Source organism: Hwanghaeella grinnelliae (assembly GCF_004005845.1).
GTDB classification, from domain to species: domain Bacteria; phylum Pseudomonadota; class Alphaproteobacteria; order UBA8366; family Aestuariispiraceae; genus Hwanghaeella; species Hwanghaeella grinnelliae.
This window is the reverse complement of record NZ_SADE01000002.1, coordinates 1256797-1314228: the sequence shown is the minus strand read 5'-3', so window position 1 is coordinate 1314228 and position 57432 is coordinate 1256797. Positions and strand designations below refer to the sequence as shown.

Genomic DNA, 57432 nt, shown 5'->3' with positions numbered 1-57432 from the left:
CGGGAACAGCCCGCGCCATGGCGATTGCGCGATCGACCAGCTCTTCCAGCGCATCCGGGGCCCAGTCGTTGGATGACACCACCGCCTGTTTCTTGCCGATGATCACCCGAAGCCCCAGGTCGTGGCTCTCGGAACGCTCCAGCGACTCCACCTTCCCCAAACGCTGCGAATGGGAAACGGACGTGCCGGCCGCGGCGACGGCATCGGCCTGGTCGGCGCCGGCCTTGGTGGCCTTGGCGATAAGATCGGAAAGTAGATTGCGGGGGTCGGCCAAACTCATGGACGCATATTCCTCCGGTGGCTGTGAATTGTCAGCGGTGTAACGCTGTGGATGATTTGCCTACAGATGACATAGGGGGAAACCGGCGACGGGAAAAGACTTGCCGCTGAATCCTTCAAAATAGAGGGCGGTTCACGGTACTGGGCGAAACCGCTAACGAAACAAATCGTTCAGGAACCCTGGCATCGGCACGCCCCTGGATTCCTCACCGACCCCCATGATGGCGATGAAGGTGATCGCGGCAATCCCAATGGCCGCCATCACGATTTGGATCCTGGTCCGACGCAGCATCGGGGTAAGGTCAGGCATGTCGTCTGGGTCCGGCTCTTTATCCCGGATAACCCGGCGCTCGAACTTTTCCTCCCGAAACCGCTTTCGATTGACGAATTTGAACAGGATCATCAGCCCCAACATGACGACGCCGATGATCCATAATGTGTCCGCGATTTGGGGATCTATGCTCATTCACGCTCCCGTTCCACCGCCCGCCAGCCGATATCCCGCCGGCAGAAGCCGTTCGGCCAGTCGATTCTGTCGACCACGCTATAGGCGCGCGTTCTGGCTTCCGAAACGGATTGCCCGCGCGCCGTGACGTTAAGGACACGCCCGCCAGTGGCCCGAAGCACGCCGTCATCGCCCTTGGCTGTACCCGCATGGAAGACCAGGACATCCTCGTCCCCCTCGGTCGCTTGCTCAACGCCTTTGATTACCGTGCCCTTCTCGTAGGAACCCGGATAACCTTGCGACGCCATCACGACCGAAACAGCTGCCTCGTCATACCAACGCAGATCGAACGCGGAGAGAACACCGTCCGCCGACGCAATCAAAGCCGGGGCCAGATCCGACATCAATCGCATCATCAGCACCTGACATTCAGGATCACCGAAGCGGACGTTGAATTCGATCAAACGCGGCCCGTCCTTCGTGATCATCAACCCCAGGAACAACACGCCCTTATAGGGCGCCCCTTCGGCCTCCATCGCCTTCATCGTCGGTTCCAGGATTTCCTTGAGGATGCGCTCCTCAATCTCCGGCGTGCAGACCGGAGCCGGCGAATAGGCGCCCATGCCACCTGTATTCGGACCTTCGTCACCGTCATAGGCGGCTTTGTGATCCTGCGCGGAGGCGAACGGCAGCACGGTCTTGCCGTCGCAGAGGGCAAAATAAGAAAGTTCTTCGCCTTCCATGAATTCCTCGATCACCAGTTCCTCACCGGCCGCTCCGAACTTGCCGCCCGTCATCGCGTCATCGATCGCTTGCAGCGCTTCTTCGACCGTCTGCGCGACCGTGACGCCCTTGCCGGCGGCTAGCCCGTCGGTCTTCACGACGATCGGCGCGCCCTGTTCCTGGACATAGGCGCGGGCTTCATCCCGATCTGTGAAACGGCGGTATTCCGCCGTCGGTATCCCGTAGCGGCGGCAGACATCCTTCATATATCCCTTCGACCCTTCCAAGCGGGCCGCGGCCGCGCTGGGACCGAAGGCTTTCACGCCGGCTTCCGACAATCGGTCGACAACACCCGCGACCAATGGGTCTTCCGGCCCCACCACCACGAAATCCACCGCCTCCTTGGCTACGAAGTCCAGGATGCCGTCGATATCCATGGCTTGGATCGGTACGCAGGTCGCGTCCTGTGCGATACCCGCATTGCCGGGCGCGCAGAACAGCGCGTCGCACAAGGGCGACGCCGCCAGTGTCCAGCACAGGGCATGTTCCCGTCCACCCGATCCGATAACCAAAATCCTCACGCGCCTACTCTCCTCTTTTCGGTGGCCTTCGGCATTCGCCTGCCGGGGCTGCGCACCATACCGAAACAGCCCCCTGCTAAGCCAGCCCCCTACTACACCACCGACCGACCGTATAGGGTAACGGTTGCAGGTCCATGACGCAGGGAAGGCCGTTCAATGCCGTACCGTCGCTTGGCATCCCCCCTGAATCCCAGGCACACTGATAACGGTGAAACAACGGGTGCAAAACGCCAATTCGATGAGCGACAACCAGTATAAATCCGCAGACCGGCAACGAGACAAAGGCCCCGGCGACAACACGCCGGAGTTCAGCGTTTCCGAAATATCCGGCGTTCTGAAACGGATGGTGGAACAGAACTTCTCCCATGTCCGGGTGCGCGGTGAGATTTCGGGCTTTAAACGGGCCGGATCCGGCCATCTTTACATGGCGCTGAAGGACGATCAGGCCGTTATCGACGGCGTCTGCTGGCGCGGCACCGCTCAGCGCTTGTCGGTTCAACCGGAAGACGGGTTGGAAGTTATCGTCACCGGCAAACTGACCACCTATCCCGGCCGCAGCAAATACCAGATCGTCATCGAGTCGATGGAACATGCGGGCGAAGGCGCGCTCCTGAAATTGCTCGAGGAACGAAAGAAGCGGCTGGAAGCGGAAGGGCTTTTCGACCCTTCCCGCAAAAAGCCGATTCCCTTCCTGCCGGATGTTATCGGCGTCGTCACCTCGCCCACCGGGGCGGTCATTCGCGATATATTGCACCGTCTGCGCGACCGGTTCCCCAGCCACGTCCTGCTGTGGCCCGTTCTGGTGCAGGGCGACGGTGCGGCGGCGCAGGTCGCCGCGGCCATTGACGGTTTCAACCGCATCCAACCCGGTGGCTCGGTCCCCCGGCCCGATCTGCTGATCGTCGCCCGGGGCGGCGGCAGTCTGGAAGACCTGTGGGCCTTCAACGAGGAGGTCGTCGCGCGGGCCACCGCGGCCAGTGAAATTCCGGTCATCTCCGCCGTCGGGCACGAGACGGATGTCACGCTGATCGATTTCGTTTCCGATCAGCGCGCGCCGACACCGACGGCCGCGGCGGAAATGGCGGTTCCGGTCCGGCGCGACTTGATCGCCAATTTGATGGATATCGAGCGTCGGAAGATCGGATCCTGGACCCGTTTCACCGACCGGGCAGCAATGCGGCTGGATGGCCTAGCGCGGGGGATCCCCGATCCCCGTTCCGTGTTGGATACCGCGACCCAGCGCTTGGACGATGCCGCCGAGCGGCAGTCCTACGCCATGCGAAGCCTGTTGCGGCATGAAGCGCAGGCACTGTCCGGGACAGCAGCGCGCCTGCGCAGCCCCAGGCAGGTCCTCGACGCACAGGGCGAGCGTCTGGTGCAATTGGCCGAGCGCCTTGGCGGCGCATCGACGCGGCGCGTCGCGACCGAACACGACCGGTTCGGACGGACAGAGTTCGGCACCAGGCTGGACAAGGCGATGGCACGCCGGGTTCGGGAAAACACCACGGCCCTGGACCAATTGGGACGCCGGTTGGAAAGCGTTTCCTATAAGAACATTTTGGAGCGCGGCTTCGCCGTGGTCCGGAATGCCGACGGCACGCCGATATCGAAAGGGGCCGGATTGGAATCGGGAACCGCAATTTCCATCGAATTCTCAGACAGCGGCGAAGATGCGCGTGTCCCGGCAGAAATCACGGAAGGCGTCAATGTTGGACGGAAACGCGTGACCGCGAAAGCGAAACCCGCAACCCGGAAACCAGAGCCGAAAGAACCAAAGCAAGGGACTTTATTGTGAAGCGCTACGCCATTCTGTTGACCCTGCTGCTGTTCACCGCGGCCAGCGCTGCGCGCGCCGGAAGCACCAGCTTGGACGGCGTATTCTCTCAAGGTGGGATGGTTATCGGCCATACCGAGCCGGGGGCGACCGTTCGTTTCGCGGACCGAACCCTTCGGGTTTCCGACGACGGTGTCTTCGTCTTCGGCTTCCACCGGGACGATCCGCCCAACATGTCCCTTGAGGTTGAGTATCCGGACAAGACGGCCGAGACGATTGCCCTCGAAATCGCGCAACGCCAATACGACATCCAACGCATCGACGGGTTGCCCCAGAAGAAGGTGAGTCCACCCGCCGAGGTCATCGAACGAATCCAGCGTGAAGCCGCTGCTGTCCGTAAGGCACGCGCCAGGGACACGGGAATCGAAGAGTTCGTAAACGGGTTTTTATGGCCGGTCGACGGTCCGATCTCGGGCGTCTATGGCAGCCAACGGGTCCTGAACGGCAAGCCCAGGCAGCCGCATTACGGCGTCGATGTCGCCGCGCCGACGGGAACGCCGGTCGCCGCCCCGGCCGCCGGCACCGTCTCCTTCGCCGAGCCGGACCTTTATTTTTCCGGTGGAACGTTGATGATCGACCACGGCCACGGCCTCGCCTCCGCCTTTCTGCATATGCAAAGCGTAGAGGTTAAGGTTGGCGAACGAGTGGAGCGCGGCCAGCGGATCGGTACGGTCGGGGCAACCGGCCGGGCGACCGGCGCGCATTTGGACTGGCGCGTCAATTGGTTCGAAAAACGCTTGGACCCGCAGCTTCTGACGATCATCAAACAATAGACGACGTTGCAAGCCGGGTCGGCTCAGTCAGGCCAACGACGGTGAACCCAGAACCATTGTTCCGGCCTCTCCCTGATCCAACCCTCTATCATGGCATTGATCCGCGTCAGCAAGATGCGGACATCTTCCTTGCGGTTTCCCGTTTCCGGAAACTCCATAGGCGGATAAATCGTCAGCCTGAACCGCACGTTCGGCAGCCGTTCAATCCGAACTGGGATCAGCGGGCAGTTAAAGCGCAAGGCCAATTCCGCAGGCGCGGAGGGCGTCATGGCGTCACGACCGAAAAACGGAATCGGAAGTCCCTCGTTCAGTTTCTGATCGACGAGCAGACCAAGGGGGTGTCCCTCCTTCAAGGCGGCGATGATCCGTCGGGCATTCGCACGGCCTTTGGGTATCATCTCGCGGGAGAAGCGACCGCGTATTTTCCGGAACAGAAAATCGACAATCGGTATCGACGCGGTTCTATACACGTTGACCATCGGGGCGCCGCGTTGCGCGGGCACCAGACTGCCGATTTCCCAATTCCCCATATGCGCCGATACGGCGATGAACGGCCCGCCATCGGCGATCACCTTGTTCATGATCTCTTCGCCGACGATTTCAACGCGGGAATTGGGTCCCTTTGTGGGGATAAGATCCACCTGCCCCCATTCACCTGCACCACGGCCCAAATTTTCCCAAACGGCGCTCACCGTTCGATCAAGTTCCTCTTGGGTCATGTTCGGATAGCAACGCTTAAGATTCCGTCGCGCCACTTTGTCGGCACGCAACCGGGGACCGACAAAACTAAAGATCCATGCCCCCAACGCAGATGCCCAGTTAATCGGCATATAACGGCATATCAGGAACAAAAGGCCGATGAAGAGCCCCTGCACCGGATATAAAAAGACACGTCGCGTCAATCGCTGGGCTGCCCCACGTTCAGCCATGGTTCAGCACCTGCGCAATCAACCGTTTTGGTAAATCCAGGTTCTCGAAATCCACGTCAACTTCCAAAACGGCAACCTCTCGTGCTGCTTCCGCAGGCAGCCTCACATAATCTTTGGCGGTCGTGACAAGCGTCGCTTCCAGAGACCGTGCTTCCGAAATCAGACGCTCCAAATCCCCGCGCGCGTACATGAAATGGTCTGGAAACGAGTGTTCCGCAAGGACAATGACGCCAAGGGAACGCAATGTGCTGAAGAATTTCTGCGGCAATCCGATACCGGCAAAAGCTACGCATTTCATGCCGGGCGCCAGGGATTCCGGGGCTTTCGGTCGCAACGCCGCGCGTTCCACGGGAATATCTTTCCCGATACTATCGGTCAGACCTGCGTCGTCACGTCCCATCAATAGAATGAGATCCGCCCGGCGGATCGCAGCGGGAAGCGCCTCCCGCAACGGACCGGCAGGAAATCTTCGCCCGTTTCCGAACCCAAACATCCCGTCCACGACGATGATGGAGAAATCCTTATGCAAGGTCGGATTCTGAAACCCATCATCCAGGATGATGAAGTCAGCCCCGTCGGCAACGGCGGCCCTAGCGCCGGCGACCCGGTTTTTGGCGACCCAAGTTTCGCCATGGGCCGCAATCAGCAGCGGTTCGTCCCCGACATCTGATACCTGGTGGCGGGCAACATCTACCTTCACCGGCCCTTCCAAGCGACCGCCGTAGCCCCGACTGACGACCGCGACGCGGATACCCATGGACCGCGCGGCCCGGACCAGCGCGATCACAACCGGGGTCTTCCCAGTGCCCCCAGCTGTCACATTGCCGACGCACAGAACCGGAACACCGGCATGGATGGGTTTCGTCGACCAGGACCGCAGGCCGGCCCCTGCGGCATACAGCAGCGCGACAGGTGTCAGAAGGCAGGCCTTCCAACCGCCTTTGTCCTTCTGCCAGAAGTCGGGCGTTTTCATTTTCGGTCGCCGGCGGTTGAGGGAAGCAAGGGACGCAGACGTTCCATTACCACATCGACGATACCGCTGTTCTGTTTGGCAACAGTTGCGGCAACGTCGGACCTTCGTGTGCATTCGTCGTGGTTTGACAACAATGTCGATACCGCATCGGATAACGCCCGCGCGTCTGAAACGACTTGCGCCGCCCCAGCATCTTCCAGTTGCTTGGCGACCGTCGTGAAGTTTCCCCGGTCAGGACCATACAAGATCGCGGTATTCTGCTGCGCGGGTTCGATGGGATTGTGCCCGCCGAGCGTTCCCATGCCGCCGCCGATATAGGCCACCGGCGTCAAGGCGTAGAACAGACCGAGTTCCCCCAATGTGTCGGCGATGTAGAGTTCAACCTCATCGCCGATCAGCTTATCCACAGTGCGCCGCGCAACGGCCGGGATCCGGGCTTTCAAAATGGTTTCGATTTCAAGCGCGCGGCTTGGATGCCGCGGAACGATAATCGTCAGCAGCCCCGGGAACGAGGATCGCAACCGTGTGTGCGTTTCCAGGACCAATTCTTCTTCACCGGGATGCGTGCTTGCCGCAAGCCAAACCGGGCGTTTTCCGATACAACCGCGCAAGGCGGCCAATTCGTCCGCGTCCACAGGCAGTGCCGGTGCGGAAAATTTCAGGTTCCCTACAGATTCAGCCTGATGAATCCCGAACATACGGAATGATTCCGCGCCTTCTTCCGTCTGGCACAGCACAACGGAAAAAGCCGACACCAAAGAGCGGAATGTGTTGCGCGCCTTGGCCCAACGTTCTTTGGAACGCTGCGACAAGCGTGCATTGACTAGCGCCATGGGAATGCCGGCGCGTTTCGTCCGCTGCACCAGGGTCGGCCATATTTCAGATTCGATCCACAAGGCCGCGTCGGGCCGCCAATGGTCGAGAAACCGGCCAACCCAGCGTGGAACATCGACAGGACAATATTGGTGGATTGCCCGCGGCGGCAGGCGTTTGGCTGCCATATCCGCGGACGTGACCGTGCCGGTGGTCAAGAGGATCGACACGGCGGGGTTCTCTTCCAGAATCTTCTCGATCAGAACCAAAGACGACATGGTTTCGCCGACGCTGGCGGCATGCAGCCAAACGAGCGCACCTTCCGGGCGCGGCAGATCGGACCAGCCCATCCGCTCCCGCAAGCGCGCGGGGTCTTCCTTCCCCGCCCTCATCCTCGCCTGAAGAAAAAGGGGAAGAAAAGGCGTTGCGGCCACCGAAGCCCAATTGTAGAGCGTGGTGATCATTCTTTTTCACGGTTGCCGCGGCGATAGTCGTCCAGTGCCGCGGGTTCGATTGGCTCATGCCCCATTGCTCGGTCCGCCTTGGCCGTCACGTCGACCATGCGTTGCTCCAGCAACAGCCTCGCCTCCTCGACCTCGTCGGCTGACGCCCCCGGCGGCATCCGAACCGGTTCTCCCCAGATAAAAACGCCTTGGGTAAAAGGCAGGGGAAGGATCAAACGATCCCAAGTATCCAAGACCAAACGGCGCTTGCAGGAATAGGCAACCGGGATGATTGCGACCTCTGCCATTCTTGCCATCGCAACGACGCCCGACTTTACGCGCATACGCGGCCCCCGTGGCCCGTCCGGCGTCATCCCGAACAATTTACCTTCCCGCAACGATCGGACGATGGTTCGAATCGTCTTCATCTCTGTACGCTTCGTCGATCCGAAAACGGTATCGAAGCCGAACCAGCCCATTGAATAGGCGACCAGTTTTCCATCGCGGTGATCAGACGTGAAGATCGTGACATGCCGTGATTTTCGTCGCCAAGCATAAGGCATCATCACGACTCGGTTGTGCCACAGCGCGATAACGAATGCCTCATCCGTCTTGATCAGAGGTTCCAGGAACTCCGCTTCTTGATGGTCCCATTTGGACGAATGATAGACTAGGCGAAGATAAACCGAGATCAGCCAACATAAAAACCGGCGCACGCCATCCGACTTGAGGATTTTTTTCCCGATCAACATGGCCGAACGACCCTAAACCGCCTGTTCCGCACCGGTGTCGGCACCGGCGGGTGTTTCGACCGCGGCGATGTCCACCGTTTCACCGTCCGGTTGATCGAATTGGATCTTGCTGAGCTGCGCGTAGAGCCCGCCCTTAGCAACAAGCTCCGAATGGGTACCGACTTCCTCGATACACCCTTTATCCAAAACGTAGATCCGGTTCGCATGCATCACGGTCGACAGCCGATGGGCGATGACGATCGTCGTCCGCCCCTGCATCAGCCGGCTCAACGCTTCCTGAACGATCCTTTCGGATTCCGTATCAAGCGCCGAGGTCGCCTCGTCCAGCAACAAAATCGGCGCGTTCTTCAACATGGCCCGCGCAATAGCGACGCGCTGCCGTTGGCCGCCTGAAAGGCGCAAGCCGTGTTCCCCGACCAACGTGTTGTATCCATCGGGCAGTTCGACAATGAAATCGTGGGCGGCTGCGTTCCGAGCGGCCTGTTCGATTTCTTCCTGCGTCGCATCCAATCGTCCATAGGCGATGTTCGCGCGGATCGTGTCGTTGAACAACAGCGTCTCCTGCGTCACCAAACCGATATTGGCGCGCAGGGATTCCAAGGTGACGTCACGTGCCGGCGCGCCATCGATGAATATTTCCCCGGCCGAGATATCGTAGAACCGCGGCACGAGATTCAGGATAGTGGATTTGCCTCCACCGCTTCGCCCGACCAGCGCGACGGTCTCTCCCGCCTTCACGTCCAGATTGATGTCCTTCAACACCGGGGTCTCACCGTCATAGGTGAAATCCACATTCCGGAATGCAACCTCACCACTGACCGACGATAGCTCGGTGGCGCCGGGCCTGTTGACGATCGACGGCCGATAGTCGATGACGGAAAAACATCGCCGCGCTGCCGCCAAGCCTTCCTGCAGGGTCGCATTCATGCTGGCGAGACCGCGGGCAGGTTGATATGCGGCAAGTACGGCGGCGAAGAAGGACATGAAGGCCCCGACCGTCGTTTCTCCCGCCTTGATCTGAAATCCGCCCCAAACCAGAACCGCCGCCATACAAACACCCACCAGGGTATCCAGGATCGGGTAACTGAAGGCCCGGGTCCGCGCCGATTTGAAAGCCAGAAGGAAGACCGTTTCGAAGGCGTTGCCCGCGCGACCTTCTTCATAGGTGTACATGTTGTAGGCCTTGACCTGCCGCGCCCCTTTCAGCGCGTCGTCAATAACCGCCGTCATCTGTCCCTGCTCACCAAGGCTTTGGGTAGAAATTTTGCGCAGCAAGCGGCCGATACGGACGATGGGAAAGACGCAGAGAGGAAAGAAGACCAGGGCGGCCAGCGCCATTTGCCAGTTCTGGTAAATCATCAGTCCGGAAAGAACGACCACCTTCAAGACATCCCGACCGATGCCGGTCAGGGCTTTGATCACCACGTCACGGAGCATATACATATCCGTCGTGAACCGCGACAATTGGCGGCTGGTACCGGTTTCTTGCAGATAGGAGAGATCCGCCCGCAGGATCGTCGAGAACATCTGCTGCTGCATCGCCTGAACAACCCGCAGACCGATGCGCTGCATCAACAGGGATTGCGCCATGTTCGCCACGCCGGTGATCAGGCCCGCGGCGACGAACCCCACCGGGACGACCCAAACCCAAAACGTATCGCGGCTGTCGAGCAACTCATCGAAGGCCGGCTTGACCAGATAGACTTGGCCGGCGGTCGCCAAGGCAACCAAAACCATGAAGAACACGGCCAACGCCAACATCCCCAGATAGGAGCTGACATATTCACGCCAAATACGCCCCGTCAAAGAGCGCGTTGAGTCTTCGTAACCTGCTCGAGCGGAGTTCTGCGCCAAGAATTCGACCAAATCTGCTATTGATGCTGCCGGGGGGCCCCTATACCACGCACCCACCCGAGCGTCACGTCCGCAGGATCAACCGGATTCGGCTTTACGGCGACAGTTTTTCCATCGGTTCGAGGGGAAACTTCTCCACCGGATGAAACGGGAACAGGCCTTCCAAAAACTGCCCAACCGCGCGCTCCCAGGAAAACCCCAGCGCATAGTCCCGACAGGCCTCCCTGGATAGGGCCAGGGCGCTCTGCGCCGCACGGGTCAGGTCGGCATCCAGGTAGCCGACTCGGCCGTTCGCGACGACATCGATCGGGCCGGTCACCGGCAAAGCAGCAACCGGCACGCCGCAAGCCAACGCTTCGATCAGCACAAGACCGAACGTGTCCGTGCGGCTTGGAAAAACGAAAACATCCGAGGCCTGATAATGGCGAACCAGATCTTCACCTTCCTTTGAGCCTACGAAGACGACGTCCGGATGCTTGGCGCGCAAAGCCGACAACTGTGGGCCGTCCCCAACGACAAGCTTGGTTCCTTGCAGATCGAGGTCGAGGAACTGACCGATATTCTTTTCCACCGCCACGCGCCCGACATAGGTGTATATGGGGCGTGGAAGCCCCAGAAAATCGCGGTTTGTTTGATCTCCCTCCGGTTTGAAGATGTGCGTATCCACGCCCCGGCCCCAAATTCGGGTATTCGTGAAACCGTGATCGATCAACGCTTGGCGCATCGATTCCGTCGGCACCATCACGGCTTGCGACGGTGCGTGAAACCGGCGCATCCAGGCGTAGGTATACCGTGCGGGAAACCCGCAGCGCGCTTCGACATATTCCGGGAACCGGGTGTGGAAGGACGAGCTGAACGGTATGTCGTTCTTAAGGCAGAACCGCCGGGCGGCCGACCCCAAGGGACCTTCCGTGGCGATGTGGATGGCGTCCGGATCGAAATCGCGGATCATCCCGCCCAACCGATACCAGGCATCGATCGCCAGCTTGATTTCCGGATAGGTGGGACATGGGATCGTGTTGAATCGATCCGGGCCGATGACTTCCGCCACATGCCCCAATTCGGTGAGTTCGCGCGTGGTGCGCTGATAGGTGCGGACAACCCCGTTTATTTGCGGAGTCCACGCGTCGGAAACGATGAGTATTCGCATGGGTCTGTCGAACCAACTTTGTATTGTGAGTGAATGCGGGAAAATGCTGCGGGCGACCGTCGCGTTGCTTTCTACGCCCTGAAGATTGATCAACCGCGGGCCCTGCCGGTCATCACGATGCCCGCGCCGTTGCGGGACTGGTGGACTTTCCGGACGGCACACGGCCACCTTCCCTAGGGTCATGGGACCGTTGATCATGAGCGATCTGGTGGCGAGATGTGACGACGGCGGCGGTATCCGCCCAATGGATGATTTCCATCTTGCCGTCGGCCTCTTCGATCAGCGCCGTGCAGCTTTCGACCCAATCCCCGTCATTGCAGTACAGAATGCCGTCGATCTGCCGGATTTCCGGATGGTGGATATGGCCGCAGATGACGCCGTCGGCCTTCCGCTTCTTGGCTTCGTGGGCGACCGCCTCTTCGAAGCAACTGATGAACTCGACCGCGTTCTTCACCTTGTGTTTCAGATAGGCAGACAGTGACCAATACGGCAGGCCGAGCAGTTTGCGGGTCTTGTTGAAATGATCGTTCATCCAAAGCAGCAGGTTGTAGGCCCAGTCGCCCAACAGGGCGAGCCACTTGGCGTAGCGGACGACGCCGTCGAACTGATCGCCGTGAATGACCAGGAAGCGCCGCCCATCGGCGGTTTCGTGTTCGACTAGATCGCGCACCTTTACGCCGCCGACGATCAGGCCCAGATAGTCCCGCAGCACTTCATCGTGATTTCCGGGAACGTATATGACTTCCGTTCCGTTTCGTGTTTTCTTCAGAATTTCCTGGATCACCGCGGTTTGCGTGTCGTTCCAATACCAAGACCGCTTGAGGCGCCAACCGTCTATGATATCGCCGACTAGGTAGAGTTTTTCGGATTGCGTATGCTTCAGGAAATCGAGCAAATAGTCGGCTTTGCATCCGCGCGTGCCGAGGTGCGTGTCCGAAATCCAAATACTGCGATACTTGGAAATTCCACGAAGGCCATGCATCTTCCGCTGCCTTGATCTGTTGAATTTCAGGCAGTGAATACGGATAGATTGTTACGGGAATAAGTAATTCAGCGGTCGTAACGAAGCCTTATTGGAACCTTAACAATTACGTCATTGTATTAACATTACTGAAATCAAACGAAGAATAGTCCCCGGGATTTTCAAGAAAATGCATCATGGACGCTAGTTCCCTCCAAGCTGAGACCGAATCACGCCCTGCGGCAGAACCGCAACCCGGCGATTTGACTATCCTCGTCATACACAATCCGGTCGCTGGCTTCTGGCAAAGAAGCAAACTGCGTATTTACCTAAGGGCTTTGCGGAAGACGGGACGGCGCATCATCGTCCGAAAAACGGCGGGCCCGGGTGACGCCACCTTCATCGCCGCGGAAGTCGACCCCCGTCAGGTCGAAACCGTGGTCGCAGCCGGCGGAGACGGCACCATCAGAGAGGTGGCCGACGGCTTGGCCGGCAGCGGCGTCCGCCTGGCGGTCCTGCCGCTTGGCACCGCCAATGTGCTGGCCCTGGAATTGGGTCTGGGCTTCAGTCCCCATGCCGCCGCCCGCGCCACGGTAAACGCCCGCGAAAAAATCGGCTATGCCGGGCTGGTCGACAACCGCCGCTTTCTACTGATGGTAAGCGCCGGGGTCGACGCCCGCGTGGTCGCGCGCACCTCCTCCACCGTGAAACGCTATATCGGCAAGGCGGCCTATGCGGTCGCCGCGGTTCAGGAACTGTTGCGACCCAGATGGGGCGGACCGATCACCGCGCTTGTCGACGGCGCGGAGATTTCCGGGGATTTGATCATCGTGACCAGGGCGCAGCGCTATGCCGGTCCGTTCATCATCGCACCGGAAGCGGATATCCGCAGCCGACGGCTCTACGTCATCGCGCCGCAGGGACGCGGGTTCTGGTCCATGATCCGTTACGCCGCGGCGCTTTTCACCAACCGACTGTCGACTCTGCCCGATGTCATTGTCCGAGAGGCAAAGGAAGTCGTCCTGACCGGCCCGGAAGGGCATCCGGTGCAGGTCGACGGCGACCCCATGGGCACTCTGCCCGTCACCATTCGCTGCGACGAGACGCCGATCACCATACTTTGGCCCCAAGACCATCGATAGGATCACCGGTAAGATCATAAGGGCCCTAAATAGCGCGGGAATACACCGGCAAAGGGATAGAAGCGCGCATACTTGGCTTTACCAGGCCCAATTGGCCGGCATTTTGCATATTTTCTGTCGACATGTGAGAAATTGACTTTTAGGAGCTTGCTTCTGGAAGTTCTGGAGCGTCCGCAGCCGATTGCAGAAGCGCTGCGGCCCCAGAAAGGACGGCCGGAAAGGACGATATGCGATGAAACGGATATCAAAGACCCTCGCCACAGCAGGAATGGCGTGTTTCCTGCTGCAGGGCTGCACCGGTATTGGCACGATCAGCCGGGAGGACAAGCTGGCCCAAGGCGCCATCGCCGGCGCGATCGTGGGCGGGGCGCTTGGATACGAAGTCTTCGGTAGCGGAAGCGGCCAGTTGCTGGGCCTTGCGATCGGCGCCGCGGCCGGTTCCGGCGCGGGCTATGTCCTGGCGGACCGCCTGACGCAGCTGGACCTGCGCAGCATGAACAAATCGACCTATGACGGTCTGACGGCCAAGCCGACGGGCGAAACCGTCGCCTGGAACAATCCCGATACGGGCAATAGCGGGGCAATCACCCCGCTGCGGACGTTCCTGTCCAATGACGGCAAGCTGTGCCGGGATTACCGACGCACGGTCAACATCGCCGGCGAAATCCAGCACACCACCCACACGGCCTGCCGGAACGGCCATGGGGACTGGCTGCACGTCTAGGTCGACCGTCTTCGTTCCTTAAAGTCCCCACAGGAAAACCCGCGCCCAGGCGCCGATACCGATGGTTACGGTATCGGGCCGCATCGGCCTTTTCCGTCTTCTCCGTCTGCACCAAAAAAAAGGCCGCGTTCGAAAACGCGGCCCAAGTTCAGGGAGGAAACGCCCAATCAGAACGCGTTTTGAGAAAACTCAATTCCGCGTTGCAACATGCCTAGGCGAAGCATGTTGCGATGCACAATATGGCAGCAAGCCAATTCGAACACAAGTGATTTTGGTCGTCTGATTTGCATTTTTTGCATGGCCGGCACGAAAAAAATTCTGCGGCGCACAATCCCGAAAACATTGAGAAATATAAAGTTTTGGGAACCAACAACAAATGGGAAGGAAATTACCCTCCCAAGCCCCGCGGATTCTGAAACACGCGGTAATATACTAGTATTCACCGATTACTGCGGGTTTCGGCGCCGCCGAAGCGGCGCCGATTCGATCAATCCCGCTGCAGACACATGGCGATCCCCATGCCCCCGCCGATGCAGAGCGTCGCGAGAGCCTTTTTGGCATCGCGTTTCTGCATTTCATGCAGCAGGGTCACCAGGACACGGGCGCCGGACGCACCGATCGGATGACCCAGCGCAATCGCCCCACCATTCACATTGACGATGTCCGGGTCCCAGCCCAGGTCCTTGTTCACAGCCAGCGCCTGCGCCGCGAAAGCTTCATTCGCTTCCACCAGATCGAGGTCGTCGACCGACCAACCCGCCTTTTCCAACGCCAAACGGGATGACGGAATCGGTCCGGTGCCCATGATCGCAGGGTCGACCCCGGCGGTTGCCCAGGAAACGATCCGTGCCAAAGGTTTGGAACCGCGCTTTTCCGCTTCCTCGGCGGACATCATGACCACGGCGGCCGCGCCGTCGTTGATGCCGGATGCATTCCCCGCCGTCACCGTGCCGTCCTTGGCAAAGGCCGGACGCAGCTTACCCAATGTTTCAACGGTCGTGCCGTGTTTCGGGTATTCGTCCATATCGACGACGACCTCGCTTTTGCGGGACTTGATCGTCACCGGCACGATTTCATCCGCCAACCGGCCTTCCTTCTGGGCCTTTTCCGCCTTCTGCTGCGACCAGGCGGCAAATTCATCCTGTTGGTCTCGGGTCAACTGCCACTGATTGGCGACGTTTTCGGCCGTATTGCCCATGTGATAGCCGTTGAAGGCGCACCACAATCCATCCTTGATCATCGTATCGACGAAGTTGAGGTCGCCCATTTTCTGGCCGCTGCGCAGATAGGCGGCATGCGGCGCCTGACTCATGCTTTCCTGGCCGCCAGCGACGACAATCTTGCTGTCGCCTGTTTTGATCGCCTGGCTGCCCAGCGCGACGGTGCGCAAGCCGGAACCACAAAGCTGATTGACCTGATAGGCTGTCTTTTCGACCGGGATGCCGGCATCCACCGCGGCTTGGCGCGCCGGGTTCTGCCCCTGTGCCGCGATCAGAATCTGGCCTAGGATTGCTTCGTCAACATCTTCCGGTGAAACACCGGCCCGCGACATCGCTTCTTTGATCGCAATGGATCCCAAATAGGACGCGGGAACCGAACTGAGCCCCCCATTGAATGCACCAACCGGCGTCCTAGCCGCACCTGTAATAACGACCTCGGTCATCTTAATCCCTCCTCGCTGAACCTGCCGCGGCAAAGGCTTTGCCGCATCGGATGCTTACGCGCCGACTGTTTTGCAGCGCACCATTAGAAGGGACTATATCGCCCCCATACATTGGCGACAACAACGGCCGCTTTGCGGATGAATAAGGATATTGTTACCGGAATACGACGTATTCGGCGGAACAGGCGGCGGTCAGGCCTGAAGGAAACGGGTAACGCGGTCCCATAACTCCACCGCGCGGCGGCCCGACATCATGCCGATATGTCCCAGTGCGGGCCGCAAAAGCCGCACGTCTTCCAAAAGCTCCGTGATCGCCAGGGCGCTTTCCGGCGGAACGATCCGGTCCGATTTCGGAATTACCACAAGTGTTTCGCCATGGAAGTCGGCCGGATTGACCGTATCCCCGCCGACGTCCCATTTCAGACCGGCCGTCCGATTTTCGGCATACCAACCGCCCAATGTCTCCCGCGCGACCCGCGCCGTCAGCGACACACCGTCATTCAACCAATCTTCCAGCGCCACGAACCGGTTTGCCTTGGCCGAAGCCGGATCTAGCCGGGCGAAGTACTGGAACTTCCTGAAAGCGTTCAAAGGGTCGATGGCCGCAAACATCGCCTGAACACAGTCGACAGGCAGCTTGCCGAACAGGGACAGGGCCGGCTCGCAGGCCGAAACCAGCATCCTGGATGCGTTTGGCCCAGGCGCCTTGCCGGAATGGAAATCCCAGGGCGTCGCCATCAGCACCAACTTCCCGATCCTGTCCTGCCGTTCGATTGCCAGCGGCAGGGCAAGCAGCCCCCCCATACAATATCCGACCATGGCGACAGGGCCGCCCCTGCCGTTCTCGTCTTCCACGGCATCCAGCATGGCATGCAGCCGGACCACATATTCGGTCAGACCGAATTCCGCCTCCTCCGTGCCCGGTTCGCCCCAATCCACCAAGTAAGGCACCAGTCCTTGCGCCGCCAAGCTGCGGCAAAAACTGCCCTGACTGTTCAGATCAAGAATGTAGGATTTGTTGACCAGCGACGGCACGATCAGCACCGGCATGCCCGATCCGGGCGGGGCATAACGGTGCAGACTGGTGGAGCCCTGGCGCCAAACCGCAGGCGGGTCGGTCAGATCCCGTCGATAGCCGTGATGATGGTAGGACAGTATCCCGTCCAGCATTTGGCCGAGCTGGCCTCGGAATTCCAAGTCAATCGATGCAACAAGATCCGCCAACTCGCACTGGGCCGCGATCGTCTGCATGGCCGGCAATTTGGATTCGGGAAAGGCGGACGCCATTGCGAAAGGCGCCGACGTCATCATGGCCGACAGCGCATCGGCCCATTCAGGCCCGGCACCAGCGCTTCTGTTGTCGCTACTTCTTCCGTCCGGTGTGTTCGAGCTGTTCCACACGCCTTTCAAGATCGGCAATGCGCTCAAGGAGCTGGCGTATAGCATCATCGGCGCCGCCAGATGCAGCGGAAGCGGCCTCGGACCCAGTCTTGCCGGTGCCGGTATCGCCGTTCCGTCCAGTGGCGCCATGCCCCTCTCCTTCGCCGTGCCCCGCCGGCGATTGCTGCCCGAATGTTTGTCCCATGACAGATTGCCATCCCGCCATCATGCGGGCCATGGCATCCGCGACCGCCGGATCGCCCGCGGCGCCGGAAATCTGCTCCTGCCACAGTTCCAAATAGCGTCTGGCAAGTTCGTTATGGTCGGGTGTTTCCGTCATTTTTCGATACTCGCATTCGCCAACGACGATAACAACGACGCGGTGCAACTTTCATCATTCTCGCCATTGCTTGGCGAACAAGCATAGTTCTGCTATGGCTTTCAAAGGATTACTTCGCAGGTGCGATAGCCAAAGACGACGCAGTGCACAAGTCTGAACCCGGCTTTGTCACTGAGATCGCGGCGAGATTAGCGAATGCTAAGGCCCAACATGTATGGGCGCCGAATAAATTCGGGGTGCGATGAGGGTAGGATATGTCTGAAGAAGCGTCCGGCGCCAAGGCGCCCATAAAAATCAAAAAATACGCCAACCGGCGGCTTTATAACACGGCGACAAGCAGTTACGTCACCTTGGATCATCTATGTCAGATGGTGAAGGACGGGGTCGATTTCGCCGTCTTCGACGCAAAGTCAGGGGACGAAATCACACGTTCCGTCCTGACGCAGATCATCGTCGAGGAAGAGTCCAAGGGACAGAACCTTCTGCCGATCGGCTTCCTGCGCCAATTGATCAGCTTTTACGGCGACAACATGCAGCAGATGCTGCTGCCCAAATACCTCGACTTCTCGATGAAGTCCTTCTCGGAAAATCAGGAGAAGATGCGCCACTATATGGAAGACACCTTCGGATCCGTCTTCCCGTTCGGCCAGTTCGAGGAAATGAGCAAGCAGAACCTGGCGATGTTCGAGCGCACGATGCAGCTTTTCGCGCCGGGCGCCGATGGGACAGGCGCTGCCGGGGGTGAGCAAAGCAGCGCCCCCCAAACCGACAGCGGCAAATCGGCATCCGATATCGAAGCGCTACAAAAGCAGATCGATGCGATGCAGCAGCAGTTAAAGAAAATCGGCGAGAAGTCTTCCTGATTGGACCGCTTTTCAGGGCTCCAACCTTTTGGAAAAAGCCTTGGGAACTAATCGGATTAGTCAGCCGGACATTCAAAACCAGGGAATCTGAAGCCGGCCCGTCACAAACGGGCTGGTGTCTTTAGAGGCGACCTAATCCGTTGGGTCCGGCTGAACCCTTCAGGTACGCCAAGGCGGGTCCAGTTCAGGCCGTCCGAAATACCAACCCTGCAGAAAATCGGCGCCCTCATCGCATAGGATGCGGACTTCATCTTCGGTTTCGACGCATTCTGCCACGGTTTTCAAACCGAAACCGTCCGCCAATCCAAGCAAAGTCCGGACGAATAGCTGGTTGTCCATATTCGTATGGACGTCCTTGATGAAGGCCCCATCGATTTTCACGACATCGACGGTCAAGGCTTTCATATGGCGAAAACTGGTATAGCCGCTGCCGAAATCGTCCAAGGCGACCTTGCAGCCCATTGCGCGGACGGCGGAGACGAACCGGGCGGAAACCTCAAAATCTTCCAAAGCCGCGGTCTCGGTAATCTCAACGATCAAGCGTTCCGCGATGCTGGGTTTGCTGGTAATCCGGCTGACCAAGGTCCTGAGCCATGATTGGTCGGTAACCGTCAGGCTGGATATATTGAGCGCAAGCGTCACATCCGGATATCGTCCCAGGTCGTCCAACGCGATTTCAAGCGCCCGGTGATCCAGGAACCGCATGATGCCCAGTTTCTCAGCGACCGGCACGAATGCGCCGGCGCTCACAATATCGCCCGACGGGTCCTTCATCCGAAGCAAAGTCTCGTAGTAGGAGATTTCCTTCGTTCGGCTATCCACGACCGGCTGATAGGCGAAGATGATCTGGTCTTCCTCCAGCGCCTGCATGATCCGTTCGCCCATATCCATGTTCTCACGGCGGACGCGGCGCTGTTCTTCGGACAATTCGTAGGAGATAAAGCAGTTCCGGCCATTGGCCTTGGCGCCCTGCAACGCACTCTCGGCCGCGGTCATGGCCTCCTGAGCGGTCTGGATCAGGCCGGGGAAAACCGCGCCGCCGATCGAGACTGTCACATGAATTCTACCATTCGGCGTTTCAATCGGATTGGCGCGCAGTGCTTCCAGGATCTTTTCCGCCGCGGTCACCATGCCCGCTTCGTCGCATTGGCCGAGCACGACGCCGAACCGGTCCCCGCCCAGTCGCCCGATTTGGTCCGTCACGCGCAGCGACCGTTCGATGCGATGCCCGACGCCGACAATCAATGCATCCGCAATTTTATGCCCATAGGCTTCGTTGACCATCGACAATTTGTCGATACCGATGGCCAGATAACCACCCGGAACGTTGTAGCGTTTGTTGTAGGAAAACGCGTTCTGAAGGGCCTCATGAAGCCGTGTCTTGTTCAGATGCCCGGTCAATTCGTCATAACTGGCGCGTCGCTCCAGCAAGGTTTCCTGCTGTTTACGGCGATTAATCGGGCGCAAAATACCAGCCAGACGGACAGGAATACCATTTTCGTCGAGATCCGCGCGGCCTTTGTCGTGAACCCAGACAAACTCTCCGTCTTCCCGGCGCAGGCGGTATTCGCAGTCGAACGCTTCCCCGGCTTGCAAGTGACGGCTCAGGCTTTGCAGCCGCTTCGATAGATCTTCGACATTAATGCATTCGTTGAAGGCTTCACCGTCCCTGATCGAATCCGACCGTGTCGGACCGAAGACGGGGAACGTATCGCCAAGCCATTGGATGGAGTCGTCCACAAGGTCCCAGACGTAACCGATATCGCCCGACGAAGCCAAAGCCGCACGCAGCAAATTGCCGTCCCGGACAGGTTCCGGACGGTCCTGTGCGGTGCGACGCCGTACCCGCGAGTCGCCAAAAACATCGGTCAATATAACCGAACCGCCGGGATGCTGAGTAGGTGTCGTTCTACTCATCAAAACCCTTGGCTCGGCCTAAGTCCACGGTCATCGGGACTTCCCCCAAAAGAAACGGCGCGTCACTCGTTCACATGGAACCACATAAAAGATTCCACTGATATTAGTAAATCGTGCCGGTTCACCAATTCTGTAACCAGGGTCGGCCTGAAGTAAGTATTCGACGTATGACCGCTGTCACACTTCGGTGCACTTTCCCGCAGGATTTCCCCTACTCTTCCTGATTTTCACCCTAAAACGTAAACAAGCGGTGAATCATGTTTGAAATTGTTTCAATCCACCCACAAGATGCCCGCAATTAGGGAAGGCAAATACAAGGACTACTAAAGTAGCCAATAAGAAACAGCAGAAGTTGAAACGGATGAAAATCGGTATTCCCGGCGAAAAATGGACGCAGATCCAAGCAGTTGGAAAACAACACCAAGAAGAATCGGTTCCTTTCACGCGCCGTATATGCGGCCAACTGTTTCCCTTTCCGAACAGGAGAAAATCACACTGGGTAGGATGTAAAAATGCTCGGATTCATGAAGGCCGATCGCGGTAAGGGGGCATCAAGTCACGGGGGGACGGAGTCGGGTACTCGGAATTCAGCAGGCGACAACCCGCCCGCTTCGGAGGCATTAGCGCCTTCGGGTGATACCGCCGAGCCGCCGGATGCCCTGACAAAGGCACGCCAGGACGCGTATTGGCAAAGGCGGGAACTGTTGACCTTGGCCGATGCTTTGGCCGGGGAAATGGAGGGCACCGTCCAGCAGGTCAAGGCCGGCGGCGACAAGGCGAATGAAGTTTCAAGCGACATGCGGGATGCAATCCGCCAGGTTCACGGGCTGGTCGAAACACTGGAACGGGACGCGGAGACCACCGTTGCAGACGCCAGCACCGTTTCCACCATGGCCGACACGCTGAACCAGTCCGCCGAAACGATTTCATCCAAGGTTTCCTCGGCACTAACACAAACAAATGCCGCCGTGGCGCGGGTTGAAGAAGCGTCCCAGGTCGTCGGGCGGATGGCGCAGGCGTCCAACCGGATCGGCGATATCGTCAAATTGATTCAGGATATTGCCAATCAAACCAACCTGTTGGCCTTAAATGCCACGATTGAGGCGGCGCGCGCCGGAGAGGCCGGGCGCGGCTTTGCCGTTGTCGCCAACGAGGTGAAGGCGCTTGCCGGCCAGACGGCCGACGCGACCAAGGAAATCGCCGACCAGATCGCCGAAATCCAGAACGTGACCGAGGCCGCCGTTTCGGCAATTTCCGGTATCGGAGACGCGATCAACGGTGTCGCCGGCAATTCGGGGGAAGTGGAACAGGCGGTCGCCGAGCAGCACGAAGCCATTTCGAGTATCGGCCGCACGGCGAACGAAACGGTCTCCATCGTCGGGCACCTTGCGGAAAGCGTCAGCCAGGTTGCGGGCCAGGCCTCCATCGCGGAGGAACTTAGCGGCACGCAGCAGACCACGACGACGGAAATGGCACAGCATATCGCAGCATTGGGCGAACGGCTGCGTGTCGCCATCGCGGCGACCCGTGAGGGGCACAAGGACAATGAAATCGACATCCCGTTCTCGCTGACCGGGACGGTCGAAGTGACTGGTGAAGCCATTCCGTGCGGCGTCTACGACCTCACCATGGACGGTGCGATTATCCATTGCGACCGGCTCGCGGCGTTACAGGGTGAGACCATTTCGGTCGAAATTCCGGCGGTCGGCGTATTGCGCGGCCGATTGGCCGGGTTGGAAAATGGCGGGCATCGTTTTCTGATCGACCGGAACGACCAGTCAGATCGTCAGATCAACACGTTTGCGGAACAGAGCATTGCACCCGACCAGCCGGTGATCGCCATTGCCACGGCGGCGGCGCGACAGGTTCAAGAGGTGTTCCAGCGCGCCGTGGACAGCGGGCAAATGTCGGAAGACGATTTCTTCGACGAGGAGTATAAGCTGGTCGAAGGCAGCAATCCGGTACAGCACCTGACGCGGTTCACCGCCTTCACGGACAAGGAATTGCCGGCAATTCAGGAACCCGCGACCGACAGCCATGATGCAATCATCTTCAGCGCGGCGGTCGACCGGAACGGGTATCTGCCGACCCATAATCTGAAATACTGCCATCCTCAGCGCCCGGATGATCCGGTCTGGAACGCGGCGAATTGCCGGAACCACCGGATATTCAGCGACCGGACGGGTCTGGCGGCCGGCCGAAACACCGCGCCCTATCTGGTCCAGTCCTATCTGCGCGACATGGGCGGCGGAAACTATGTTCTGATGAAGGATCTGTCGGTGCCGATCCACATCAACGGCAAACATTGGGGTGGCTTCCGGGTCGGGTACAACCTCTGACCGGGGGCTCCGACGCGCAGGAACGGGGCGCGGCGTCCGCTATCGGGCGCCGCGCAGTTCCTTCATCACCCAGATGGACAGGCAAAAACTGGTCGCGGCACCAGCTTGATGCAATACGGCGAGCGGCAGGGGCACCATCAAGACCAAGGTGGAAATGCCAAGTCCCGCCTGGATCCAGACCATGGCGGCAAGGCAGTTGACCGAAAGCCTGGCGCGCGGCGCAAGCGGGGCGCGCCGGGAGAAGATCCAGGTGAGCGATACCACGGTCAGGGTAAGATAGGCCATGATCCGGTGGTCGAACTGCACCGTGCCTTCATTCTCGAAAATGTTCAGCCAAGCAGGCGACAAGGCCGCGATGTCTTCCGGAATAAAGTTCCCGCCCATCAGCGGCCAGTCATTGTACAGCAGCCCTGCATTCAGCCCAGCCACCAAGGCGCCACTCATAACCGTGATGAAGATCACCGCATGGCAATAGGCCCCCAGCCGACGCACACCGCGCGGCGCCGGCGGCCGGTCCTGCGGCACGGGCCAGAGCAATCCCAGCGCCAGCCAAAGCAGATAGGCCAGGATGAAAAAGGCCATGCCCAGATGGACGGCAAGCCGGTATTGGCTGACATCCGAACGGTCCACAAAGCCGCTTTTGACCATCCACCATCCGATCACACCCTGCAATCCGCCCAGGAACAGCAAGATCACCAGATGTTTTGCATAGCCCGTCGGTATCCGGCGCGTCGCCAGGAAGAAGAAGAACGGCAGGGCGAAAACCAAGCCGATCGTTCGGCCCCAAAGACGGTGAATGAATTCCCACCAGAAAATCGATTGGAATTCGGCCAGCGACATGCCGGCATTGTCGATCCTGTATTCCGAGGTTTGCCGGTACAGGTCGAAAACGCGCTGCCATTCCGCCTCGGTCATCGGCGGCAGGGCGCCGATCAGCGGACGCCATTCGACCATGCTGAGGCCGGATTCGGTCAATCGGGTCACCGCGCCGATCAGCATCATCGCGAAAACCATCACGCAACAGACCAGAAGCCACAGGCCAACAGCCCTGGCCGAGTCCGACGAGGGGGAAGGAGGATTGGCGCTGCTCGCCGCCTTTGGGAATGCCGTTGTCATGGCGCGCAGATTATCCGGTGCTACCCAGCCCGCAAGACGGACACAGTGCCGCAACCATCCGAAACGTCCGGCTAGCCGGACGCACCGGTCAGCTTACCGTCCAGGTATGCCCGCGGGTCAACAAGTCTTCCAGTTTGCCCTGGCTTTCGGATGTGGCCGCCGCCATCTGGGTTTTCATTTCCTGGTCATAGGTCTGCGCAGCCGGATTGTTGTACAGCACGCCCATCGCGACCGGGAAATGCGGCGGTTCCATTCGCGCCAACAGGCCGGCCAGCACGGCGTTGGTTTCATCATGGACCAGAATATCGTCTTCCGTCGCGTCCTCACCCACGGTGGCGACCTTCAGCGACAGGGTCTTGGGGTCCAGAACAAGGCCTTTCTGACCGTCCGCGCCGAAGCGCAAGGGCTGGCCGTGCTCCAGCAGGATCTGCGCGTCTTTCTGGACCTTCTTTTCCATGAAGTGCCCGAACACATTGTCGTTGTAGACGATGCAATTCTGCATGATCTCGACAAAGCTCATGCCCTTATGGCCATGCGCCTTGGTCAGGGTCTGCACCAGATGCGCCTGCATGATGTCACCGGACCGCGCCACGAAGCGCGCACCGCAACCTAGCGCGAAGGCGGCCGCATTGACCGGCGTGTCGATCGAACCCGTCGGCGTCGAGGGCGACTTAGTGCCGATCCGGCTGGTCGGGGAATATTGCCCTTTGGTCAGACCGTAAATCTCGTTATTGAACAGCAGGTAGTTCATGTCGATGTTTCGGCGCAACGCATGCATCAGATGGTTGCCGCCGATCGACAATGAATCGCCGTCCCCGCCGACAACCCAGATATCTAGGTCCGGATTGGCCAGTTTGACCCCCGTGGCCACCGCGGCGGCGCGGCCGTGGATCGTGTGGAAGCCATAGGTCGACATGTAGTATGGGAACCGCGCGGCGCAGCCGATGCCGCTGACGAAGACGGTCCCTTCGACCGTCGCGCCAATCTCGGCAAGCGTCTTATGCACCGCCTTCAGGATGGCGTAGTCGCCACAGCCGGGGCACCAGCGCACTTCCTGATCCGAAGCGAAATCTTTCGGCTGGAGCTTTTCCGGCACAGTCTGATTGGTCATCGTCTTCTCCGTAAGATCGGGTTGCCCGGAAGTCAGCTCAAACGCGCGCGGATCGCGGCGTCGAGCTCGGCCACCTTGAACGGCTGTCCCGAGATCTTGTTCAGGCCTTCGGCCGGCAGCAGATATTCCGCCCGCAGCAACTTCACCAACTGGCCTGTATTCATTTCCGGCACCAGGATCTGCTCATATCCCGACAGCAGGTCCTTCAGGTTCCGCGGCAGCGGCCAGATATGGCGCAGATGGATATGGCTGACATCCAGTCCTTCCGCACGCGCGACCGTGACGGCACGGCTGATCGGCCCATAGGTGGACCCCCAACCGACGACGGCGAGCTTGCCGGTCGTGGTGCCCAGATCGACGGCCTGTTCGGGAACGTCGCCGGCGATGCGCTGAATCTTTTCCGCCCGCAGCATCGTCATCTTGTGATGGTTTTGCGGATCGTAGGAGATATGGCCGCTGCCGTCCTGCTTCTCGATCCCGCCGATGCGGTGTTCCAGGCCGGGCGTGCCGGGCTTGGCCCAGGGTCGCGCCAGGGTGTCCGGATTGCGGGAGAAAGGCTCAAAGCCTTCCGGGTCGGTCGCGAATTGCGTCGGGAAAGGCTCCATCTTCGTCAGATCCGGGATCTGCCAGGGTTCCGAGGCGTTGGCCAGGAACCCGTCGGTCAGCAGGATGACCGGCGTCATGAACTTGATCGCGATGCGGACCGCTTCCACCGCCGTCTCGAAGCAATCGCTGGGCGAGCGGGTGGCAAGCACGCAGAGCGGGGCATCGCCGTTACGGCCCCAGACCGATTGGAACAGGTCGGACTGTTCGGTCTTGGTCGGCAGGCCGGTCGACGGACCGCCACGCTGCGAATTGACGACGACCAGCGGCAGTTCGGTGGAAATACCAAGGCCCAGCGCTTCCGTTTTCAAAGCAACGCCGGGACCGGAACTGGAGGTCACGCCGATGGAACCCGCATAAGACGCGCCGAGCGCGGCGCAGACGGCCGCGATCTCGTCCTCGGCCTGGAACGTCTCCACATTGTAATGCCGCAATTCCGCCAGGGTGTGCAGCAGCGCAGAGGCCGGCGTGATCGGATAGGAACAAAAGACCATGCGCTGATTGGCCAGCATGGCGCCCGCCGTCAGTCCCCAGGCCACCGCCTGGGTCCCGGTCACAGCGCGGTAAAGGCCCGCATCGATCGGCGCGGGCGGCACGTGAACGGGACGGATCTCGGATTGCTGTTCGATCGTCTCGCCGAACGCATGGCCGGCATTCAGGGCGGCGACGTTGGCCGACGCGATATCCTCGCGCTTGGCGAATTTTTGCTGCAACCAGGCGATGGTTTCCGCGCGCTCGCGGTCATACATCCAATAGATCAGGCCCAGCGCCCACATATTCTTAGTGCGCAGCCCTTCCTTATTGGTGACGCCGAATTCCTTCACCGCTTCCAGCGTCATCTTCGACATGTCGACGGAAAGCAGTTTGAAATTCGCAAGGCTGCCGTTTTCGAGGGGGTTTTCCTCGTAACCCGCCTTGCGCAGGTTCTTGTCGTTGAAGGTGCCGTTATCGGCGATGATCAGCCCGCCCGCCTTCAAATCGTCCAGATTGACCTTCAAGGCCGCTGGGTTCATCGCGACGAGGACGTCCAGCTGATCGCCGACGGTCTTGATCTTGCGGCCACCGAAATTGATCTGGAAGGCGGACACGCCGAAGGTCGTGCCGATCGGCGCGCGGATTTCGGCGGGAAAATCAGGGAAGGTCGCCAGATCGTTTCCGGCCAGCGCGGTCGCCAGCGTAAAGCGCCCGCCCGTAAGCTGCATTCCGTCACCGCTATCGCCGGCAAAGCGGACAACCGCGGCTTCCGCGACCAGATGCGCATGTTCCGATGTCTGAGTGACGGCGGCACCGTCCATGATCATACTCCTTTTATCCGCCCTCACACCGTCCGGGTCCGGCGGAAACATTCAGTCATTCGCGCTTCGCATAGCCCCCCAGGGTTGGCCGTTCAAGCCGCTTCGAGGCATTTCAGGCGTGAACACCGCGAAGAAATCGGTGTTTCGCCTTACAACACGGGCGTCTTGAGTTATACGGTCACCCCGTAGTTTCAAGTGGAAACAGCACCTTCCACGAAAATGGCCTAGCCGGATTTCGGCCCGATAGCGGCCAGCATTTCCGCGACGGAAAGGAACTTTTCCCGCGGTGCTTCGGAAGAAGCCGCCCGGGCCACCTCCGCCGCATCCAATTTTTGCCAATCGCCGAAGTCCACGTAAGCGACCTTCCGCGCTTGCAACAGGCGCTTCAACCCCTCATGCCCCGGCTTTTCCGGATTTTCTTCCCGCGCGAAGGCCTCGGTGATCATTCGCGCGACCTCATCCCCGTCGCGCTTGGAACTGCCGATCACGCCGCTGGGGCCGCGCTTGGCCCAGCCCACCGCATATAGATTGCCCGCGACCTGCCCGTCCTTGTTCAGGATCGCACCGGACTTCGCATCGAAATCGACCCCTTCGAAGCTGCGCGTCCGGTATCCCACCGCGGTCACGACCAAGCCGCAGAGAATGGTGAAATACGCCCCGGTGCCGCGGACGCTTCCGCCCTCCGACACCTCGGTCCGTTCGAAGCGCACGCCTTCCACGCGTCCTTCCCCCAAAACCTCGACGGGTGAAGCATAGAATTCAAAAAGGACCCGTTTCTCCGCCCCCGCTACCTGGTCGTCGCCCGGTTCGGCAAAGGCTTCCATGGTCTGCAGGTTCTTTTCCCGCACGCGACGGTCCCGTCCTTCCACCGCGTCCGGCAACTCGTCGGGCAAGTGTTCGTGCCGGACAATGGAAACGGCCTGGTCCAGGTCCCGCATCTCCCGCAATTCGACATTCGTGAATTTCGCATCGCCGGGTCCGCGCCGCCCGACGACCACGACATCCTTGATCGGCGCGCGATGGATCACATCCGCGACAGGACCGGGAAGGTCGCTAGCCGCCATTTCCTCAGGACTTTTTACGAGAACGCGCGCGACATCGATCGCCACGTTCCCGTTCCCGATGACCACCACCCGTTCCGTGTTCAGGTCGGGATCCAGGTCGACATAGTCCGGATGGCCGTTGTACCAGCCAACAAATTCAGCAGACCCGTATACGCCCGGTTTGTCGATACCCGGTATGTCCAGCTTGCGATCGGCCGGCGCGCCGACGGCCAGGATCACCGCGTCGTATAATTCCCGCAATTCCGCCAGGGAGACATCCTTGCCGACGCTGACATTGCCGAAATACGAGACACCGGCCTCTGCGGCGGTTTTGCTATAGGCGCGAACGACGTTCTTGGTGGTCTGGTGATCCGGGGCAACGCCCGCGCGGATCAAACCGAAAGGGGTCGGCAGCCGTTCGATGATGTCGACAACGGGGTCCCCGCATTGCTTCAGCAACGCACTAACGGCGTAGAAACCGCTTGGGCCGGACCCGATGACCGCGACCTTCACGCGCGACATGATTTCCCCCGGTTGGCACTTTTGGGCCTTCCGCCTATTCCGCCTGTCGACGGCCGGTGGATAGTCGCCCCGCGACCATTACGGGGATGAGAGCACGATTCCTTGAGGTTCGGTAGCGAGAACGGCACGCGCCAAGGCCCTACCGGAACCGAGGGTCCGGTAGGGCCATTGAGCGTGGTTTGAGAAAAGCGGCTAGTGCAGCGACATGACACCGTCGGCATAGCGATAGGTCGTGGGGCTGACGATGCCCTTATGCGCGACTTGCACCGAGTGCAATTTGCCATCGAGGTTTGAATCCCAGAAGTCGAGAAACTTTTTGAGGATGGGGAATTTCGGGGCGATATCCAATTCCTGCCAAAGATATGTTTGAAGCAGGTTGGGATGGTCCGGCATGTGGTAGAGGATTTCGGCCGTTGTCAGGCGGTAACCCGCCATTTGCCGGGCAAGAATGTAACGGTCTGCGGTTTCCGTATGCGCAGTGGTCATGGATGCACCTCCAATCTCATACTGTTTCCCTGTCCACGGGGAACACATCGTCCCCAGGGAAAATCCTGTACCGAGTTTGGAATCACCGCAATTAATTATTTAACGATTTCAGTATTTTAGCACCGAATGCCGGAGAGTGCTGCTAATGTCGCCCAATCAGGCTATGGCTTCACGGATGCTGGCGACCCGGCCGAGAATGGTGACGGCCCGCGTGCTGTCGTCGATCGAGCGCAGATCGCTACGGCCGATGTCCTCGGCCAGTTGCGCTTGGAAATCGGAAAGCACGTCGCGACTTTCATTCGGGCTTTTGGGCAGGGTTGTCGCGGTGTCCCGCGGGCCATCGGCGAGGACGTTCCGGTCACGGCTGCTGATTGCCCCGCCCTCATAGAGCTGGTCCGCCAAACGCTTGGTTTCCGATCCCGTAATAGCGCGGGGATCGAATTGAGAAGCCGCCAGAAGGTAGGTCGCCTGAACACTGATCTTCACCGTATCCACGGGATCGCCCGGTGACGGCATTGCATCGGCCGGCTTCGGACGCGGTGCGTCCGGCATCACCAGCCGGATCGGACTGGCGGAGCTGACATCCGCATTGGTGCTTCCCGCCTCGTCTTGCGGCGACCGTTTCAGGACGGAAAGAAGTGTATCGAGCTTCATGGACAGAGGCCTCCTACCGGCAGCAGTAGCAGGCTTCGTGCCAACCATTTTTCTATTTATTTCAATGGCTTGGAAAATGGCATCCTTGCTGGGGGAAAACCTTTCCCAGGGCGATAGGCAAGAAGGGTCGCGTCCCTCGCCCACCACCTCACCACATTCCCCCATATCGGTCCGGCACGCCAAGCCGGCGCCGAAGGCCTGCAGGGCGGTTCCCCTTGCTGGATTGCGGCGCTATCCTAGGCAGCAAAACCATCGTGACCGAAAGCACCCTATTGAACGATGCGCCATGGGTCGAAAATCCCGCGGCGCGGCCCAACTTAGATCACGGATGGGCAGCGGCATTGCTGGCCGAAGACCAGCCGTCACGGGCCCCGGCCGGTGCAGCGAAGAATGAGGAAGCACCATGGAAGTGAACACCAATTTTGGCGAACGGGTCGCCCTGCGCACCGACGACATGGACTGGGTCCCCTCACCCATGCAGGGCGTAGACCGGCGGATGCTGGACAGGATCGGTGACGAAGTCGCGCGGGCAACGAGTATCGTACGGTATGCGCCCAACAGTTCCTTTTCCGCACATACCCATGCCGGGGGCGAGGAATTCCTGGTGCTAGACGGCGTTTTTCAGGACGACTATGGCGATTTTCCGGTGGGCAGTTACATCCGTAATCCGCCGACCTCCAGCCACACGCCCCGGTCCGATGAGGGCTGCACCATCTTCGTCAAACTGTGGCAATTCGATGCCGACGACCGAACCTATATCCGCAAGCAGACCGCTGACGAACAATTCCTGGCCTCGGTCGGGGAACCGGGCGTGGAATTGCTGCCGCTGTATAAGGACGCAATGGAAGATGTGCGGATGGAAAGATGGGCCCCGGAGGCGAGCGTCGACAGGGGCGCGCCAGGCGGTCTGGAACTTCTGGTTCTTGAAGGCAGCCTGACGGAAGGGTCGGAAGAACTGCCCCGGAACACATGGCTACGCCTGCCCAGGGGGAGCGATTTCTTGGCAAAGGCAGGCCCCGGCGGTGCCTTGTTCTGGATTAAAACAGGGCACCTTGCCGAGGACCCCCAGCCACCCGAGGCCGGCTAAAGAATTAAATTTCCAAAACTTTGCCGGCTTCCTGCAAAGCCGTGAACTTCGGCGAGCGGTCTTGGCCGGCCTTCACCTTGGCTTCCGCTTCGGCTTCCAGCGCCCTTACTTCCTTGATCGTTTCCAACACTTGCGGCAAATCCGCCTGCGGCACGACCACCACCCCGTCCTCGTCACCGATGATGACATCGCCGGGCTCGACATGAACCCCGCCGATCATAATCGGCAATCCGACAGACCCGGTTCCACCACCGGTCGGCGAATTGGGATTTGCCCCCATGGCGAAAACCGGCAGCCCCACGCCGCGCACATCCTTCAAGTCCCGGACCAGCCCATCCGTCACGAAGGCGGCGGCACCGGCATTCTTCAACATGCCAAGCAGCAGATCGCCCACAACCGCCGTTTCTACAAAGCTGTCGGTGGCGCAGACGACGATATCGCCCGGTTTGGCGACATCGAGCGCGCCGTTCACCGCCATATTGTCCCCAGGCGCCGCCTTCACGGTCAGCGCCACACCGCAAATCGAACTCCGCGCCGCCTCGACCGGCTTGATCCGGTAGTCCAAGGCGCCACGCCCGGACATACTATCCACGACATGCCCGGTCATCGCGCCGCGCAGAGCGTCAACCAGGGCCGGATCGGGTCTCGGAAACTCCCGTCGAATGGTCAGAATCGGCTTTTCTTTAATCATGATGGATTTCCTTCCCTTCCGCCGTCTGCGCTTCGCACGAACCCCCGGCGTTTTCGTTATCTTTTACCCGGCCCAGCGTTGCGCCAAGCCCATGGGTTGCGCAAGATGCCATTCCGCGTTTCAGGAGGAAACAATGATGAAAGCGTTCGGCAAGAGACCTCTTCTGCTCGGTTTGTTTTTCTGCGCGGCCTTTGTCGCAAACACCCCGAACGCCTTTTCGCAGACAGGCAGTTTTGGCCAGGCGCCCAATGGTCCGGCACCCAACAGTCAGGCGGACTCTACCCGCGCCCTGGTCGATGAATTGAATGCATTGCTGGAAAAAGGTGAGCGGGAGCGCCTGATCGACCCTTGGTTCCTGCGCGACCTGCAAACCGTCATCGGCAAATACGACAGACCCTGGTCGGACATCCTGCTTCAAGACGACTTCTCGGCCCGCGGGCCTCAGCCCGACCCGCCTTGGCAGGTAACGGCCGGCGAGTTCCTGATCGATTGGCGGCATGGCCTGCGGTCCGTCATTGAGCCTAACGCGACGAACCAATCGGCGCAGTCCGGATCGCAAAGCAAGGACGAGAAAGATATCGGCAAGGCCCTGTTGGGTGCGTTGCTGCAAGGTGCGTTGCAGGGCAGCCAGTCGGGAAACCAGTCAGGCAGTCAGGGTAGCGGCACCCAACAGCAATCATCCGGGCAGGCGCAATTTGCGGCGGTTCAGGCTGCCCTTCCGATCAGCAACGCATTTTCGATAGACGTGACCTTTTCCCTTCGCCCCCTCGTCAACGGGACGGAAGAAGGCTTTGAACTGGGGCCCTATCAGGGCGCGACAGCAAGCAGCGGTTACCGTCTTTCCTACATTGCCGCGGACCGCAGTCTGCAACTGCTCAAAGTATCATCCCGCGGTGTCTCCACGATCGACGGGGCGCGCCTGGCAAATGATTTAACCGACGGGCAAGCGCATCAATTGAACTGGACCCGTGACCAGGACGGCGGGATGACAATTCATATTGACGGGCAAGCGGTCATCGCCGTCACCGATCGCAGTTTTCGGGAATCGTTCGATGGTTTTGCTGTTCTGAACAGGGGCGGCGATTTTGCCATGCGGGATGTGACCATCGCCGGCGTTTCCAACTAGCTTCATCCCGCTTTTTGGCGGCGGCTCTTGGAAAGATCGTTGATGGCGACCACCGTATCCAGGTCGGATTCCCGGGCGGGCGCGGTTTCGGCTTCCGGCAGATCTAGCGGCAGTTCTATCCAGAAGGTGCTGCCATTGCCTTCCTCGCTGTCGAAACCGATCCGGCCATCCATGCGTTCGACCAAGATCTTACTGACAGTCAGCCCGATCCCCGTCCCGTCCTGCGCAAGTGACGGATCAGCGTTCAAGCGATGGAACATCTCGAAAACCGCATCCCTGTCACGACGTGCAATACCCAAGCCGGTATCGGCGACCGAAATTCGGACCATGCCGTCATCCGCCTGCCGGCACGCAAGGTCGACCCGCCCACCGTCCCGGTTGTACTTCACCGCGTTGGACATCAGGTTCAACAGCACCTGTTTCAGTCGAAGAGGATCGGCAGCGACGGAAACAGCCGGGCCGGCGCTGATGCTATCCTGAATCGTAACGCCCCGCGTGTCCGCCGCCGTCCTTGTCAGGTCGACGCAGTCTTGGACGAGTGCATTCAGATCGACGATCTCAAGCTCAAGCGGCATGCGATCGGCCTCGACCCTGGCAAGGTCCAGAATATCGTTCACAAGATCGAGCAAATGCTTCCCGGCAGCGACGATGTTGTCGACATAAGAGTGGTGGCGCTCACTCAGCGAATGGTCGAGGTTCATTGCCAGCATCTGGGCAAATCCCAGGATCGCGTTCAACGGCGTGCGTAATTCGTGGCTCATGCTGGCCAGGAACTGAGATTTCGAGCGGTTCGCCGCCTCGGCGCCCAATTTTGCGCGTACCAACGCTTCTTCGAAGTTTTTCTTGTCGGAAATGTCGTTCTTCACGATCAGGACATCGGCCGTTTCCCCTTGGGCGTTCTTTACCGGGGAGATCGCAATCGATTCCCAATAGGGCGTCCCATCCTTGCGCCAGTTCTGCTGTTCCCCTTGCCAATCGTTCCCGGCAAGAACGCTACGCCACAGGGCCCGAAACCCGACCGGCAGGTCCCCTTCGTTGAACAGCGTGCGGACATGGCTTCCCACCGTTTCCGCTTCCGTTTGCTGCGACATGCCCAGAAAACCGGGATTTGCATAGACGACGTAGCCGCGAGCCGATGCGATGACCAATCCTGCGCTGCTTTGATCGACCGCGCGAGAGAGGTTCTCCAACCGTTGCCGCAAGACGCGTCGGGTTTTCCGATGATAGGTGAACGCAATGGTCAGCAAGATTAGAAGCGTGGCGAACCCGGCCGCCACAAAGACTTCAAGATGGTCCCAGAATTCGCGCGCATACCAACCAGCCTTCGGTGTCGCGATCAGCACCCATTTTCCGTTTGGAACCGTTACATCCAACTCCACCGGATTGATGCCCAGATCAGCCACCGAACCGAAGAATACCCCGCCGCTTCGGCCCATGGCATCGCGCCCGCGGATCGCTATGTCCAGATCCAGGTCGGGGTCGTTCAATCCGGCGAAATCATAGACCAGATCAGTATCGATGACGGCGGAAACCAGGCCCCAGAAGGAATTTCCCTCACGCTCCACAAAAACAGGCGCCCTTGCGATGAAACCGGTGCCGCCCTGGACGAGGTCAACCGGGCCTGCCATCGACAATCGGCCCGTCTCGAAAGCGCGGCGCGCGGCCTGCCATTGGGCCGGCGTACGCCGATAGTCCAAGCCGATGACGGCTTCGTTTCCTTCTTTCGGGAAGACGTATTCGACGACGAGGCCCGGTGCGGCGGCAACATTCAGGATTTGGCTGCGGTCGGTAATCAGGCGCGATACGAAGGCGGAATAGTCCTCCTCGGTCAGGTCGGGATTCCGTTCGATATAGGCGACGACCCCCTCGACGCGGCCGACACTGTCACTGATGGCGCCTTCCAACCGCGTGCGAATATTCGCCAATCGGTCGACGACGCCCGACCGTTCCTCATACCGCAATTGCTCCGTTTTCAAGCGCTCGACATAGGCGCCTAGCCCAATGATCCCAAGCGCGACGATCCCCGCGATCAATAGCAAGGCAGCATTCCCGTTCGGAACGAAACTGTTTCCGCGCAACGCCTTCATAATGAAAGGATACCCTGTAACGGTGCTGGTCTATCAGGAAAAAATAAAAAAGGCCGCGCATAAGTTGCGCCCTCAATAGGACGCCAAGCAGCCAGATTGTCGAATAGACCGACTATAATACCGCGAAGGTTAATTTTTCGTCACTGGCGCGCATGATGGCCGCCGGAACAGGGCAGAAAAATACCCATTCAGACGCTGTTGACGTCAGCTGACCTTGCCGTTCAACCAGGGGGGATTCGGCAGGGAAGCCTGCGCCTCGCGAAGATGACTGCCCCAGACCTGACTGATCGACGAAAAATACTGATCGTCAGGTTCGATCCGGCGCCGCGTTTCAACCGCAATACTGTCTTTCTTATAGACCATCATGTCCAAAGGCATGCCGACCGACATATTGCTTCGCAACGTGGAATCCATGCTGACGAAGGACAATTTCACCGCCGTCGCAAGATCGGTCTGATAGGTGAAGGCCCGGTCCAGGATAGGCTTGCCGTATTTGTTCTCGCCGATCTGGAAGAAGGGGGTGTCTTCGGTCGCTTCGATGAAATTACCGGCGCTGTAGATCTGGAAAAGGCGCATACGGCGGCCCTTGATCTGCCCGCCCAGGATCATGGAGACATCGAAATTGGCCGATTGTGCCTGCAAGGCCTTGCCGTCGGTCTTATAAACCTCCCGGACGGCTGCACCGACCAGCTGCGCCGCCTGAAACATCGACGGGACCGTCAGCAAAGTTTCCGTCGAGCATTCCTTCGACTTGGACAAGTCGCAGAATTCGATCCCCTCATGCAGCAGGTTCACCACCGCCTGCGAAACGGCGAGGTTCCCGGCCGTCATCAGGGCCATGACCCGGTCGCCGGGTTCTTCCCAGACGGTAAGTTTCCTGAATGTGGAAATGTTATCGACGCCGGCATTCGTGCGCGTATCTGCCAGCATCACCATACCGTCATTCATGTAGAGACCGATGCAATACGTCATCGCGGCACGCCCCTGAAGGCCTCCCTGATCATCCGTCGCTGTTAATTTTCACTGTTGGATATTCTCCTGCACGACCCGGACGGTTACGTCCAGCTTTTCAGCACCACCGCCGAGGCGCAAACCTCGAATAGGTGCTGCTTCGCGGTAATCTAATCCTACGGCGACGCGCAAGTGGCTTTCGCTCGGGCAAATTCGGTTCGCGACGTCGAAACCGACCCAGCCGAGGTCCTCGATATAGGCTTCCGCCCAGGCGTGCCCCGCCTCATAAACTTCATCCATGTTGTCGCTGGCCTGAAGATATCCCGAAACATAGCGGGCGGGGATCCCCCTGACCCGCGCGCAGCATATAAAGGCATGGGCGTGATCCTGGCAGACGCCCGACCCCTGCGCCAATGCCTGCGCCGCGGTGGTTTCGACCTGTGTCTCGCCTTCCTGATAGTCGATCCGGTCCCGCACCGCCGCCATCAGCGCATGGGCGAGGTCCAGTGGCTTGCCGCCCTCCGCCACGCTCCAAGCGAGATCCTCCAAGGCTTCGTTCGGCTGTGTCAGTTCGGTTTCCCGCAGATAGGCGACCAAGGGAAACGGGTCGTGGGGGCCGGCAATGATGCCGGAAACATCGGTGGTTTCCACCTTCCCGGTGACCCGGATCAGGACATCGCTATGCTCGCGGTTGATCACGAAAGTATGGGTAAGGTTGCCGAAGGAATCGACGAAAGACGGGATCGTCGCATCCTGACCGCAATCCAGCGACCAAGATAGAACGTGTTGCCCGCTTGTGTTCTGCGGGGTCAGCTTCAGGCTTTGTATCGTATAAGCGGCCGGCGTTTCATACCGGTACCGCGTTTCATGCTTAACGGATATCAACAAGAATCCAGCCCCCGATACAAATTTCAGTGGGCTAATCCGCGGCCACCCGCGGAAGCGGGGCGCGTTAGCCCAAGAACATATAGCTGCGGGCTACTTCATTACCGAGTCGGTTGTTCCGGACAATAAAATCGGACAGAAACTCGTGAAGCCCGCTTTGGAAAATATCATTCGCATCCGCGAATTGCAGTTGGGAATAGACCTGCCCGGCGATCCGGTGGCATTCATGCCGCGATCCGTAAGCCTCCGCCAGCCTATCCAAATGCGAGACGGTCTGTTGGTAACACCCGATCAACGAACGCGGCATCTCCCGTCGCAGAATCATCAACTCGGCGATTTTCCAAGGCTTCGGGTTTTCCCGATACAGGTAGTGGTAACTGCCGAGCGCCGAGAAGGCCCGCAGCAGGCTGGTCCATTGGAAATAATCGACGCCGCCGCCCACTTCCTCCCCTTCCGGGAGGAGGACGTGGTATTTCACATCCAGGATTCGCGCTGTGTTGTCCGCACGTTCCACATAGGTGCCGAGACGCGCAAAATCGAAGGCATCATCCCGCAGCATCGTGCCGTACAGGCCGCCCCGAAAAACGGTGGACCTCTCCTTGATCCAATCCAGGAAGGACCGCAATTCGCCGTAGCGGCGCGCATCCGTCCAGCGTTGATCGAAACTGAGCCAGGTGTCGTTCAAGCATTCCCACATTTCCATGGTCAGGCTGGTCCGCACGGCACGGCCGTTCTCACGCGCCTGACGAATGCTGGAATAAATGCTGGACGGGTTCTCCGGATTGCGGGCCAGAAATTCGGTGACCATCGGTCCTTCGACGCGCAGCCCTGACTCCTCGAAAGCCTCGGCGCAGCCGGACGTCATCAGGGTCGACCACCATTCGGACTGCTGCGCGTCGGAGGCGGCCCCCGGCATCATGCTCATCCGGTCGGCGACCTCCAGGATGCGCGCAAAGTTTTCGGCCCGCTCCATATAGCGGCTCAGCCAGTAGAGATTATTGGCGGTGCGGCTCAGCATGGATCTTCGATCAACTCCCGTTTTGTAGCGGGGCGGCTGCCCCGCTTATCCGATGAAACGCGCATTATTCTTCCAAGACCCAAGTGTCCTTGGTCCCGCCGCCCTGGCTTGAATTCACCACGAGCGAACCGTCGCGCAAGGCGACCCGGGTCAAACCGCCCTTCACCATCCGGATATCCTTGCCGGACAGCACGAAGGGCCGAAAGTCCACATGGCGGGGTGCGACGCCGGATTCCACGAAGGTCGGGCAGGTACTCAACGCCAATGTCGGCTGGGCGATGAACTCGTCCGGCGCGGCCTTCAGGCGTTCGGCATAGTCCTCGCGCTCCTGCTTGCTGGCCGCCGGGCCGACAAGCATGCCGTAACCGCCGGACCCGTGGACTTCCTTGACCACCAGCTCCGCCAGATTGTCGAGAACATAGGCCAGGTCGTCCGCTTCCCCGCATTTATAGGTCGGGACGTTTTTCAGAATCGGTTCTTCGCCCAGATAGAATTTTATCATGTCGGGCACATAGGTATAGATCGCCTTGTCGTCGGCGATCCCCGCCCCGACCGCATTCGCCAGCGTCACCTGGCCGGACCGGTAGGCGTTCATGATGCCCGGCACGCCCAGCACGGAATTCGGGTCGAAGGTCAGCGGATCCAGGAATGTGTCGTCGATCCGCCGATAGATGACGTCGACCTTCTGCGGCCCTTGGGTGGTGCGCATGAACACCTTGCCGTCATCGACGAACAGGTCCGGCCCCTCGACCAGTTCCACACCCATTTGGTCGGCCAGGAAGGAATGCTCGAAATAGGCGCTGTTATAGATGCCCGGCGTCAGGACCACGACGGTCGGGTCCCCCGTCGTTTTCGGCGGCGCGCATTCCTTCAGCGTATCCAGAAGCGCATCGCCATAGCTGTCGACCGGCGCGATCCGGTGTTCCGCGAATAGGGCGGGGAACAGGCGCATCATCACTTCCCGGTTTTCCAGCATGTAGGAAACACCAGACGGCGTGCGGCAATTGTCTTCCAGAACGTAAAAATCGTCCTCACCGACCCGGACCATGTCGATCCCGGCGATATGGCTGTAGACATTGCCCGGAACGTCCACCCCCTGCATTTCCGGCAGGTAGGAGGAGTTATTCAGGACCAGCTTTTCGGGGATGATCCCGGCCTTCAGAATTTCCTGGTCGTGATAAACGTCGTTCAGGAACATGTTCAGCGCTTTGACCCGCTGACGCAGGCCGTCTTCCATCCGCTGCCATTCCGGCGCAGACAGGACGCGCGGAATAATGTCGAACGGAATCAGCCGTTCCGGATCGCCCCCTTCGCCATAGACGGCAAAGGTAATCCCCAGTCGCCGGAATAAAACATCGGCTTCCTGGCGCTTCATCCGAAGGAAATCGGTCGGCGTCCATTGAAGCCATTGGGAAAGCCCCTTGTAGGCGTCGCGGCAAGCGCCGCCTGCAAGCGTCATTTCATCGAAAGCTTTCGCGAGTACCATGCCCCTCAACCCGGACGCGGTCTTCCGCCGCACCCGTTGCGTGATTTGTTGTTACTGTAAACCCGCAATGACGATCCGGATCGTTTCGCCGCCCGAATTCGAATACCAGCATGACATGACAGCGCCTTGTGTCAACTGCACTTAAGCGGGCCCATAGCAGTATTGTCGCAGTATAGTCATAGTATAATCGCCCTATATCGGCCGCGTCTGGTAAAACCGGCACGGGTTGGATCGCCGCTGGAATAAAACCGGCGCAATTTGGCAAGCTTCCGGTTAGTCTGGTCGGATATACAGGCGGAAGTGCGGAATGATATGCATCGCGATATGCCTATCTGGGGAATGACACGGCCGGCACGAAAGCAGGGGAAAAGATGCAAGCCGAATATGATTTGATCGTGGTGGGCAGCGGCCCGGCCGGGCGGCGCGCGGCCATTCAGGCGGCCAAGTTCGGCCGAAACGCGCTGGTTGTGGAAAAAGGCCGGCGCGTGGGCGGCGTTTCGGTCCATACCGGCACCATCCCGTCCAAGACCTTGCGGGAGACGGTGCTGAACCTGTCGGGCTGGCGCGAGCGCGGCTTCTATGGCCGGGCCTATCGGGTGAAGCAGGACATTTCCTCCGACGATCTGCGCCACCGGCTGCTGAAGACACTGGACCATGAAGTCGAGGTTCTGGAGCATCAATTCGCCCGCAACCACGTGGATACAATCATGGGCGCGGCCCGCTTCACCGACCCCCACACCGTGGAAGTGACCGGCGAGGACGGCGAGCGGCATCTGGTCAGCGCCAAGGCCTTCCTGCTCTGCGTCGGCACCAACCCGTTCCGACCGGACTGGGTGCCCTTCGACGGTGAAAACGTGCTCGACAGCGACGACGTGTTGGACGTGAACCGAATTCCCCGGTCGATCGTGGTGATCGGCGCCGGCGTCATCGGCGTCGAATACGCGACGATCTTCTCCGCGCTCGACGTCCCGGCCACCCTGATCGAACCGCGGGATACGATGCTGGATTTCATCGACCGGGAATTGATCGAGGATTTCACCCACCAACTGCGCGACCGCGGCGTCACACTCCGCATGGGCAAGGCCGTGGTGAAAGTGACGCGGGAAGACGGCCAATGCATCACCCATCTGGAAGGCGGCCGGGTGTGCAAGTCCGACATGGTCCTGTTCGCGGCGGGCAGGATGGGCGCGACCGACAGTCTTAACCTGGACGCCGTCGGCCTGACGGTCGACCATCGCGGGCGCATCAAGGTCAACCCGGCGACTTTCCAGACCGAGGTCCCCCATGTCTATGCCGCCGGCGACGTCATCGGCTTTCCCAGCCTCGCCTCCACCTCGATGGAACAGGGGCGCATCGCCGCCTGCCACGCGCTGGGGGAGAAAGCGCAGAAGCCGCCGGAATATTTCCCCTATGGCATTTACGCCGTGCCGGAGATTTCCACCTGCGGCATGACCGAGGAGGAAGTCGAAGAACGCGGCATACCCTATGAATGCGGCATCGCCCGGTTCCGGGAAACCTCCCGCGGCCATATCATGGGCTTGGACAGCGGCATGATGAAAATGATCTTCTCCATCAAGACCCACCGCCTGCTGGGCGTCCATATCGTCGGCGAAGGCGCGACCGAGCTGATCCATATCGGCCAGGCGGTCCTGAACCTGAAAGGCACGCTGGAATACTTCGTGGAAAACACCTTCAACTACCCGACCCTGGCCGAAGCCTACAAAATCGCCGCGTTGGATGCGTGGAATAGGATGCCGAGGAAGGGATAGCCGCGTGTCCGCAATGCTTCAGTTCGCTTTTCTGGCCGCCATGCTGGTCGCGCCCTTTCCAGCTCTCGCTGACGATGATGGAGCGAAGTCTTTTTTCAGCGCTATTATGTCAGTCCTTCTACCGATCATCTTTGCATGGCTGGTCTACAGCTCCGTCAAACTCGCGTGGAAATGGGGCGTGTCGCCGCTTCGGCTTGTTTTGCTTTTTTCGGCACCGTTCGCTGTACCGGTGTTGTACTATTCTCTTTCGACATTGTTCCTCAGCGACCCGGACAGGTATCTGGTCGGCCCGATTTTCATTGTTCTCTGCTACGCTGCCTATTTCGTGGACCGGATGATTTTGAAACGGCTCAGCCGGCGCTACGACCCCAGTACACCGGCCAAGAACTAGGGACGCACCGCGTCGCCATAAAACCAAGGGTCACTCCACCATGAAACTCCTGGGCCGGTCGTCTTCGATCAATGTCCGCAAGGTCTTGTGGACCTGCGCGGAACTGGGGCTTACCCCCGCGCATGACGAGACGGACACGGACATCCGCGCGCTCAATCCCAAAGGACTGGTTCCGGTGCTGGTCGACGGCGGCCTTGTCTTGACCGAATCGAACACGATCTGCCGCTATCTCGCCGCGCGCGAAGGTCGGCACGACCTGCTGCCCGAAACACCCGCCGCCCGCGCCCAGGTTGAAAGCTGGATGGACTGGCAGGCGAGCGACCTGAACACCGCCTGGCGCGGCGTCTTCATGGGCCGCGTCCGCAACCATCCCGACTTCGCCGACCCCGCCGTGCAGGACGCCAGCATCCGCGACTGGACCAAGCAGATGCGCATTCTGGAGGACCGGCTCAGTTCCACCGGCGCCTATGCCGCCGGTGGCGATTTCACCCTCGCCGATATCGTGCTCGCGCTCTCCACCAACCGCTGGGAGCGGACCCCGATGGACCGCCCCGCCCTGCCGGCTATCGCAGCCTGGATGGATCGCCTGTCTTCCCGTCCCGGTTTTTCGCAGCATTGCCGCAATGGCGTCCCTTGAAGGAACGTCCCAATCCCGCCACCCGGCCGGCGTTCGTATCACCGGCAGGATGCCAGATCCTCACCGCGACCACGTCCGTTTGATGATGCGGATGAGCACATAGAGCAGAAACACGGCAGGCGCATAGGCCAGCAGCACCTGAACGAACGCCTTGATCGAGCTCATGGCGATGAAGGGGCTGTAGATGGCCATCGTCCAGGCGTTGTAATAGGCACTCTTCCACACCCCGGCCTCCACAGCGCTTCCGCATTCGACAAAGACAAGCATGGCATTTGTCCAATAACAACTCGTGGCGCGCTGGGTTGTGACTTCTTCGAACGACGGAAGCAGCAGGGAAGCAGGAATGCTGGAAAGAACGACGGCGACATAGGCGATACAGGCAAAGACCGCGCCTTTGAAGACTGCATTTCCGATTTTACCAAACATAGCGATCAACCCTTTCACGTGCTCAGTGAAGCACCGTCGAACCGACACGCGCCAAAGGTGTGGAACCAGCCCTAATTGTGACACATTGTTGCCCTAGAAAATCTACCATCTTTCCGTGTTCACGCCCATATCAATCAAAGACCGCTTACGATGGCCCAAGAGTTGGCAGATGCTTGCACGATATCCGCTCTGGTATTGGGCCTGATTTCCCCCCTCATGCAGCTCTTCCTGATGTGGCGTGCTGCGGTCTTGTCCGTGATTGCGTTTGTCGCCGCATCGCTGCTCTTTGGCCCAGTGCGTTGGTCGGACCAAAATTTCGGTTATTTTGTCGGCAATGCCATTTTGGTGCTCTTATGCATCATAGTGCTGGCTGCATTAGCGCTACGGTTGATCGTTGCAACGGCGAGGGGACGGCTCACATCTGCATCGATCAAGGGTCCTGAAACCTGCTGGCGCGCCGCAATCGACTTCGGAATTCTTGTGGCCACCGGGGCTGTTGTGGGCCTTACGCTCGCCATCCTTCTAGCCAACATACTTGGTGGCAGTGCATTGGGTCGACCGCTCGATTTCGGCATTGTGTTGGCCGGTTGTCTATCAGCGGCCGGATTTGCCGCTATCCGGCGCTTTCGATTCTCGGTTATCGGCGCCACTGCCTGCATGTGTTTGTCCATCGTTGCGCTGGTCGGGAAGGAGCAACCATCACGAATACTCACGCAAGCGGTCGAGATCGCCGACGGCCAGCCCTGGTGTCTTGCCACCAACCATAGGGAAAAGGCCCTGTCCTCAATCGCCCAACTCGGTTTCTTCTCTTTGAAAAAGGGGTACCGGTCTCCCCATTTGACATTGATGGTGCGCGATGACGACATGGTCCGGATCGTCGGCAACTGGTCTATTCGCAAGCAAGAATTCTACCGAAACGGCCGGCACGGCAATATCGGGAGTTGCTTCCCACGCACGGACTTTGCCGATGCGTTGAGAACAGAGATAATCGACATTCAGCGCGTCGCCGTCGGACCGCATCTATACTCTGTACCGCCCGAGTTTTTGCCAATCGTCACCCCCAATTCTCTAGCCGTGCGCAGCGACATGCTCATAGGGACCCGTGACCGCGCCCGGTTCTTCGACGACCTTTTGGAAATTCGATACAACGTCCGCCCCGCCCGCATTCCCGATGACGCGCTATCGCTTGATAGAGTCCAGGAAGTATCGGCAATGGACATCGATGTTCTGAAAAGCGGCCAAGGCGTCGTTGTCGCCGGGATTGACCCGGTTTCAGGGCGACGTGTCGTTTTGAATTGCTTACGCGGCGCCTGGGAGGACCGGCTTTGCCAGATCCGCGTGGAAGAAGACCATATGGCGTATTCCTTCTTCCTTCCTCTAGAACAGATTACCAGGTGGCGCGTCGCTGCCGATCGTGTCGTTGCCTTTTTTGACGATCTACGCGTCCCACAATGAGGTCTGCCCCTCACACCCACCGAAACACCGCCCCCGCATAGACGACGGAGATAATCGTCGCCACCCAGAGCGGGTCGCCGATGAGGCCGAGCCAGGCGGTCCTGAACCTGAATGGCACGCTGGAATATTTCGTCGGGAACACTTTCAACTACCCGACCCTCGCCGAAGCCTACAAAATCGCGGCGCTGGATGCGTGGAGCAGGATGCCAAAAAAGGCGTAGGCAACTATGGGCTAAAGCAATAGGCTCGCGAGATGGAAGAGGACTACGAACGGGGCCTGAGGAACTACAAACCGCAGTTCCTGGATAACGTTGATGATTTCGTATCCAGGAACGGATCATTTCTGCGTTCTTTGTCAGGTCAAAAAATTCTCGATGTTTGGTGTGTTTGGAGCCTGGAATACGGCGAGTATTGGCTGGATGCTCCAGTGATTGTTGTCACCGACGCATGCCAAATCGAACTTTGCGCCCAAAAACTCGAGGAATTTTCGGTTACCACCGACACTGTGAAATTAGACGACCGCGTGAGTTGGTATGGAGACGAACGCTTCGAGCTTCGGAAATTTGCTGTTTACGAAGACTTCGAAATCGAAAATGTGTGGTGCGTCGAACTGCAGCACACCCTCAATGACTATGATTGGTGGGCTTTAGGGGGAGTAGCCTTCACCGACGCGGGGCATTTTCTCTCTATTACGAACGGGCTGGACGTCAATCTCATAGAAACCGAATGGAAAGAGGACGCCTTTCTCCGGCTGACCCAAATCTAGACAAGTCGTCTGTCTAATAATCCGGTGACAGTGCATTAATAAGGCGAAGCAAAAACGGAACCCAGAACCGAAGCCGAGGATAGAGAACGCCGTGTTACAGGTATCGCCGTCGCGACACTTGTCATTATATTTTCTTCGTATTCATGCTGCGGGCGAAGTCTAACAAGCTGTCTTCATTTTCCAGTTCGTCAGTCGTGTCCACTTCCAACACGGCATCCAAGTAACCTTCCAAGTCGGCAGCAAGGTACTCTTCCCCAATTCTGATGGTATGCATTTTCACCACGACATCTCCTTCGTCACTTGTGACAATCACTCTGGCCTTTTCATCTGTATGTGTCCGGTTCCACATGCCCACCAGTTGCTCAACAAACATATAAGTTTGGGCAACAACGTCTGTTGTCGCATAGTCCTCAATATGCAGCGAGTTCACGGCACATTCGTAGCCTGTTAAATCTTGGTAGTCGTTCGGGCGAAAGTTCCTTTGACCATCTGCAAAATGCGCTAACAAACAGGCACCACCCCGCCAAAGAAATCCTTCGTCCAGAAGCAATTGGAGAGAAGGGGAAATGACTAAGTTTGCCGGTTGAACGCCGTGCAGCAGATCTCTCATTTTTGTGTTCAGTCTCATTGCAAAGCATTGTCCCAAATTGGCTTTGGTAGCAGCCGTCGTCTTGATTGGTCGCCGCACAAATCGCAGTATGATTTATTCATACCTCGTGCTATTCTGCTCTCGCAAGGAGATTTGGAACATGTCCAGAATTCAGAAACGCACAATCAGCCTGCCCGCAGAGCATGCGGATTTCGTCGATGAGTTGGTATCCTCCGGTGCTTATGCATCCGCCAGTGAGGTTGTACGCGCCGGGTTGCGCGCCTTGCAGGAACGGGACGCTGCCGTCGAGAGATGGCTGCGCGAAGAGGTCGCGCCGGTTTATGACGCCATGCACGAGGATCCCTCTCGGGCAATTCCGACGGCGGATGCCTTCGCAGAGGTTCGCAAGCGTCATGCGAAGCGTGCGGACAAGGCGGTGTGAAAACACGGAATGTCGTCATTTCGCCAGAGGCACGGGATGATCTGCTTCGTCTCTATGATCGGTTAGCTGAAGTGGCTGGGACAAGCGTCGCCTTAGGCTACATCGACCGGCTTGAAGCCTATTGCCAAAGCTTCCGAAACGCCAGTGAACGCGGCCGAGCAAGAAACGACATTCGCCCAGGCTTACGGATCGTTGGTTTTGAGAAGCGCGTTTCCATTGCCTTTACTGTCGAGGAAGAACGCGTAGTGATCCTGCGTCTGTTCTACGGCGGCAGAAACTGGGAGACTATTCTTGCAGGTCAGGAGTAAGGGTCCCCGACTTCACACCCACCGAAACACCGCCCCCGCATAGACGACGGAGATGATCGTCGCAGCCCAGAGCGGGTCGCCGATGAGGCCGAGCCAGGCTAGGTGGATGAAGGCGCTGCCCAGGAGGGAGATGAACAACCGGTCGCCGCGTGTTGTTTCCAGCGTGAGGATGCCGCGGCGCGGGCCGCCGCCGGGGGATTTCAATTCCCAGACCGTCATGGCGGTCAGGCAGAGCGCGATGAACACGAAGAACAGGGTCGTCGGCCAGGTCCAGGCCATCCAGGTGAGGTCCAGCATTTCTATTCCCTCCCTTCCTTAGACGCGCCCGAGGGCGAAGCCCTTGGCGATGTAGTTTCTGACGAAATAGATCACGAAGGCGCCGGGCACGATGGTCAGCGTTCCCGCCGCCGCCAGCAGCCCCAGCTCATAGCCCGACGTACTGGCCGTTCGGGTCATGGTGGCCGCGATCGGTTTCGCTTCCACCGCCGTCAATGTCTTGGCCAGCAGCAGTTCCACCCAACTGAACATGAAGCAGAAGAAGCAGGCCACGCCGATCCCCGCCGCGATGGTGGGGATGAAAATCTTCAGGAAGAAGCTCCAGAAAGAATGGCCGTCCACATAGGCGGTTTCATCCAATTCCTTCGGCACGCCGGACATGAAGCCTTCCAGAATCCAGACCGCCAGCGGAATGTTGAACAGCGTATGGCTGAGGGCGACGGCGATATGCGTGTCGAACAATCCCACCGCCGAGTAAAGCTGGAAGAACGGCAGGGCGAAAACCGCCGGCGGGGCCATGCGGTTGGTCAGCAGCCAGAAGAACAGATGCTTGTCGCCGATGAAGCGATAGCGGCTGAACGCATAGGCGGCCGGCAGGGCGCAGGCGACCGACAACACCGTGTTCAGCGACACATAGGCCATGGAATTCAGATAGCCCGTATACCAGACCGGGTCGGTAAAGATGACGATATAGTTTTCCAGCGTGAAGTCGCGCGGATACAGGCTGAACCCGCCCAGGATCTCGTTCGTCGTCTTGAACGACATGGAGACCAGCCAATAGATCGGCAGCATCAGGAAGACGATGTAGAGGGCGGGGACAATGGCGGTGCGTTTCATATTTCTGATCCCCTAGCTCTCTTCATTCCGCATCATCAGCGTGTAGAACACCCAGCTGAGCGCCAGGATGATCAGGAAATAGATGATCGACATCGCCGCCGCCGGCCCCAGATCGAACTGACCCAGCGCGATCTTCACCAGATCGATGGAGAGCAGCGTGGTCGAATTCCCCGGCCCGCCGCCGGTCAGCACCACCGCTTCGGTATAGACCATAAAACTGTCCATGAAGCGCAGCAGCACGGCGATGGTCAGAACCCGCTTCATCTTCGGCAATTGTATGTAACGGAAGATGGCGAAGGCCCCGGCCCCGTCAATCTTCGCCGCCTGATAATAGGCGTCCGGGATCGACACCAACCCGGCATAGGCCAGCAGCACCACCAGCGAGGTCCAATGCCAGACATCCATCAGGATCAGCGTGAACCAGGCATCGCCGATCTGGCGCGTAAAGTTGTAGTCGAAACCCATCGCGTTGAGCCCATAGCCCAGCAAACCGATATCCGGCAGGGCGAAGATGTTCCACATCGCGCCCACCACGTTCCACGGAATCAATAGCGGCAGCGCCATCAACACCAGGCAGACCGGCACCCAGGCCCCCTTGCGCGGCATGGTCAGCGCGATGGCCACGCCCAACGGCACCTCAATCGCCAGGATTGAGAAAGTGAAAATCATCTGCCGGCCCAGGCTGTCATGGAAGCGTTCGGATTGCAGGATTTCCGTGAACCACAGCACGCCGGACCAGAAGAATGTATTGTCGCCGAAGGTTTCCTGAACCGAATAGTTCACCACGGTCATCAGCGGGATGACGGCGTTGAAGGCGACCAGAATGAAGACCGGCAGGACGAACAGCCAGGCCTTTTGATTGACCGTTTTGTTCATCGCCCCTCTCCCCCGGCTGATCGACTGCCCGCCAGCCAGCCATCGGTATAAAGCCGTGTATTCGCCGTATCGAAGGCAAGCTTCACACCGTCCGCCGGGATCTCGACCCCCTCACTAATTAGCATGCGCAGGGTCTGGTCGGCGCAGCGCGTCTCGACAATCTTATGCCGCCCGGCATCGCTGACCTTGACCACCGTTGCCGGCAAGCCGTTATCGGCGAAGCTTACGAATTCGGGCCGGACACCGATCTCAGCCGTGCCGCCGCCCTGAGCGGCGTCGTTCGCCACCGCAATCTGATTACCGCCCAGATAAACCTTCCCGCCATCGACCGTGCAGGGCAGCACATTCATACCGGGCGAGCCGATGAAATGACCGACGAAGGTATGCTGCGGGCGTTCGAACAAATCGACCGGCGTACCGATCTGAACAACCTCACCCTCGTTCATCACCACGACTTTGTCGGCGAAGGTAAGCGCCTCGGTCTGGTCATGGGTCACATAGATCATGGTGCGTCCGACACGCTGATGCAGCTCCTTCAGCTTGGACCGCAATTCCCATTTCAAATGCGGGTCGATCACGGTCAGCGGTTCGTCGAACATGATCACGTTGACATCCGTGCGCACCAAGCCACGGCCCAGCGAAATTTTCTGCTTACCGTCCGCGGTCAGCCCCTTGGCGCGGTCGTCCAGCCGGTGCGTCATGTCGATGAACTCGGCGATTTCGCGCACGCGCTTGTCCGTGGTCGCACTGTCCACGCCCCGGTTGCGCAAGGGAAAGGCCAGGTTTTCGTAAACCGTCATCGTGTCGTAGACGACCGGGAACTGGAACACCTGGGCGATATGTCGTTGGTCGGGGCTGAGCGCCGTGACGTCGTCATCGTCGAAAAGCACCCTGCCCTGCGATGGACGCAACAGGCCCGAGATGATGTTCAGCAAGGTGGTCTTCCCGCAGCCGCTTGGTCCCAGCAGCGCATAGGCGCCGCCGTCGTCCCAGGTGATATCCACCTGTTTCAACGCCCAATCCGCATCCGCGACCGGGTTTTCCATGTAGGAATGTCCGAGTTTATCGAGCGTGATCCGTGCCATCCTGGATCTCCCCTACGATGAAATCAGGGCGCCGTCGGCCCCGAAATAGAAGGCGCGGGAAAGATCGGCTTGCAGGTCCGCCACCTCCCCCACGCCGAAGGAATGAATGCCATGGGCGAGTGAGACCCAGACCTCCGGCCCAACCTTGAAATGGACGGTGCTTTCGGACCCGCTCAATTCCGTCACCAGCACTTCGCCCGATATTTTTACGCAGCCGTCCTGTGCTCCATCGGGCGTGTTTGCCGCCGGTGTCACGTGATGCGGGCGCAGGCCGATCTGATAATCTCCATCCGGCTTGTCCGACAGGACCGCCGGGCAGGGCCAATAGGCGATGCCGCCCAGATCGACCCGGTCGCCGACCTTTCGCACCGTCGCCGTGTTCATCGGCGGTTCCGAAAAGACCTGGGCGCTGATCACATCCTTCGGATTGCGATAAACATCGCCGGTCGGGCCGAATTGGGTAACGCGGCCTTCATGCAAGGTTGCCGTCGACCCGCCCAGCAACAGGGCCTCAATCGGTTCCGTCGTGGCATAGACCACGATGCAATTCCGGTCGGCGAACAGCTTCGGCAATTCCTCGCGCAATTCCTCGCGCAGTTTGAAATCCAGATTCGCCAGCGGCTCGTCCAGCAGGACCAATTCGGAATCCTTGACCAGCGCGCGGGCCAGCGCCGTGCGTTGCTGCTGTCCGCCCGACAGTTCCGCCGGTTTCCGGTCCAGCATGGGCGACAAGCGCATCAAGTCCGCCATCGCGCCGACGCGTTTCTTTATCTCCGCATCCGGCATCCGCGCCACGCGTAGCGGCGAGGCGATATTCTCATACACCGTGAAATTCGGGTAGTTGATGAACTGCTGGTAGACCATGCTGACATTGCGGTTCTGCACCCGCATGCCGGTCACGTCCTTGCCGTTGAAATGCAGCGTCCCGCCGGTTGGCCGGTCCAGTCCCGCCATCAACTGCATCAGGGTCGTCTTCCCCGAAAGCGTCGTGCCCAGCAGAATATTGAACCCGCCCGCTTCCAGGACGAGGTCGGTCGGATGAATATGCACATCCGTGCCCAGGGTCTTTTCGATTTGGCGGAGTTCGAGCGTCATTGCCGGCGGCACTCTTCACATCTGCTCGCGCTGCCCATAAGGGCTTGGCGCGAAAATCTTGAGCCCTGTCGAACCGGCCCGGAACGGGTGTCCGCGATCCGGGCCGGCTGACGAGGGATCCTCACATCTCGGCTGGTGGATGAACGCCCCGCCGATACTGCATTGGCGGCCCGCCGGGGTTCACGCCCCCTTTAGGACCGTCCGGATGCACCTTTTCCCGAAGGAATGTGTGCATCCGGATACTGGGAGATCCTAAACCGCGCGCTTAATTCGCGGCCCAGCGTTTGACGAGTTCGTCATAGTCGACGGTCTCGCCTTTCGGCTTTTCATTGGCCAGTTTCGCCTTGGCGCCGCCCTTGCCGAGCCAATCGGAGGGATCTTTTTCCTCGTTCAGGCGCGGACCGCAGCCGCCATAGGTTTCGTTCGCCTTGTCCGCGCGTTCCATGCGGGACATGACCTGGTCCATCTCGCCGGCAAGCCGGTCCATGGCTTCCTGCGGGGTGAAGGTGCCGGAATTCACGTCACCGATATTCTGCCACCACAGCTGGGCCAGCTTCGGATAGTCGGGCACGTTCACGCCGGTCGGGCTCCACAGGACCCGGTCGGGCGAGCGATAGAACTCAACCAAGCCGCCCAGGTTCGGCGCGCGGTCGGTAAAGCTCTGATCGCGTACCGTACTGTCGCGGATGAAGGTCAGACCGACATGGCTTTTCTTGACGTCGACGGTCTTGGACACGACGAATTGGGCATAGAGCCAAGCCGCTTTCTGACGGTCGAGCGGGGTGGATTTGAACAGCGTCCAGGACCCGGCATCCTGATAGCCCAGCTTCTGGCCTTCTTCCCAATACGGGCCATGCGGCGAGGGCGCCATCCGCCACAGCGGCTTGCCGGCATCGTCGACGGTGTTGTTGCCGTCTGACTTCGGCGCGACCATCGACGCGGTGAAGGCCGTGTACCAGAAGATCTGCTGGGCGACATTGCCTTGGCTCAACGCCGGCAGCGACTGATAGAAGTCATAGTCGGCCGCACCCGGGGGCGCATACTGACGTAGCCATTCGTCCCATTTGCGGATCGCATAGACCGCCGCCGGGCCGTTGGTTCCACCACCGCGGCTGACAGATGCGCCGGCCGGGTTGCAGCTGCCCGCTTCCATGCGGATGCCCCATTCGTCGATCGGCACGCCGTTCGGCAGGCCCTTGGAACCGGCGCCGGCCATGGAAAGCCAGGCATCGGTCATGCGCCAGCCCAGATCGGGCGCGCGCTTGCCGTAATCCATATGGCCATAGACGCGGACGCCGTCGATTTCCTTCACATCGTTGGTGAAGAACTCGGCGATGTCTTCATAGGCCGACCAGTTCACGGGTACGCCCAGATCGTAACCGTATTTCGCCTTAAACGCGGCTTTGTTGTCCGGGTCGTCGAACCAGTCCTTGCGGAACCAGTACAGGTTCGCGAACTGCTGGTCGGGCAACTGATAGAGCTTGCCATCCGGCCCGGTCGTGAAGGACTTGCCCATGAAGTCGTCCAGGTCGAGCATCGGGTTGGTGACGTCCTTACCGTCGCCTTCCATGAAGTCGGACAGGTTCACCGCCAGTTGCAGGCGCGAATGCGTGCCGATCAGGTCGGAGTCGTTCACATAGGCGTCGTACAGGTTGCGGTTCGTCTGCATTTGGGTTTGCACCGCCTGCACGACTTCCCCTTCACCCAACAGCTGGTGGTTCACCTTGATGCCGGTGATTTCCTCAAACGCCTTGGTCAGGGTCTTGGATTCATATTCGTGGGTCGGGATCGTTTCGGACAGGACGTTGATTTCCATGCCCTTGAACGGTTCAGCCGCCTTGATGAACCACTCCATTTCCGAAAGCTGCTCTTGCTTGGAAAGGGTGGATGGCTGAAATTCCGAATCGATCCATTTTTTGGCTTCGTCCATGCCCGCGTATGCGGCAGAGCCGAAAGCGCAAATACCGACTGCGGCGACCGCAGCCAACAATTGCCTCTTCATTGGTTTCCTCCCGAGAAACTTTTTATGTACCTTGCGGAACTAATATTCATTCGAAAGAAAACGAACGTCAACCGAAAATGCTAATGTCTTATTTTCACATATGCGTTCACATTATCCATCCTGAACTACCGCACCAGGCGGTTTGAGGGATATAGGTAGGAGCCGATGGAACCTTTGACGCCAAGACAGATCGATATTCTCGCCCTCGCGCGCAGCTCCGGCCGCGTGATGGTCGAGGATCTGGCAACAACCTTCGACGTGACACCGCAAACGATCCGCAAGGACCTTAACGATCTGTGCGCACAAGGGCTTTTGGGGCGCGTCCATGGCGGCGCGGTCGTCGCCGCGGGGGTTTCCAATTTCGGATACGATGCAAGGCGCCGCCTGGCCGTCGATGAAAAACAGAAGATCGGGCTCGCGACCGCCTCGATCATCCCCGATGACTGCACCATCCTGATCAATATCGGCACCACGACCGAACAGGTGGCCCAGGCGCTGCGAGACAAACGCGGATTGATGGTGATTACGAATAATATAAATGTTGTCAATATCTTAAGCGTCAGCCCCGACTGCGAGATCATCGTCGCCGGCGGTGTCGTGCGGCATTCGGACGGCGGCATCGTCGGGGAGGCCGCGGTTGATTTCATACGCCAGTTCAAGGTCGATTTCGCGGTCATCGGCGTGTCGGCCATCGATGCCGACGGGACCTTGCTGGACTATGACTACCGCGAGGTGAAAGTCGCCCAGGCGATCATCGAAAACGCGCGCCACACCATTCTCGTGGCCGATGGCAGCAAGTTCGGGCGGTCCGCTTCGGTCCGGATCGGCCATATCTCCCATATCAATACATTCGTCACCGATGCGCCGCCGCCCAAGCCGATTTCCGATATGTGCACGGAAGCTGGGGTGCAGATTTTGGTCGCCCGAGAGTCTTGAAATCCCAGCGAAGGCGGCGCTATATTCGTTTCGCTTTCGTTTTCTTTCGCAAACACGCATATCATGATGCAGTGCAGCGCGACTTTCAGGTGGGGACCCCCAGGTGATAGAGCAGATCTATGATATCGCGATCATCGGCGGCGGCGTGAACGGCTGCGGTATCGCACGCGACGCCGCGGGACGGGGTCTGAATGTTCTACTGGCGGAACAGCGCGATCTGGCGATCGGAACCTCCTCCGCCTCGACCAAACTGATTCATGGCGGGCTGCGTTATCTGGAACACTACGAATTCGGATTGGTGCGTGAATCCCTGAAGGAACGCGAAGTTCTGCTGTCCATGGTGCCTCATATCGCCTGGCCGCTGCGCTTCGTTCTGCCCCATCACAGCGGGCTGCGCCCGGCTTGGCTGATCCGTCTGGGACTGTTCCTGTACGATCATCTGGGCGGCCGGAAGATCCTGCCCGGAAGCCGGACACTCGATTTGCGGAAAGACGATGCCGGACGCCCCTTGCGCGACAGCTTTACCAAGGCCTTTGAATATTCCGACTGTTGGGTCGACGATGCGCGCCTGGTGGCGCTGAACGCCGTCGACGCCGCCGATCGGGGGGCCGATATTCTGACGCGGACCTCGGTGACCGGCGCCAAGCGGGAGGGCGGCGTCTGGGCCGTCACCCTGCATGACGAAACCACCGGAACCGACCGGACCATCCGCGCCAAAGCCTTGGTGAACGCCGCCGGCCCCTGGGTTGCGGAGGTTCTGTCCCGCAGCATCGGGGTCAACAGCAAGGCGTCCGTCCGGCTGGTGAAGGGAAGCCATATCGTCATTCCCCGGAAATACGATCACGACCGCGCCTATATCTTTCAGAACGCGGACGGGCGCATCATCTTCGCCATTCCATACGAGCAGGATTTCACCCTGATCGGCACCACGGATGTGGATTTCACCGAAGACCCGAAGGACGTGCGCATCTCTGATGGGGAAATCGCCTATCTTTGCGAAGCCGCGAGCGCCTATTTCGCCGATCCGATCCATCCCGACGACGTGGTTTGGACCTATTCCGGTGTGCGTCCGCTCTATGACGACGGCGCCAGCGCGGCGCAGACGGCAACCCGCGATTTCGTTTTGGACCTGCACGCGCGGGCGGGCGAAGCGGCCCTGCTGAACATCTTCGGCGGCAAGATCACCACCTATCGCCATTTGGCGGAGGAAGCGCTCGCCAAGCTGAAACCCTATTTGCCGGAAATGGGCCGGACCTGGACCGCGGGCGCCGCCCTGCCCGGCGGCGACTTCCCCGTCGGGTCGCATCCCGCATTGATTGACGGCTTGCGCGACACTTACCCTTTCCTGGCGCCCAAGACCGCGGCCCGCCTCGTCCATGCCTATGGGACGCGTGCGGCTTCGGTGCTCGGCGATGCGACCTCGCTTGAGGATCTGGGCCAGCATTTCGGGGCGGATCTATACGCGCGTGAGGTCGCCTATCTGATGGCCGAGGAATGGGCGGTCGATGGCGACGATCTGCTGTGGCGCCGGTCCAAACTGGGCCTGCGCCTGACCGAAGAGGAGCGTCGCGGCGTTTCGGACTGGATGAAAAACCACCGGGCCGCTACCGTTTGACCCTGGCCTTGCAGCGCCGACTAAAGAGCGCGACCGGGTCGAGCCGCAGGTCCAATAGAAGAGTAAGCTGGGGAGGTTACAGGTGGGTAAATTCGTATTGGCGATCGATCAGGGCACGACATCCAGCCGGGCGATCCTCTTTGACGAGAATGTCGCAGTCGCCGCCATCGCCCAGGAAGAATTCGATCAGCATTTCCCGCGATCCGGCTGGGTCGAGCACGAGGCCGACGACCTGTGGCGCACGACATTGTCGACCTGCCGCACGGCGATGAAACAGGCCGGCGCCACGGCGGGCGACATCGCCGCCATCGGCATCACCAATCAGCGCGAAACCACACTGGTCTGGGACCGCAAAACCGGCAAGCCCATCCACCGCGCCATCGTCTGGCAGGACCGCCGCACCGCCGAGACCTGCGCCACACTGAAGGCCGCTGGTCACGAAGCGCTGGTGACCGAAAGGACCGGCCTGCTTTTGGATCCCTATTTCTCAGGCACCAAGGCCGCCTGGATCCTGGACGAAGTGCCCGGCGCAAGGGACGCGGCGGAACGCGGCGAACTCGCCTTCGGCACGGTCGACAGCTACCTGCTCTGGCATTTGACCGGCGGCAAGGTGCATGCGACCGACGCCACCAATGCCAGCCGCACCATGCTGTACAATATCCGCGAAAACCGCTGGGACGACGAACTGCTGGACCTGATCCGCGTGCCCCGGTCCCTTCTGCCCGAGGTTTTGGATTCCGCCGCCCAGTTCGGCACGACCTTGCCCGACCTGTTCGGCGCGCCGATCCCGGTGCTGGGCATCGCCGGCGACCAGCAGGCAGCAACGGTCGGCCAGGCCTGTTTCCGGCCCGGCATGGCCAAATCCACCTACGGCACAGGCTGTTTCGCGCTTTTGAATACGGGCACGGACCCGGTCACGTCCAAGAACCGGCTGCTGACCACCATCGCCTACCGGTTGAACGGGGAAACGACCTATGCGCTGGAAGGCTCGATTTTCGTCGCCGGCGCCGCGGTTCAATGGCTGCGCGACGGATTGGGGATTCTGCGGGACGCCGCGGAATCGGGCGACCGCGCCGCAAAGGCGGACCCGGAACAGGACGTCATCCTTGTGCCCGCCTTCACCGGCATGGGCGCACCGTATTGGGACGCGGACTGCCGCGGCGCGCTGTTCGGGTTGACGCGCGGCACCGGGCCGGCGGAACTCTCCCTCGCCGCCCTGGAAAGCGTCTGTTTCCAAACCCGCGACCTGATCGAAGCGATGCGCGGCGATTGGACGTCATCCGCCGATACGGTGCTGCGGGTCGATGGCGGCATGGTCGCCTCCGACTGGACCATGCAGCGGCTAGCCGACACGCTGAACGCCCCGGTCGATCGGCCGGCCGTCCTGGAAACGACGGCGCTGGGCGCGGGTTATCTGGCGGGACTGCAGGCGGGCTTCTATCCCCCGCCCGACGTCTTCGCGGAAAGCTGGGCATTGGAACGGCGTTTCGAACCCGCAATGCCGGGCGATGAGCGGGAGCGGCGCTACGGCCTATGGCGCCAGGCGGTCCGTAGCACCTTGTCCGCCAAGCCTGCCTGACGCAGTATCCCGCCGCCGCATCCACCACGACCGCAATCGGGACGTCACAGCATGCATTGGTTATCCCTTGCCGCCAGGTTGGGCTTCTGGCTTGTCCTTGCGGCCGTTACCGTGTTGTCCCTGTTGCCGTTGCAGTTCGCCGTGCAATCCGGTGCGTCGGACAAGATCGAACATTTCGTCGCCTATGCGGCGCTGACCGCGGCGGGACGGATCGGTTACCGCGACAGGCCCGGCCCTTTGATGCTCGCCGCTGCGATTGTCGTCTATGGCATCGCCATCGAAATCGCCCAATCCTTCATCCCCGGACGGATGATGAGCGGCTGGGACGTTTTCGCGAATACCACGGGCGTTCTGATCGGCCTGGGCCTGTCCTGGCTGGTCTTGAGGCGATTGTCGCCGCCGGCACAATAGGTGTCCCGTGCCCAAAATTGGGGCCGCGGTTTGAGATTGCGAATTGAGATTGCCGCGTTTGCGGTTATTTTGCGCCGCAAAGTCCTGAAACAATGGTGCCGCGCCGCATGGAACCGATCTTCAACGTTGTCCTGCCCGTTTTCGGGATCATCGCCGCCGGCTATATCGCCGGGCGCCGCGGCTTGTTGGGAGACGCCAGCAGCGAGGCGCTGAACCGTTTCGTTTATTGGGTCGCCCTGCCCGTTCTGTTGTTCAAGGCCATGGCCACGGTCGAGATCGGCACCGTGGTCCGCGCCGATTTCCTGATCGGCTTCATGCTTTCCCTCGCCGCGGTCTGGGCGGCGTCGATGCTGCTGGCCAAGTTCGCTTTCGGGCGCGGCCTTGCGGAAGCGACCATGCACGGCATGAATACGGTCTACGGCAATGCCGGCTATATGGGCATTCCCCTGGCGCTGGCGACCTATGGGGCGGAAGCGGTCTTCCCGGCCATCTTCATCACGGTGATCTATACAGCCCTGATCGTCGGCGCGGCCATCGTGATGATCGAGGTCGGCGCCGGTAAGGCGGAAGGATTGGGCCCGGTTCTGCGGAAGGTCTTCCTGGCGCTGATCCGCAACCCCATGCTGATCGCCCCGGTACTCGGTCTGCTATGGGCCATGTCAGGTCTTCCCCTGCCCGCCCCCGCCGAGACCTTCTGTTCCATCCTCGGCGCAGCCGCCGGCCCCTGCGCCCTGTTCGCCATCGGCCTGTTCCTCGTCGGAAAGCCGTTGCGGGAAGGATTGGGCGAAGTCACCGTCATGACCGTCGTGAAGCTTGCGGTCCAACCCTTGGTCACCGCCCTATTCATGTTATGGCTTTTCCCGGTCGACCCGCTTTGGGCCAAGGTCGCCATCCTGAT

55 protein-coding genes (2 of these 55 cut by a window edge) are annotated in these 57432 nt (G+C 59.7%); 21 read left to right on the top strand and 34 right to left on the bottom strand.

Features of this window, described 5'->3' with window-relative positions; genetic code table 11:
• The 3 genes from EOI86_RS16855 to purD form a co-directional block, all read right to left on the bottom strand.
• Positions 1–280, bottom strand: the start of a protein-coding gene (locus EOI86_RS16855; RefSeq protein ID WP_127766309.1) for a TldD/PmbA family protein. It extends 1064 nt beyond the left edge of the window; the window shows 280 of its 1344 coding nt (coding positions 1–280); it begins with the start codon at positions 278–280; its stop codon lies beyond the left edge, outside the window.
• A 153-nt stretch (positions 281–433) separates the two neighbouring features.
• Positions 434–745 carry a hypothetical protein gene (locus EOI86_RS16850; RefSeq protein WP_127766308.1) on the bottom strand — a complete coding sequence of 104 codons (312 nt, stop codon included), beginning with the start codon at positions 743–745 and terminating at the stop codon, positions 434–436.
• Positions 742–2028, bottom strand: coding sequence for a phosphoribosylamine--glycine ligase (gene purD, locus EOI86_RS16845; RefSeq protein ID WP_127766307.1), 1287 nt, complete (start codon positions 2026–2028; stop codon positions 742–744). Before purD ends, EOI86_RS16850 begins: the two co-directional genes overlap by 4 nt.
• 238 nt (positions 2029–2266) lie before the next feature.
• On the opposite strand from purD, the gene xseA reads away from it, so the two are divergent.
• Together xseA and EOI86_RS16835 are read left to right on the top strand one after the other, a co-directional pair.
• On the top strand, positions 2267–3823 hold the full coding sequence (xseA, locus tag EOI86_RS16840) for an exodeoxyribonuclease VII large subunit (protein ID WP_127766306.1): 1557 nt from the start codon (positions 2267–2269) through the stop codon (positions 3821–3823).
• Positions 3820–4635, top strand: coding sequence for a M23 family metallopeptidase (locus tag EOI86_RS16835; RefSeq protein WP_240035695.1), 816 nt, complete (start codon positions 3820–3822; stop codon positions 4633–4635). Before xseA ends, EOI86_RS16835 begins: the two co-directional genes overlap by 4 nt.
• 23 nt (positions 4636–4658) lie before the next feature.
• On the opposite strand, the gene EOI86_RS16830 is transcribed toward EOI86_RS16835, so the two are convergent.
• The 7 genes from EOI86_RS16830 to EOI86_RS16800 all read right to left on the bottom strand — a co-directional run bounded on the left by EOI86_RS16830 (position 4659) and on the right by EOI86_RS16800 (position 12531).
• Complete coding sequence (locus EOI86_RS16830) at positions 4659–5564, bottom strand: lysophospholipid acyltransferase family protein (protein WP_127766305.1); 906 nt, start codon at positions 5562–5564, stop codon at positions 4659–4661.
• On the bottom strand, positions 5557–6537 hold the full coding sequence (gene lpxK / locus EOI86_RS16825) for a tetraacyldisaccharide 4'-kinase (protein ID WP_161973871.1): 981 nt from the start codon (positions 6535–6537) through the stop codon (positions 5557–5559). Before lpxK ends, EOI86_RS16830 begins: the two co-directional genes overlap by 8 nt.
• The gene (locus tag EOI86_RS16820; protein ID WP_127766303.1) at positions 6534–7814 is read right to left on the bottom strand and encodes a 3-deoxy-D-manno-octulosonic acid transferase; all 1281 of its coding nucleotides are present in this window, start codon (positions 7812–7814) and stop codon (positions 6534–6536) included. The genes lpxK and EOI86_RS16820 overlap by 4 nt, the downstream gene beginning before the upstream one ends.
• Complete coding sequence (locus EOI86_RS16815; protein ID WP_127766302.1) at positions 7811–8545, bottom strand: lysophospholipid acyltransferase family protein; 735 nt, start codon at positions 8543–8545, stop codon at positions 7811–7813. Before EOI86_RS16815 ends, EOI86_RS16820 begins: the two co-directional genes overlap by 4 nt.
• Positions 8546–8557: 12 nt before the next feature.
• Positions 8558–10351, bottom strand: coding sequence for an ABC transporter ATP-binding protein (locus EOI86_RS16810; RefSeq protein ID WP_240035694.1), 1794 nt, complete (start codon positions 10349–10351; stop codon positions 8558–8560).
• A gap of 142 nt (positions 10352–10493) precedes the next feature.
• Entirely contained in the window at positions 10494–11549 is a 1056-nt protein-coding gene (locus tag EOI86_RS16805) for a glycosyltransferase family 4 protein (RefSeq protein WP_127766301.1), read from the bottom strand.
• 112 nt (positions 11550–11661) lie between these two features.
• A complete protein-coding gene (locus EOI86_RS16800) occupies positions 11662–12531 on the bottom strand; it encodes a UDP-2,3-diacylglucosamine diphosphatase (RefSeq protein ID WP_127766300.1) in 870 nt (289 codons plus the stop codon).
• Between the two features lie 176 nt (positions 12532–12707).
• Between EOI86_RS16800 and EOI86_RS16795 the strand changes: the two genes are divergently transcribed.
• Together EOI86_RS16795 and EOI86_RS16790 are read left to right on the top strand one after the other, a co-directional pair.
• Positions 12708–13652, top strand: coding sequence for a diacylglycerol/lipid kinase family protein (locus EOI86_RS16795; RefSeq protein WP_127766299.1), 945 nt, complete (start codon positions 12708–12710; stop codon positions 13650–13652).
• Between the two features lie 232 nt (positions 13653–13884).
• Positions 13885–14376, top strand: coding sequence for an RT0821/Lpp0805 family surface protein (locus EOI86_RS16790; RefSeq protein WP_127766298.1), 492 nt, complete (start codon positions 13885–13887; stop codon positions 14374–14376).
• A gap of 487 nt (positions 14377–14863) precedes the next feature.
• Here EOI86_RS16790 and EOI86_RS16785 read toward each other — a convergent pair whose 3' ends face one another.
• The 3 genes from EOI86_RS16785 to EOI86_RS24570 all read right to left on the bottom strand — a co-directional run bounded on the left by EOI86_RS16785 (position 14864) and on the right by EOI86_RS24570 (position 17759).
• Positions 14864–16039: an acetyl-CoA C-acetyltransferase gene (locus EOI86_RS16785; RefSeq protein WP_127766297.1), complete on the bottom strand. Its 1176-nt coding sequence runs from the start codon at positions 16037–16039 to the stop codon at positions 14864–14866.
• 192 nt (positions 16040–16231) lie between these two features.
• Entirely contained in the window at positions 16232–17488 is a 1257-nt protein-coding gene (locus EOI86_RS16780) for an alpha/beta fold hydrolase (protein ID WP_161973870.1), read from the bottom strand.
• The gene (locus EOI86_RS24570) at positions 17403–17759 is read right to left on the bottom strand and encodes a hypothetical protein (RefSeq protein WP_161973869.1); all 357 of its coding nucleotides are present in this window, start codon (positions 17757–17759) and stop codon (positions 17403–17405) included. Before EOI86_RS24570 ends, EOI86_RS16780 begins: the two co-directional genes overlap by 86 nt.
• A gap of 254 nt (positions 17760–18013) precedes the next feature.
• On the opposite strand from EOI86_RS24570, the gene phaR reads away from it, so the two are divergent.
• On the top strand, positions 18014–18622 hold the full coding sequence (gene phaR / locus EOI86_RS16775; protein ID WP_127766295.1) for a polyhydroxyalkanoate synthesis repressor PhaR: 609 nt from the start codon (positions 18014–18016) through the stop codon (positions 18620–18622).
• Between the two features lie 159 nt (positions 18623–18781).
• On the opposite strand, the gene EOI86_RS16770 is transcribed toward phaR, so the two are convergent.
• Positions 18782–20539, bottom strand: coding sequence for a putative bifunctional diguanylate cyclase/phosphodiesterase (locus EOI86_RS16770; protein WP_127766294.1), 1758 nt, complete (start codon positions 20537–20539; stop codon positions 18782–18784).
• 512 nt (positions 20540–21051) lie between these two features.
• On the opposite strand from EOI86_RS16770, the gene EOI86_RS16765 reads away from it, so the two are divergent.
• The gene (locus tag EOI86_RS16765) at positions 21052–22878 is read left to right on the top strand and encodes a methyl-accepting chemotaxis protein (protein ID WP_127766293.1); all 1827 of its coding nucleotides are present in this window, start codon (positions 21052–21054) and stop codon (positions 22876–22878) included.
• A 39-nt stretch (positions 22879–22917) separates the two neighbouring features.
• On the opposite strand, the gene EOI86_RS16760 is transcribed toward EOI86_RS16765, so the two are convergent.
• The 6 genes from EOI86_RS16760 to EOI86_RS16735 all read right to left on the bottom strand — a co-directional run bounded on the left by EOI86_RS16760 (position 22918) and on the right by EOI86_RS16735 (position 29708).
• Entirely contained in the window at positions 22918–23994 is a 1077-nt protein-coding gene (locus EOI86_RS16760; RefSeq protein ID WP_127766292.1) for a COX15/CtaA family protein, read from the bottom strand.
• An 88-nt stretch (positions 23995–24082) separates the two neighbouring features.
• The gene (locus EOI86_RS16755) at positions 24083–25105 is read right to left on the bottom strand and encodes a 2-oxoacid:ferredoxin oxidoreductase subunit beta (protein ID WP_127766291.1); all 1023 of its coding nucleotides are present in this window, start codon (positions 25103–25105) and stop codon (positions 24083–24085) included.
• Between the two features lie 32 nt (positions 25106–25137).
• Positions 25138–27003, bottom strand: coding sequence for a 2-oxoacid:acceptor oxidoreductase subunit alpha (locus EOI86_RS16750; protein WP_127766290.1), 1866 nt, complete (start codon positions 27001–27003; stop codon positions 25138–25140).
• 224 nt (positions 27004–27227) lie between these two features.
• Entirely contained in the window at positions 27228–28568 is a 1341-nt protein-coding gene (locus EOI86_RS16745; protein WP_127766289.1) for an FAD-dependent oxidoreductase, read from the bottom strand.
• Positions 28569–28760: 192 nt separating this feature from the next.
• On the bottom strand, positions 28761–29054 hold the full coding sequence (locus EOI86_RS16740) for an usg protein (protein WP_127766288.1): 294 nt from the start codon (positions 29052–29054) through the stop codon (positions 28761–28763).
• Positions 29055–29210: 156 nt separating this feature from the next.
• The gene (locus tag EOI86_RS16735) at positions 29211–29708 is read right to left on the bottom strand and encodes a hypothetical protein (protein WP_127766287.1); all 498 of its coding nucleotides are present in this window, start codon (positions 29706–29708) and stop codon (positions 29211–29213) included.
• 403 nt (positions 29709–30111) lie between these two features.
• Between EOI86_RS16735 and EOI86_RS16730 the strand changes: the two genes are divergently transcribed.
• The gene (locus EOI86_RS16730) at positions 30112–30795 is read left to right on the top strand and encodes a cupin domain-containing protein (protein WP_127766286.1); all 684 of its coding nucleotides are present in this window, start codon (positions 30112–30114) and stop codon (positions 30793–30795) included.
• A gap of 4 nt (positions 30796–30799) precedes the next feature.
• On the opposite strand, the gene EOI86_RS16725 is transcribed toward EOI86_RS16730, so the two are convergent.
• Positions 30800–31486, bottom strand: coding sequence for an RraA family protein (locus tag EOI86_RS16725; protein ID WP_127766285.1), 687 nt, complete (start codon positions 31484–31486; stop codon positions 30800–30802).
• 133 nt (positions 31487–31619) lie between these two features.
• On the opposite strand from EOI86_RS16725, the gene EOI86_RS16720 reads away from it, so the two are divergent.
• Positions 31620–32612, top strand: a complete 993-nt coding sequence (locus EOI86_RS16720) for a hypothetical protein (RefSeq protein ID WP_127766284.1) — start codon at positions 31620–31622, stop codon at positions 32610–32612.
• A gap of 2 nt (positions 32613–32614) precedes the next feature.
• On the opposite strand, the gene EOI86_RS16715 is transcribed toward EOI86_RS16720, so the two are convergent.
• The 5 genes from EOI86_RS16715 to EOI86_RS16695 form a co-directional block, all read right to left on the bottom strand.
• A complete protein-coding gene (locus tag EOI86_RS16715; RefSeq protein WP_127766283.1) occupies positions 32615–34699 on the bottom strand; it encodes an ATP-binding protein in 2085 nt (694 codons plus the stop codon).
• A gap of 204 nt (positions 34700–34903) precedes the next feature.
• Positions 34904–35671 (bottom strand): proteasome-type protease, encoded by a 768-nt coding sequence (locus EOI86_RS16710; protein WP_127766282.1) that lies wholly within the window; start codon positions 35669–35671, stop codon positions 34904–34906.
• Positions 35672–35719: 48 nt separating this feature from the next.
• Positions 35720–36538, bottom strand: a complete 819-nt coding sequence (locus EOI86_RS16705) for a transglutaminase family protein (RefSeq protein ID WP_127766281.1) — start codon at positions 36536–36538, stop codon at positions 35720–35722.
• 64 nt (positions 36539–36602) lie between these two features.
• Entirely contained in the window at positions 36603–37553 is a 951-nt protein-coding gene (locus tag EOI86_RS16700) for an alpha-E domain-containing protein (protein ID WP_127766280.1), read from the bottom strand.
• A gap of 64 nt (positions 37554–37617) precedes the next feature.
• Positions 37618–39039 carry a circularly permuted type 2 ATP-grasp protein gene (locus tag EOI86_RS16695; RefSeq protein WP_127766279.1) on the bottom strand — a complete coding sequence of 474 codons (1422 nt, stop codon included), beginning with the start codon at positions 39037–39039 and terminating at the stop codon, positions 37618–37620.
• A gap of 371 nt (positions 39040–39410) precedes the next feature.
• Between EOI86_RS16695 and sthA the strand changes: the two genes are divergently transcribed.
• From sthA to EOI86_RS16680, 3 genes are read left to right on the top strand one after another with little or no spacing between them, the layout of a single operon-like run.
• Complete coding sequence (gene sthA / locus EOI86_RS16690) at positions 39411–40808, top strand: Si-specific NAD(P)(+) transhydrogenase (protein ID WP_127766278.1); 1398 nt, start codon at positions 39411–39413, stop codon at positions 40806–40808.
• Positions 40809–40812: 4 nt separating this feature from the next.
• The gene (locus tag EOI86_RS16685; protein WP_127766277.1) at positions 40813–41199 is read left to right on the top strand and encodes a hypothetical protein; all 387 of its coding nucleotides are present in this window, start codon (positions 40813–40815) and stop codon (positions 41197–41199) included.
• A 40-nt stretch (positions 41200–41239) separates the two neighbouring features.
• Entirely contained in the window at positions 41240–41836 is a 597-nt protein-coding gene (locus EOI86_RS16680; RefSeq protein ID WP_127766276.1) for a glutathione S-transferase family protein, read from the top strand.
• A 60-nt stretch (positions 41837–41896) separates the two neighbouring features.
• Here the strand turns inward: EOI86_RS16680 and EOI86_RS16675 are convergent, their stop codons facing one another.
• Positions 41897–42262 carry a hypothetical protein gene (locus EOI86_RS16675; RefSeq protein WP_127766275.1) on the bottom strand — a complete coding sequence of 122 codons (366 nt, stop codon included), beginning with the start codon at positions 42260–42262 and terminating at the stop codon, positions 41897–41899.
• 150 nt (positions 42263–42412) lie between these two features.
• Between EOI86_RS16675 and EOI86_RS16670 the strand changes: the two genes are divergently transcribed.
• From EOI86_RS16670 to EOI86_RS16665, 3 genes are all read left to right on the top strand, one after another.
• Positions 42413–43717, top strand: coding sequence for a hypothetical protein (locus tag EOI86_RS16670; RefSeq protein ID WP_127766274.1), 1305 nt, complete (start codon positions 42413–42415; stop codon positions 43715–43717).
• An 80-nt stretch (positions 43718–43797) separates the two neighbouring features.
• Positions 43798–43938 (top strand): hypothetical protein, encoded by a 141-nt coding sequence (locus EOI86_RS24630; protein ID WP_153811695.1) that lies wholly within the window; start codon positions 43798–43800, stop codon positions 43936–43938.
• Between the two features lie 32 nt (positions 43939–43970).
• On the top strand, positions 43971–44483 hold the full coding sequence (locus tag EOI86_RS16665) for a hypothetical protein (protein ID WP_127766273.1): 513 nt from the start codon (positions 43971–43973) through the stop codon (positions 44481–44483).
• A gap of 124 nt (positions 44484–44607) precedes the next feature.
• Here EOI86_RS16665 and EOI86_RS16660 read toward each other — a convergent pair whose 3' ends face one another.
• Positions 44608–45093: a hypothetical protein gene (locus EOI86_RS16660; protein ID WP_127766272.1), complete on the bottom strand. Its 486-nt coding sequence runs from the start codon at positions 45091–45093 to the stop codon at positions 44608–44610.
• A gap of 139 nt (positions 45094–45232) precedes the next feature.
• On the opposite strand from EOI86_RS16660, the gene EOI86_RS16655 reads away from it, so the two are divergent.
• Entirely contained in the window at positions 45233–45514 is a 282-nt protein-coding gene (locus EOI86_RS16655) for a type II toxin-antitoxin system ParD family antitoxin (protein WP_127766271.1), read from the top strand.
• On the top strand, positions 45511–45822 hold the full coding sequence (locus EOI86_RS16650) for a type II toxin-antitoxin system RelE/ParE family toxin (protein WP_127766270.1): 312 nt from the start codon (positions 45511–45513) through the stop codon (positions 45820–45822). The genes EOI86_RS16655 and EOI86_RS16650 overlap by 4 nt, the downstream gene beginning before the upstream one ends.
• 12 nt (positions 45823–45834) lie before the next feature.
• On the opposite strand, the gene EOI86_RS16645 is transcribed toward EOI86_RS16650, so the two are convergent.
• The 6 genes from EOI86_RS16645 to EOI86_RS16620 form a co-directional block, all read right to left on the bottom strand.
• Positions 45835–46119 (bottom strand): DUF2160 domain-containing protein, encoded by a 285-nt coding sequence (locus EOI86_RS16645; RefSeq protein ID WP_127766269.1) that lies wholly within the window; start codon positions 46117–46119, stop codon positions 45835–45837.
• Positions 46120–46137: 18 nt separating this feature from the next.
• Positions 46138–46935 (bottom strand): carbohydrate ABC transporter permease, encoded by a 798-nt coding sequence (locus EOI86_RS16640; RefSeq protein ID WP_127766268.1) that lies wholly within the window; start codon positions 46933–46935, stop codon positions 46138–46140.
• A 12-nt stretch (positions 46936–46947) separates the two neighbouring features.
• Complete coding sequence (locus tag EOI86_RS16635; protein WP_127766267.1) at positions 46948–47811, bottom strand: carbohydrate ABC transporter permease; 864 nt, start codon at positions 47809–47811, stop codon at positions 46948–46950.
• On the bottom strand, positions 47808–48896 hold the full coding sequence (locus EOI86_RS16630; protein WP_127766266.1) for an ABC transporter ATP-binding protein: 1089 nt from the start codon (positions 48894–48896) through the stop codon (positions 47808–47810). The genes EOI86_RS16635 and EOI86_RS16630 overlap by 4 nt, the downstream gene beginning before the upstream one ends.
• Before the next feature lie 12 nt (positions 48897–48908).
• Entirely contained in the window at positions 48909–49991 is a 1083-nt protein-coding gene (locus tag EOI86_RS16625; RefSeq protein WP_127766265.1) for an ABC transporter ATP-binding protein, read from the bottom strand.
• Positions 49992–50256: 265 nt separating this feature from the next.
• On the bottom strand, positions 50257–51993 hold the full coding sequence (locus EOI86_RS16620; RefSeq protein ID WP_127766264.1) for an ABC transporter substrate-binding protein: 1737 nt from the start codon (positions 51991–51993) through the stop codon (positions 50257–50259).
• A gap of 165 nt (positions 51994–52158) precedes the next feature.
• Here EOI86_RS16620 and EOI86_RS16615 point away from each other — a divergent pair, with 165 nt between their 5' ends.
• From EOI86_RS16615 to EOI86_RS16595, 5 genes are all read left to right on the top strand, one after another.
• Positions 52159–52929, top strand: a complete 771-nt coding sequence (locus EOI86_RS16615) for a DeoR/GlpR family DNA-binding transcription regulator (RefSeq protein WP_127766263.1) — start codon at positions 52159–52161, stop codon at positions 52927–52929.
• A 106-nt stretch (positions 52930–53035) separates the two neighbouring features.
• Positions 53036–54544 (top strand): glycerol-3-phosphate dehydrogenase, encoded by a 1509-nt coding sequence (gene glpD, locus EOI86_RS16610; RefSeq protein ID WP_205032245.1) that lies wholly within the window; start codon positions 53036–53038, stop codon positions 54542–54544.
• Between the two features lie 82 nt (positions 54545–54626).
• Entirely contained in the window at positions 54627–56123 is a 1497-nt protein-coding gene (gene glpK, locus EOI86_RS16605; protein ID WP_127766261.1) for a glycerol kinase GlpK, read from the top strand.
• Positions 56124–56174: 51 nt separating this feature from the next.
• Positions 56175–56534, top strand: coding sequence for a VanZ family protein (locus EOI86_RS16600; RefSeq protein WP_127766260.1), 360 nt, complete (start codon positions 56175–56177; stop codon positions 56532–56534).
• 107 nt (positions 56535–56641) lie between these two features.
• Positions 56642–57432, top strand: partial view of an AEC family transporter gene (locus tag EOI86_RS16595; protein WP_161973868.1) — the 5' portion only. The gene runs 151 nt beyond the window's last position; only the first 791 of its 942 coding nucleotides appear in the window; it begins with the start codon at positions 56642–56644; its stop codon lies beyond the right edge, outside the window.

Bases quoted from the DNA above. Each gene is read 5' to 3' on its own strand.
- EOI86_RS16850 (WP_127766308.1), bottom strand. From the start codon at position 745: ATGAGCATAGATCCCCAAATCGCGGACACATTATGGATCATCGGCGTC.
- xseA (WP_127766306.1), top strand. From the start codon at position 2,267: ATGAGCGACAACCAGTATAAATCCGCAGACCGGCAACGAGACAAAGGC.
- EOI86_RS16830 (WP_127766305.1), bottom strand. From the start codon at position 5,564: ATGGCTGAACGTGGGGCAGCCCAGCGATTGACGCGACGTGTCTTTTTA.
- lpxK (WP_161973871.1), bottom strand. From the start codon at position 6,537: ATGAAAACGCCCGACTTCTGGCAGAAGGACAAAGGCGGTTGGAAGGCC.
- EOI86_RS16820 (WP_127766303.1), bottom strand. From the start codon at position 7,814: ATGATCACCACGCTCTACAATTGGGCTTCGGTGGCCGCAACGCCTTTT.
- EOI86_RS16815 (WP_127766302.1), bottom strand. From the start codon at position 8,545: ATGTTGATCGGGAAAAAAATCCTCAAGTCGGATGGCGTGCGCCGGTTT.
- EOI86_RS16805 (WP_127766301.1), bottom strand. From the start codon at position 11,549: ATGCGAATACTCATCGTTTCCGACGCGTGGACTCCGCAAATAAACGGG.
- EOI86_RS16800 (WP_127766300.1), bottom strand. From the start codon at position 12,531: ATGCATGGCCTTCGTGGAATTTCCAAGTATCGCAGTATTTGGATTTCG.
- EOI86_RS16795 (WP_127766299.1), top strand. From the start codon at position 12,708: ATGGACGCTAGTTCCCTCCAAGCTGAGACCGAATCACGCCCTGCGGCA.
- EOI86_RS16790 (WP_127766298.1), top strand. From the start codon at position 13,885: ATGAAACGGATATCAAAGACCCTCGCCACAGCAGGAATGGCGTGTTTC.
- EOI86_RS16785 (WP_127766297.1), bottom strand. From the start codon at position 16,039: ATGACCGAGGTCGTTATTACAGGTGCGGCTAGGACGCCGGTTGGTGCA.
- EOI86_RS16780 (WP_161973870.1), bottom strand. From the start codon at position 17,488: ATGATGCTATACGCCAGCTCCTTGAGCGCATTGCCGATCTTGAAAGGC.
- EOI86_RS24570 (WP_161973869.1), bottom strand. From the start codon at position 17,759: ATGACGGAAACACCCGACCATAACGAACTTGCCAGACGCTATTTGGAA.
- phaR (WP_127766295.1), top strand. From the start codon at position 18,014: ATGTCTGAAGAAGCGTCCGGCGCCAAGGCGCCCATAAAAATCAAAAAA.
- EOI86_RS16770 (WP_127766294.1), bottom strand. From the start codon at position 20,539: ATGAGTAGAACGACACCTACTCAGCATCCCGGCGGTTCGGTTATATTG.
- EOI86_RS16765 (WP_127766293.1), top strand. From the start codon at position 21,052: ATGCTCGGATTCATGAAGGCCGATCGCGGTAAGGGGGCATCAAGTCAC.
- EOI86_RS16760 (WP_127766292.1), bottom strand. From the start codon at position 23,994: ATGACAACGGCATTCCCAAAGGCGGCGAGCAGCGCCAATCCTCCTTCC.
- EOI86_RS16755 (WP_127766291.1), bottom strand. From the start codon at position 25,105: ATGACCAATCAGACTGTGCCGGAAAAGCTCCAGCCGAAAGATTTCGCT.
- EOI86_RS16750 (WP_127766290.1), bottom strand. From the start codon at position 27,003: ATGGACGGTGCCGCCGTCACTCAGACATCGGAACATGCGCATCTGGTC.
- EOI86_RS16745 (WP_127766289.1), bottom strand. From the start codon at position 28,568: ATGTCGCGCGTGAAGGTCGCGGTCATCGGGTCCGGCCCAAGCGGTTTC.
- EOI86_RS16740 (WP_127766288.1), bottom strand. From the start codon at position 29,054: ATGACCACTGCGCATACGGAAACCGCAGACCGTTACATTCTTGCCCGG.
- EOI86_RS16735 (WP_127766287.1), bottom strand. From the start codon at position 29,708: ATGAAGCTCGATACACTTCTTTCCGTCCTGAAACGGTCGCCGCAAGAC.
- EOI86_RS16730 (WP_127766286.1), top strand. From the start codon at position 30,112: ATGGAAGTGAACACCAATTTTGGCGAACGGGTCGCCCTGCGCACCGAC.
- EOI86_RS16725 (WP_127766285.1), bottom strand. From the start codon at position 31,486: ATGATTAAAGAAAAGCCGATTCTGACCATTCGACGGGAGTTTCCGAGA.
- EOI86_RS16720 (WP_127766284.1), top strand. From the start codon at position 31,620: ATGATGAAAGCGTTCGGCAAGAGACCTCTTCTGCTCGGTTTGTTTTTC.
- EOI86_RS16715 (WP_127766283.1), bottom strand. From the start codon at position 34,699: ATGAAGGCGTTGCGCGGAAACAGTTTCGTTCCGAACGGGAATGCTGCC.
- EOI86_RS16710 (WP_127766282.1), bottom strand. From the start codon at position 35,671: ATGACGTATTGCATCGGTCTCTACATGAATGACGGTATGGTGATGCTG.
- EOI86_RS16700 (WP_127766280.1), bottom strand. From the start codon at position 37,553: ATGCTGAGCCGCACCGCCAATAATCTCTACTGGCTGAGCCGCTATATG.
- EOI86_RS16695 (WP_127766279.1), bottom strand. From the start codon at position 39,039: ATGGTACTCGCGAAAGCTTTCGATGAAATGACGCTTGCAGGCGGCGCT.
- sthA (WP_127766278.1), top strand. From the start codon at position 39,411: ATGCAAGCCGAATATGATTTGATCGTGGTGGGCAGCGGCCCGGCCGGG.
- EOI86_RS16680 (WP_127766276.1), top strand. From the start codon at position 41,240: ATGAAACTCCTGGGCCGGTCGTCTTCGATCAATGTCCGCAAGGTCTTG.
- EOI86_RS16675 (WP_127766275.1), bottom strand. From the start codon at position 42,262: ATGTTTGGTAAAATCGGAAATGCAGTCTTCAAAGGCGCGGTCTTTGCC.
- EOI86_RS16670 (WP_127766274.1), top strand. From the start codon at position 42,413: ATGGCCCAAGAGTTGGCAGATGCTTGCACGATATCCGCTCTGGTATTG.
- EOI86_RS24630 (WP_153811695.1), top strand. From the start codon at position 43,798: ATGAGGCCGAGCCAGGCGGTCCTGAACCTGAATGGCACGCTGGAATAT.
- EOI86_RS16665 (WP_127766273.1), top strand. From the start codon at position 43,971: ATGGAAGAGGACTACGAACGGGGCCTGAGGAACTACAAACCGCAGTTC.
- EOI86_RS16660 (WP_127766272.1), bottom strand. From the start codon at position 45,093: ATGAGAGATCTGCTGCACGGCGTTCAACCGGCAAACTTAGTCATTTCC.
- EOI86_RS16655 (WP_127766271.1), top strand. From the start codon at position 45,233: ATGTCCAGAATTCAGAAACGCACAATCAGCCTGCCCGCAGAGCATGCG.
- EOI86_RS16645 (WP_127766269.1), bottom strand. From the start codon at position 46,119: ATGCTGGACCTCACCTGGATGGCCTGGACCTGGCCGACGACCCTGTTC.
- EOI86_RS16640 (WP_127766268.1), bottom strand. From the start codon at position 46,935: ATGAAACGCACCGCCATTGTCCCCGCCCTCTACATCGTCTTCCTGATG.
- EOI86_RS16635 (WP_127766267.1), bottom strand. From the start codon at position 47,811: ATGAACAAAACGGTCAATCAAAAGGCCTGGCTGTTCGTCCTGCCGGTC.
- EOI86_RS16630 (WP_127766266.1), bottom strand. From the start codon at position 48,896: ATGGCACGGATCACGCTCGATAAACTCGGACATTCCTACATGGAAAAC.
- EOI86_RS16625 (WP_127766265.1), bottom strand. From the start codon at position 49,991: ATGACGCTCGAACTCCGCCAAATCGAAAAGACCCTGGGCACGGATGTG.
- EOI86_RS16620 (WP_127766264.1), bottom strand. From the start codon at position 51,993: ATGAAGAGGCAATTGTTGGCTGCGGTCGCCGCAGTCGGTATTTGCGCT.
- EOI86_RS16615 (WP_127766263.1), top strand. From the start codon at position 52,159: ATGGAACCTTTGACGCCAAGACAGATCGATATTCTCGCCCTCGCGCGC.
- EOI86_RS16600 (WP_127766260.1), top strand. From the start codon at position 56,175: ATGCATTGGTTATCCCTTGCCGCCAGGTTGGGCTTCTGGCTTGTCCTT.